The following is a 57,671-nucleotide window of genomic DNA, read 5'->3' as shown; positions in this document are numbered from 1 at the left end:
CAGCTCGAACTGCTGCGTGCCGATCCGGAACGCCGGCCCGGTGCGATCGAGGAGATGCTGTCGCTTCGACGGTCCGGTGTCGACGACGAGTCGAAGGGCCCTGTGCGACACCGAGATCGCCGGTGTGCGGATCGCCGAAGTGTGCACGCGGCCTGGCCCGGATGGAGGGCGCGATCGCCCTGCGGACTTTGTACCAGCGGTTCCCGGATCTTCGGATCGTGAGTGCCGCGCCGCACCATGAATTGACGAATTTGCGTGGCTACCAGCACATTCCGGTCACGCTCGGCTCCACCTGCACACAAGATCCGGTGTCGCTGTGAACGCCGCAAACGTTGGTGTGCTGCATATCACGAGTAACGGCTAACGCTTGGCTAACGATTGTTCGGGGTGTGGGGACGCGCATGGTCGCCGCATTCGGATCGAGCCGCACGGAGGGCATTGCCGATGGATACCGCAACGGCCCCAACGTTTTTCGAAGATGTCATCGAATCGCTGGACGCACTGCCCGGCTGCACCTTCCGCTTCGACAATGTGCCCTGCCGACATCGCGCCGAATGGCATATCCGCAAACGCCCGTGCTGCCACCGCAGCGGCGTCGACCTCATGTGCGACACCTGCTATTTCCGCATCCACGGTTTCTTCGCCATGGGCGTGCGATTCCGTTGCGCCGGTTGCGGTGCGCTCTCGGACACCTTCGGTGCCATGTACCCCGTCGCCGTCCGGCTGTGACGCCTGCCGGATCCGCGATGTGAGGTGCGTCGCATCGCCCGCGGCCCGGGAACCAGCTTCGGGCTGCGGCCGACCTGTGTGCGAGGGCTGGCACCTCCATTGCCCGTTCGGTACCGAGGATTGGTGGAATACGTGCAGGTCAAGCGCTCGCTCGACCACCTCTTCTGGCTGATTGCGGCGCTCGTCGCCGGTGCGCTCGTACTGCTTTCGGTGCTCGCGGCCGGCGATATGCCCTACCGGTCGGCGGGCATCGCCTATCCCGGATTCCTGGATGTCCTGCTCTATGTCGCGCTGCGGGTGGTCGCCGCGCTGGCGGGTGCGCTCACCCTCGGCGCGTTGATCTACGCACTGTGCTGCACCGTTGTCACCGCGCGCGGTCGCGTCGACGTGGACGGGTACGCCGGGATCCGGGTGGCGGAGCGGGTGAGTCCGGTGTGGCTCGTCTCGGCGCTGGTCCTGATCCCGGTGAGCGCGGCGAATGTAGGTGGGCTGTCGATGAGTGCCGCGCTGGAGCGGGGTGCGATCGGCGCGCTGATCGATGCCGGCGAGAAGCCGAAGGCCTGGATCGTGGTCGCCGTGCTGGCCGGTGTCGTCGCGTTGGTGACGCGGCTGACGTTGGCGTGGACCGGACTGGTCGTGCCGACTGTGCTGGCGCTGATCGCGGTGCTGCCACCCGCAATGGTCGGCAATGCGGGGGAGGGGCCGAGTCACGACTTCGGCACCGGCGCGATGATCATCTTCCAACTGGCGGTCTCGGTGCTGCCGGGGCTGGCGTGGTGTGTGGCGGCGCAGGTGCGGCGGAACGGTTTCCGGGTAGCGACCGCGGTTCGGCGATACGTGCTCATCGGGTCGTTGTGTCTCGCCGCGGCAACGCTCAGCGGGTTGGTGCTCGGTGCCATCCTGTTGCCGTGGTCGGCGCTGTTCAGCACCGGCTACGGTCGACTCGCCCTGGCGGTCGTCGTGTCGGCCGTGGTCATCGGGATCATGCTGAGAAAGATTGCCGTCGAACATGATTCGAGTGCACTGATCTCAGGAACCGGCGCACTGTCGGTCGTGGTGACGGCCGCACTGGTGTCGATGGCCGTCCAACCGGCGCCGGCTTTCGCCGATCGCTCGTTCACCGCGCAGGAGGTGTTCCTCGGTTTCGATCTGCCGGGGCAGGCCGACGGTTGGCGACTGATGACCATGTGGCGCTTCGACATCGTCCTCGGCACCGCCGCTCTCGCCGGTATCGCGCTGTACGCCACCGGGGTGTTGCGGCTGCGGCGGCGCGGAGACGCCTGGTCGCCATGGCGCACGCTGTCGTGGACGAGTGGCTGTGCGGCCCTGCTGATTTCGACATCGTCGGGCATCGGCACCTATGGCTACGCCATGTTCAGCATGCACATGATCACGCATATGGCGCTCAATATGTTCGTGCCGGTGCTGCTGGTGCTCGGTGCACCGGTGACCTTGCTGTTGCGCACCGTCCCCGCCGCACCCGCGGACGCGGTTCCCGGTGTGCGCGAATGGGTTCTGTGGATTCTGCATTCCCGCCCGACCGCGATTCTGGCCCATCCCGGCACCGCGATCACGGCCTTCGTGCTCTCGCTCTACGGCCTCTACTTCACGCCGCTGTTCCAGAATCTGATCCGCTACCACTGGGGGCACGTCTTGATGAACGTGCACTTCCTGATCATCGGCTATCTCTTCTACTGGGCCATCATCGGAATCGACCCCGGTCCGCGCCGCCTGCCGCATCTGGGTCGGCTCGGTATGTTGTTCGCCATCATGCCTTTTCACGCCTTCTTCGGCGTCGCGGTGATGTCGATGAATACCATCATCGGTGCGCGCTTCTACGAACAACTCCAATTGCCCTGGCATATGGACCTGATGGCCGATCAGCGAGTTGGTGGCGGCATTGCCTGGGTCTCCGGGGAAATCCCGATCCTGCTCGTGGTCGGTGCGCTGCTGACGCAGTGGGTGGCCCAGGATCGCCGCACCGCGGTGCGCACCGATCGCAAGGACGACGAGTACGGAGACTCCGAACTCGCCGCCTACAACGCCATGTTGGAGAAGTTGGCGCAGTCGCGCCGCTGATTCAGCGCGCGAACCGAACCCGCCGCAGCCGCAGGCTGTTCGAGACCACGAAGAACGAAGAGAACGCCATGGCCGCACCGGCGATCAACGGATTCAGCAGGCCGAGTACGGCCACCGGGATGGCGACAACGTTATAACCGAAGGCCCACACCAGATTTCCCTTGATGGTGCGCAGGGTGGCGTGCGCGAGTTCGATGGCGTCGGCAACGGCCGCGAGATCGTCGCGGACCAGGATGACATCGGCGGCCGCGATCGCGACATCGGTACCCGCCCCGATGGCCATGCCGAGGTCGGCGGTGGCCAGCGCAGCGCCGTCATTGATGCCGTCGCCGACCATGACGATCCGGCGCCCCTGCTCCTGCATCCGGGCGATCAGTTCGACCTTGCCCTCCGGAAGCAGTTCGGCGACAACCTCATCGATGCCGATCTCCTCCGCGACCGACTGGGCGGCGTAGGCATTGTCACCGGTGAACATCATGACGCGCAGACCGAGCGCGTGCAGCCGGGCGATAGCATCGGCTGCGGTGTCCTTCACGGTATCGGCGACCGCGATCACCGCATGGGCCGCACCGTCGATCACCACGAGCACCACGGTGCGTCCCGCGCGTTCCTCTTGGCGCACAGCACGACTCAGCGTCTGCGGAACATCGATACCGCGATCGTTCAGCAGGCGCAGGCGGCTGACCAGTACCTCGCGACCCGCCACCAGACCGCGCGCACCCAAACCCGGTAGCGCTGTGAAGGATTCGACTTCCGGTAGTTCGTCGAGCATCGCATTCGCGTGCCGGGTGATGGCCGCGGCCACGGCGTGTTCAGAGGCGGCCTCAACCGCGCCCGCCCATCGCAGCACCTCATCCTCGGTCACCGAATCCGTCACGGTCACCCCGACGACGCTCATCACGCCATTGGTGACGGTCCCGGTCTTGTCCAGCACCACCGTGTCCACATCGCGAGTGGCCTCGAGCGCCTGATGTCCCTTGATGAAAATGCCCAGTTGCGCACCGCGCCCGGAGGCCACCATCAGCGCCGTTGGAATCGCCAGCCCCAGCGCGCACGGACACGCGACCACGAGCACCGCAAGGGCGGCCGAGGCGGCCGGGTCCACACCGGAACCGAGTAGCCACCAGGTTGTGAAAGTGCCTGCCGCCACGGCGAAGACGAACGGCACGAAGACCGAGGAGACCCGGTCGGCCACGCGTTGCATGCGCGCCTTCCCGGTCTGCGCCTGCTCGACCAATCGGATCATGCCGGAGAGCTTCGTATCCGCACCGACCGCGGCCGCCTCCACGATCAGCCGACCGGTGAGTGCGGTTGTGCCGCCGATCACCGCTGTCCCCTCGGTCACCTCTACCGGAATGGATTCGCCGGTCATGGCGCTGGCGTCCACGCTCGACTCGCCGGAAACCACGAGACCGTCGGTGGCGATGGTCTCACCGGGGCGAACCACGAACCGCTGTCCCTCGACGAGTTCGCCGATGGGCACCCGCATTTCGCGATTGTCGCGGGTCAGCACCGTGACCTCGCGGGCGCCGAGCGCGGCGAGCGCCCGCAATGCGCTGCCTGCCGAACGCTTGGCCTTCGCCTCGAAATACCGTCCGGCGAGTACGAATGTGGTGACGCCCGCGGCGGCTTCGAGATAGATCGAATCGCCGGACCAGAACGCGTCCCAAACGCCGTCCGGGAAATCGGTCCGGTCCGCGTGCAGGAACATGGTGTCCAGCGACCACAGCGTCGCGGTCGTCACGCCGACGGATACCAGGGTGTCCATGGTCGCGGTGAAGTTCTTCGCGCCCGCCAGGGCCTTTCGATGGAATGGCGCGGCCGCCCACACCACAACGGGCAGCGTCAGCACGGTCAGGATGATCTGCCAGCCGGTGATCCTGGTCGCCGGGACCGTCGCGAACATCACCGACAGATCGGCGAGGGGGAAGAACAGCACTAGTGCGACGACCAAGCGGCGGAACAGATCCCGGACCGCCGCCTCCTCGGGGGCGCAGGATACGGGTCCGGTGCTGTCGGTGATCGGTTCCGCGCCATAGCCGGCCGCGGCCACCTCAGCGCAGAGCTGATCGGCCGAAATGTCCTCGGCCGCATCGACGGTGGCGACGCCGGTCGCGTAGTTCACCGAAGCGAGTACGCCGTCGACCTTGTTGAGCTTGCGCTCCACTCGGTTCGCGCACGCGGCACACGTCATTCCGGATACCGCGAGCGAAATGCGGGTGGTCGCAGCCGCCGAGCGGGTGGCGAGATCGGGCCCACCCGCCGCCCGACCGCCACCCCTCATCGAGTGGCTGCGCAACGCTGTGTTCATTCGATTCCGTTCGGTCTCAGGCGGCAGGATCTTGGGTCGAGCGCAGATGGCCGGTGCGCCGGCCGAATCGCGCGCCGGGCGGCAGGACGAGTTCGGTGGGCGCGGGATTGCTGGTCCGGGCCGGCGGTGAGGTTTCCGGTCGTCGGGTGCGATGCACCACCACGACCAGCACCAGCGCGGCAACCAGAATGCCGTGCGAAAGCACCCGGGAAATCGGCACGACACCCGAATGCAGATCACCGATGACAAAGGCTGTGAGCGCTGTCACCAGCACGCCGAGCACCGGGAGCACACCGGAGGTCGCGTACGGCCGCAGCGCGCAGTAGATGAATCCGATGCCGATCGCCAGGCTCCATGCCGTCGACTCGTTCATCAGGTGCCGGGTCATTTCGGCGCCGTGGTGATGGGTCATACCGAAGTCGAATCCGGCGAGCTGACCGATCGCCAGCGCGCACTGCGCGATACCGAGCAGGCCGAGCAGCAGCCTGGTCCACTCGGATAAGCCGATGCCGGAAAGTGATGTCCGCCACCTCGATCCGCGCGGGGGTTCAAGGTCGGCGGCGGCGAAAATGGCGTCGGTGAGGTCGGGTGCGTACGCCGAACCGCCGCGCAGCAGGCGCGAGGTTTCCACGGCGGCCGCGTACCAGGAACAGCACTGCGCGCACTGTTCCAGGTGTTCGTCGACGCGCGCCGCGGGCACGGTTTCGCGTTCGCCATCGATCCGGGCCGACAGCGCCGTCCGGCATACCTTGCACTCCACGTCCAGATTGTCGTCTGCCAGGACCATAAAGTTCCCGGGTCGCGCAGGGGTTATTGTCGAGCCCATGCCGACGCCCGCCGAGGATGACGAGACGACTCAGCTGGCACTAGCTGCGGCGCGTGGGGATCGACGAGCCCTGGAAGCTTTTATCCGGGCCACCCAGAAGGATGTCTGGCGGTTGCTGGCCCATCTCACCGAGCTGTCGCGTGCCGATGATCTGACGCAGGAGACCTATCTGCGCGCGCTGGGCAGCATCAAGCGCTTCGAGGGGCGTTCCAGCGCCCGGACCTGGTTGCTGTCCATCGCGCGCCGCGTCGTCGTCGATCAGGTGCGGATGGCTGTGGCCCGGCCGAGCGTTGCGCAGGGCGTCGACTGGGTGGCTGCGGCCGATCGTCAGGTGGCGCGGCGCGACGGGCTCGCCGACATCGTCGAGCTAAAACTGTTGCTCGAGGACTTGTCCACGGAGCGGCGGGAGGCGTTGGTGCTTACCCAGGTGCTCGGACTGTCGTATGCCGAGGCGGCGGCGGTTTGCGGATGTCCAGTGGGCACGGTGCGGTCCCGGGTGGCACGCGCCCGCGAAGACCTCGTCTCCGCAACGCGCTTCGGCGGGAAGCGCCGTGCGAACGGCTGACCGCTCCCGCTGGGTGCGAATCTTCAGCGGGGAGTGGCTGATTCGCGGGCAGCCGAAGGCTGTGCGGAATGATGAAATCGGTGGTCGGTAGGCGGCTGCGCGAACGGCTGATTTCCGGCTTCCGCTGACTACGAATCTCCACCGGGAGCGGCTGTGCGACCAAAGGCTCTGTGGCGTAACGCAATCGGATCGCCGATAGAGTGGGAACGGCTGACTCCGGGCTTCCGGTCAGTACGAATCCCCACGTCGAGTGGCTGTTCGGCCGGCGGCCAAAGGCTCCGCGGCGTAACGCAATCGGACAACGCCGTCATCGTGTAGCGCTGCAGTGGCATTGACACCGAAGACATTCCGCAGCAGCTCGGGGGTCATGACCTCGAGTACCGCACCCGCCGCGACGACCTTGCCGTGATCGAGCACGACCAGCTGATCACAGCAGCGCACGGCCAGATCCAATTCGTGCAGCACGGCCAGCGTCGTGATGCCGGTCGAGCGGACCAGATCGAGCAGTTCGAATCGGGCGCGCACGTCGAGATGGTTGGTCAGTTCGTCGAGGACGAGCAGGCGCGGTTGCTGTGCGAGCGCCCTGGCCAGCAGCACTCGCTGACGCTCACCACCCGATAGCGAGCCGATCGGGCGTTCGGCGTAGTCGGTGAGACCGGTGCGCGCCATGGCATCCGCGACCGCCGCATGATCGGCGGCGGTATCCCGGCTGAACAGCCCATGATGCGGATTACGACCGAGCCGGATCAGCTCCGCGACCGTCGATTCCGATGCGCCCGAACCATTCTGGAGCACCGCAGCCGTGGTGCGCGCCGCCGTACGCACCGACATCGCACTGATATCGGTGCCGTCTATCAGCACCAAGCCCCGCTCCGGCCGCAGCGAGCGATAAATGGTGCGCAACAGCGTCGTCTTCCCGCTCCCATTCGGCCCCACCACCCCGACGAGCGACCCCGGTGGCGCCTGCAACGTCACCGCATCCAGCACCCGCGCGCCGCCGACTGCGATCGTGACCCCCACCACCGATAACTCGGCGATCCGGGCACCCGGTGTCTCCGCCGGGCACCCACCCGATGTATGAGCAGGGTGCCCGGTCATGCGGGACCTCCTTCACGCCGGAGTAGCCAGAGGAAGAACGGCGCGCCGAAGGCGGCGGTGAAGATGCCCAGCGGGAGTTCGTCGGGGGCGTCGATGGTTCGTGACAGCAGGTCGACCAGGACCAGGTATGCCGCGCCGAGCAGAGCGGCCAGGGGGAGTACCCGACGGTGGTCCATGCCGAAAGCCAGACGTATCAGATGCGGAATCATCAAGCCTACGAAGCCGATTCCGCCCGCCACCGCGATCAGCACGCCGGTCAGCAGAGAGGCCAGGACCAGCAGGATGATCCGGGTGGTGCGGACATCGACGCCGAGCGCGGTCGCCTGTTCGTCGCCGGTGCCGAGCACATCGAGGCGACGGCCGAAGGCCAGTACAACGGCGACGACCACGAGGACCACCAGCGTCACCGGTCCGAGTCGGGACCAACTCGCGCCGGAGACACTGCCCATGGTCCAGAACATCACCGCACGAAGCTCATTCGGTGTGGCACGCAGCTGGAGGTAGTTCGTCGCCGCTAGCAGTAGGTATCCGACGGCGACACCGGCCAGCACCAGGCGGGTCGGAGCGACGCTGCCGCGCCGCTGTCCGAGTGCGAAAACCACTGCGGCGGTGCCGATTGCGCCGATGAACGCGGCGGCCGAAACGCCGATGCCGCCGAGTGCCGCACCTGCGGTGACGATCACGGTCACCGCGCCGAGCGAGGCGCCGGATGACAAACCGAGCACATACGGGTCGGCGAGCGGATTGTTCACCAGCGCTTGCAGAATCACACCCGAGATCGCCAGGCCGCAGCCGCAGAGTGCTGCGAGAATGACCCGGGGGAGGCGATAGTTCCAGACGATCTGGTCAACGGTGAACCCGACATCCGGTGACTTACCCGATAGGTGGGCGAGGACGACTCGGCAGGTATCGGCGATCGAGACCGTGACCGATCCCGCACCGATGGATATCAGCATGACCACGAACAGGATCGCCAGCGAGACGGCAATCGCTGAGGGCAGGGGTGTCGTCGCCAGTAACCGCCGTTGTCGAAGCGTATTCGTCATGCGAACTGTTCGGGGTGTACGAGTCTGGCGATCTTGTCGACCGCGATGTCATTGCTCGGTCCGAGGTAGATCGAATCCGACAACACCGTGTAATTGGTGTTCTTGCTGGCGTTCCACTGCGGGAACTGCTCGAGGATCCGCTGGGCCGCGCCATCGATATCGGGATTGCGGTAGTCGACCACGATGAGTCCATCGATCGGGGTGACGGCGAGCTGCTCCTTGCTGATCGTCACGAAAGTCGTTCCTTCCGTGCGGTTGAACGGATTCACCGCATCGGCCTGTTCGATAATGTCGTTCCAGATGCCGCCCGCGGCGATGGCCGAAAAGTCGCCCCCATCGCCCATACCCATACCCATACCCATACCCGGGAAGATGAGCAGCACATTCTTCTTGGGCTGTCCGGCCACCCGCATGGATGTTTCGGCGATCTTGCGCTTGGTGTCATCGATGAGCTTCGCGGCGCGCCCGGGGACATCGAAGATCGTGCCGAAATCGCGCAACATGGCGTAGCTGTCCTCGATGCTCGGTGTGCCGGTGACCGCGCCGGTCACACCGCAATTGGACCGGGGCACATAGGTATTGGCGCTCGCGCTGGACAGCTCGGCGCGGGTGGCGAAACCCTGATCGGCGGAGAAGCCGCCGCCTCCGGTGGAGATGACGAAATCGGGATGCTGGGCGAGCATGGCCTCGCGGGGGATGTCCTGCAGGTTGTTCGGGGTGATATCGCCGCTCGGCAGGGCTGCGATGGCATCGGCGCGGCCGGGCACATCGGAGGAGCCGTAGGACTGGGCGTTGGCGACGACGCGGTCCGCGACACCGAGCGCGACCAGCGCCGAAACCTCGCCGATGGAGCCGCCGTTCATCACCACGACCCGCTTCGGTGCCTCGGTGAAGGTGTAGCTCCTACCGCAGTTCTCCACGGCGGCGGGATATTTCGTGACGCCCTCGGTCGCGGCGGCGGGTGCGGTGGTCGCGGATTCGGTGACTGTGGTCGAACATCCGGTGCCGGCGATGGTGCCAACGGCCAAGGCCAGCACCGCTGCACGTTTCATGGGCCTCCCGGTGCGCTCGCCCGTTCGGGTAGGGCGCATCCGCAGTGCTGTGTACTGCATGAACACTTAGTCGTACGGTGCGCCGCCCTGGTTCCCGGAAATTTTTCGCATCCGTTACCGTGTGACGCGCAGGATCGCTGTACAGACCCGGCCGATCCTGCTTGACTTGTGTGACAGGTCCGACCGGACCGCAGGAGCCAGCGCATGTCGACCCATTTCGCTTATCCGCCAGGCAGACCCGCTGACCGTGACAAAACCGAACACGGTGAGCGCGTCGATATTTCGACCGTGCCCGGAGCTCGGATCATCCAATTCACGGTGAGCCATCCACGTGGCGATGTCACGCTGGTGGTCGTCGCGGGCGAGGTCGATCTGTGGACCGCGCCGCGACTACGGGACAAACTATTGCGCGCCTTCGGTTCTCGGGGCTCGATCATGGTCGTCGACCTGTCCCCGGTCACCTTCTTCGCCGCCGCCGGACTGGCGACCCTGATCGAGGCCCAGGCGGCGGCCGAAAAGGCCGACCGCCGACTGGTTTTGATCACCACGGTGCGCTGTGTCGATCGGGCCATCGAGCTCACCGGACTCGCCACGAACTTCCGCCGCGTCGGCTCCTTGGCCGCGGCGCTCGCGGACCCTACACCGGGATGTGCCGTCCCGGTGTAGGGCCCGCGTGATTCAGCGGAACCGCGCCTCCACGCGGGCACGCGCGTTCGCGATCCGTTCCTGTGCCAGTGCCGCCCGCTCCTCAGCCTTGTCGAGACGGCGCAGGGCCCTGTCGACCCGCGGCTGTGCCTTCTTCGCACGGCGCTCCGCCTTTTTGGCCAACCGTGCGCCGCGCTTCTGCGCCTTTTCCGAGAGTTCGGCACCGCGTACGCGTGCGGTCGAGGCGAGTTCCGGGCCGCGTTCCTTGGCGAGTCCGGCGATCTCGGCGGCGCGGTGCTGGGCCATTTCGGCGATCTCGGCACCGCGGTGCTGGGCTATTTCGGCGATCTCGGTGCCGCGGTGCTGGGCTATTTCGGCGAGGTGTGCGCCGCGTTCCCGTGCGGTCGCGGCGATTCCGGGCCCACGTTCCTTGGCGAGCTCCGTGAGCTCGATGCCGCGGTGCTGGGCCTTCTCGGCCAGACGCGCGCTACGCTTCTGTGCTTTGTCCGAGAGTCCGGCGCCGCGTTCGCGTGCGGTCGAGGCGAGTTCCGGGCCGCGTTCCTTGGCTATTTCGGCGATCTCGGTGCCGCGGTGTTGGGCTATTTCGGCGAGGTGTGCGCCGCGTTCGCGTGCGGTCGAGGCGATCTCCGGTCCGCGTTCCTTGGCAAGCTCCGCGAGTTCCGCCGCCTTCTCGGCCCACTTCGCACCGCGTTCCTTGGCCAGCTCGGCCCATTCCGGACCGTGTTCCCTGACCGTCTCCGCGATATCGGAGCCCCGCTCCTGCGCGACCGCGACCCGTGTCGCCGCGACATCGCCGAGTTCGCGGGCCCGCACGGCGGCATCGTGCGCATGGCGGCGCAATGCGTCGCCGGTGGCCGAATCCGTTGCGGTGAACGGCAATGCGGCCGAAACCGCCGCCGTGGCATTGCTCGCGGCACGTCGGCCACGCCAGCCGAGCGACGGTCTGCCCTCGGTATCCGCGCTGGCGATCATCAGACCGCCGAGCAGACTCACATCCTTGAGGAAGGCCTTGCGCTTGGCCGCCTTGCGTTCCGGATCCTTCTCCGCCCAGAAATCCTGTTCGGTGACGGTCGCGGGAATCACCGTCGCTGCCAGCGTGAGCGAGGCCAGCCGCGGAAACTTACCTAGGGCGAGCAGCACACCGGCCGAGACCTGGGTGAGCGCATTGATCCGCACGAACGTCCCCGGATCCGCCGGCAATTTCGCGGCGATATTGTCGGGCAGCGACTGCTGTCCCTGCTGGACCAGGGCCGATGCCGCTTGGGTGCGCGGCTCGGGGTGGACCAGCGCGTCGACCCCATCGGCGACGAACGCGGTCGCCAGCAGTGGTCGGGCAAATCGGCGTAGCAACATGACGTCCCTTTCCTCGATGGCTGAGGTTCGGGTAACCGCGTTCGGCGTCGTCAAACAACAAGATCAACACCCGGAACCAAGGTTTGACCGGGTGTTCTGTCGCGCCGAACGGCCGTACCTCCGGACTGGACAGAAAGGTGGTGATGATGTTCGTTACGGTCTCTGGATCCTCAACCATAGGCAGGTGACTGCATTCCGGGAGCTGAATTCGAGTGTGCGGATGCAGTGTGTCGTCGAGTCGACGCCGGCCAGGGCCGACAGGATGCGGTTCTGCTCGCCCCAGATGGTGCAGATCGGCGGGGATCCCGGGACGGGGGTGAAACACGAGGTCGGCATAGGTCGGAAAGTCCTGCACCAGGCCGTGCAGCGCCTGCAACCGGCCCTTGTCGCCCCAGTGCGCTATGAGACGCGGCGAGTGGGCAAACTTGCGCAGCCGCCCGTTCGCGCCGAGCTGTTCGGCGACGATCCGGGAAACGACCGCATCCGGCAGCGCCAACCTGCGGGGCCACCGGCGCCGGCGGGAGTCCGGCATCGACCCAGGCCAGTCCGGACTGGCGTCCGGCGCGCATGGTGTTCCAGGTCAGGGGGTTGCACAGCACCAGAGCGCGCACGTTGTCCGGATGCGTCGTCGTGTAGCGCAGTGAGGTGGCGGCCCCCAGACGGTTGCCGATCGGCACGACATCGGTGAGTTCCTGTTCGGCCAGGTCAGACGCCCGCCCGGAGGAAGCGACCTGTGCGGCGGACACCGAGGACCGGTTCCGCCACGCCCCCGCCGAAGACGTACGCCCCGCCGACGAGCACCGCGACCACCGTCGCGTCATTGCGGTTGACCATGCGCGACAGGTTGTCGAATACAGCGATCGGGGCTTCGGCGTAGGCCTCGACGGTCTCGTCCAGATGTGCGGGATCGATGACGACCAGATCGGCGCGGTCGCCGGGACGCAGGTGGCCCGCGTCGATGCCGTACCAGTCGGCGAGTTCACCGGTGATGCGATGCACCGCACGTTCGAGGGACAGGAACGGCCGGCCGGAGCGCTCGGCGTCGTACACCCGGCGCAGGAACCGCAGCCCGAAGTTGTAGAAGGCCATATTCCGCAGGTGCGCACCCGCATCCGAGAAGCCGAGCTGCACACCGGGATCCGCGGCGAATTTGTCCAGCACTTGCGGCCGATGATTGGAAATGGTTGTGCGCCAACGCACTTTGCCACCGTATTCGACGACCAGATCCAGGAAAGCGTCCACCGGATGCAGGCCACCGCGATCCTGCCCGACCTGACCGAAGGTCTTGCCGATCACCGACGCGTCCGGGCACTCCACGATTTCGGCGTCGAAGAAATCGCGATGCCACACCCGCGGCCCGAACTTCTTGTCGTAATCCTTGCGGAATCGGCGTCGATAACCTTCGTCGCGCAGTAGCTCCCGGCGCTGCTCCAACTGATTGGACAGGTGCAGTGCCGCCGCGCCCGAACCGAATTCCTCGAACACCGGCAAATCGATACCGTCGGAGTAGACCTCGAAGGGCACCGGCAGATGCTGCCAGCGGAAGTCACCGCCCAGTCGATTGAGCATCCGCGCGATCAACGGAAAGATTTGAGCGACAGCGGGAATCGCCTTGATATCGGCTGCGGAGAGCAGGCTGACCTTGAGCGGTTTGCGGAAGATGCCGAGGCTGCTCGCCGCCATCGCGACCAGACTCTGCGGCCGGGCCACATCCGGACCGCCCTGCAATGCGCGGCCGCGACGGCGCAGGATCGCATTGAGCCTGCGGCGTTCCCTGGTGGTCGCATAGGTCGAGGGCAGGGTGCGGGACCGGCAGATCGCACCGTCGAGCTTGTCGAAGAGCAACTGTTGGGAGGACATACCGACAAAGCCCGCGTCCAACGCCTCATCGAGTTTCGCTGCCATGGCGGACAATTCGGCATCCGTCGGCCGAATCTCTTTGCGGGTGGCGCGATCCAGTCCCATCTCGGCGGCCCGGATATCGGAATGTCCGATGAAGGCGGCCAGATTCGGTCCGAGCGGGAGTGCCTCCAGGGCCACGACATATTCGTGCGCCGAAGTCCAGGACTTGATTTCGGTCATCGCCTCGATGACGTGTTTGCGCGGAATGGCCTCCACCCGGCCGAACAGATCACCGGCGTCCGAGGCATCGACGTGCACCGTCGACAACGAGCACGAGCCGAGCAGCACGGTTGTGATGCCGTGCCGGATGGATTCGGCGAGCGCCGGACTCTGCAGCACCTCGACGTCGTAGTGGGTGTGGATATCGATCATCCCGGGTATCACCCATTTCCCGGCGGCATCGATGACGTGTGGGCAATCGGCCTCGTCGAGCGGTTCGGCCGAAACCGCGGCTATGGCACCCTCCCGGATACCGAGATGGCGATTGGCCGACGGTGAGCCGGTGCCGTCGAACCACCGCCCGCCTTTGATGATCGTGTCGTACATGACGTCACTCCGCCGCGGAATCGGATAGGACTTCGGCGATCCCGGCCCGCACGACCTTGCCGGTCGCATTGCGGGTCAGGGGCGTTGTGGTGATTCGCCACTTTGCCGGCACCTTGTAGTAGGCGATGCGCTGCTTCGCGAATTCGGCCAGCTCCTGTTCCGTTGTGGCGGAGGCATTCTCGACGACAACCAGTGCCGCGATCACCTGGCCGAGATCGTCGTCGGGCAATCCGACGACGGCTGATTCGCGGACCGCGGGATGTTCGTCCAGGCACTGCTCGACCTCGGTCGGGTAGACATTCTCGCCACCGCGCAGGATGAGATCCGAACGCCTGCCGGACAATCGGAGCCGGCCCTGCTCCAGGACTCCGATATCGCCGGTGCGCAACCAGCGCTCGGGCGTGATGGCGGCTGCGGTCGCGGCCTCGTCTGCCCAATAGCCGAGCATCACATAGGGGCTGCGCACCCAGATCTCACCCTCGACGCCCTCGCCGACGGGTTCGCCGATCGCATCGCGGATCTGCAGGTCGACCCCGATCACCGGGCGGCCGACGGTATCCGGGAACGCGGCGAGTTCGGCCGGTGCGGCAATGGTCGCCGCGGTACTGCATTCGGTCATGCCGTAGCTGGTCACCAGCGCGGTCTTGGCGACCGGAAGTTGTTCGCGCAGTCGCTGTTGCAGTGCGGCCGAGGACGGCGCCGAGTTGAGTGAGAAGGCGGCCAACGAGGTCAGATCGTACTTCGACAGATCCACTTCGAGCAGGCGACTCGCCATGGTCGGCATCGCACCCCAGTTGCTGATCCGCTCCCGTTCGATCAGCCGCAGAATTCGCTCGGCATCGAACGCGCCCTGGTAGATGACGGCGGTATCGCCGGTCACCATGCGCGGCAGCACCAGATTGTGCAGGCTGGCGATGTGGAACAGCGGGGAGGTGAGCAGGAAGCGGCGGCCCTTCGGACCGCCGTCGTCGACGCCGCCCTGGAAGGCGGCGGCGAGTGCGTCGTTGAAACGGTGATAGTCGATGACCGCCACCAGGTTTCGATGCGAATGCACCGCCCCCTTGGGGCGGCCGCTGGTGCCGCTGGTGTAGAGGATGACCGCGGGATCGTCCTCGTCCACCGGAGCGTGCGGTAACTCGCCTTCGCCGAATTCGGCGATCAGCGCGGGCAGGTCGTGCTCCATGGTGAGCACGGGAACCCGAACGTCCAGCTGCGCCACCTGACCCGCGCGTTTCGCATCGACGATCAGGACCTTCGGGCTGGTGTGCTCGAGGCCGTAGGCGATTTCGCGCGGCATCCACCAGGCGTTGTAGCCGACCGCGATCGCACCGAGCGTCTGTGCGGCCCAGAACGTCACTACCCATTCGGGGGTGTTGGCAGCGAGAATGCCGATCCGGTCCCCCTTTTCGACGCCGTACCGGTCCCGCAACGCACGAGCCAGCGCGCCGACGGCCGCCGCATGCCCGGTATAGGACATCCGCCGGTCCTCGGTGACCAGGTAGTCGCGATCACCCAGGGCGACCGAGGCCGCGATCACTTCGCGCAATGAGCGCACCCGGTCCTTGATCACCGGAATCGGCGCGCCGAGGACATCTTCGACCGTCATCTCGAACGGCCCGCCGGGACCGGTCAGCCGCGCAACGGCCTGCGCGGCCAATGCCTGCGGATCGAAAGGCTTTGTCATGGAAGGTACTTCCTCATGGGTTCAGGGCACCAGTACGGCGCGGCCGGTAATGAGCCCGCGCTCCAGTCGGTCGAGGGCTGCGCGGCCGTCCGCCAGGTCGAAGCGTTCGGTTTCGACGGTCAGCCGACCCGACTGGGCCAGGGCAACGGAGTTGATCAGGTCGGATTTGGTGCCGCCGTAGGACTTTCGGATCGAAGCTCCCCACGGCCAGCCCGGACCGCCCGCCGGTCCAGCGGTGATTTCCGGTGCACCGCCGCCGAGTCCGATCATGCGGTACGCGCCATTGGGAGCGACCGATTCCACCGCCAGCCCGGCGGTCGCATCGATACCGACGAAGTCGAAGACCGCATCGGCACCACGGCCATCGGTACGATCCAGGATTTCGCGCGCGGTATCGGCACCGGAGAGCAGGCCCTCGGCCGCACCGCAGCGAGCGGCCAGAGCGAGTTTGTCCTCGCTCACGTCAACGGCGATCACGTGCGTCGCGCTGGTCGCGGTGAGTATCTGCACCGCGACATGGCCGAGTCCACCGATGCCGATGACCACCGCAACAGAACCGGGGTACAACTGCTCACGCGCGCCGTCGATGGCGTGATAGCTGGACAGCGCCGCATCGGCGAGTGGCGCGGCCTGCAGGAAATCCAGCTCGCCGATGGGCACGAAAGAGCTTGCGGGGATGCGGATGTACTCCGCCATACCGCCGTCCGGACCGAGTCCGGGACACGGCGGCATGGCGGTGCGTCCGGCGGCGAGGCACACATTCTCATTGCCGCTCACACACTCTCGGCACACGCCGCACGACCAGCACAGATAGACAATGCCGCGCTCGCCGACCACCCGACCATCGACATCACTGCCGACCGCCTCGATGGTGCCCGCCACCTCGTGCCCGAGGGTCAGCGGATCCTCGCGCATTTTGAACGGAATATGCAGCACATGCAGATCGGAATGGCAGATACCCGCCGCACCGACACGCAGCAGCAGATCGGTCGGCCCGATCGCGGGCACCGCGACCTTGCGTAGTTCGAGCACACCGGGTTCGGTGAGCTGCAGTGCCCGCATCATCCGCGCACCACCGAAAACACCGCGCGCAGATAGGCATTCGCACGATCGGAGCCGATGAGGCCCGGCGCCATCTTGTTCATGGTGTAGGCGAAGGTGACTCGATGATCGAGATCGTTGACCACGATGGCGCCGCCGAATCCGGCCCACCAGCAGACCTTCCCGTCGGGCACCTCCGGCGCGGTCTGCGACTGGGGGAGTCCGTACCCGAGGCCGAAGCGCAGCGGTAGCAGCAGCGCCAGATCCGCACCGTCGGACTGCTGTTCGAAGATCAGATCGATTGTCTTCTCCGACAACAACCTTCGGCCGCGCAGCTCGCCACCGCAGGCGACCAGCGACTGCACCGCCGCCACCGAATGCGCATTGCCGTGCCCGTTCACCGCGCCGATCTCGGCCTTCCGCCATGCGGCACTATTGGCCTCCGGAATATCGAGCAGGGGACTGGTGAGCGTCTTGACCAGGATGCTGTCTTGATCGAGCGTGGCCATATCGAATTCCAGCAGCGGCGGCGGGACGAGTGGCGCGATGCGGTGGTGATTTTCGGGTGCGGTGCCGATATGGAAATCGGCATCGAGCGGTCCGGCGAGTTCTTCGCCGAAGAACTCGCCGAGGGTGCGGCCCGTAATTCGACGGATCACCTCGCCGACCAGATGCCCATAGTTCAGTGCGTGATAGCCCGATGCGGTGCCCGGTTCCCACCACGGCGGCTGGGTCGCGAGCCGCGCGCTCGCCGCCTCGGCATCGTAGATATCGGCCAACTCGATCGGCCGTTCCCAGCCCGAGACTCCGGAGGTGTGGCCGAGCAGATGGCGAATCTCGATATCGCCCTTGCCATTCGCGGCGAATTCCGGCCAGTAGTGTGCGACCTTCTGTTGCACATCCAACTCGCCCCGGTCCACCAGCAGCAGCGCCGACAGCGCGGTCATGGTCTTGCTGATGGAGAAGACATTGACCAGGGTATCCTCGGTCCACGGCACGGTCCGCTCGAGATCGCGGTGCCCACCCCAGATATCGACGACCGGTTCGCCGTCGACGGTCACGCAGATCGATGCCCCGAGCTCCTCACCCGATGCGATCTGGTCGGCCAATTCTTTTCGCACATCGGCGAATTCGTCTGTACAGAACCCTGATGTCGTCATTGCGCCGCCCTCACGCGTTCTCGAGCGCCCTGGCGGGCACCGGCAACGCATTGCCGGCGGCGGCGGCTCGCTTTGCGCCCCTTGCCATTTCCCGATTCATATCGCGCACATAGGGCTCGAACTCGACCTGGATCGTATGCCGGGGCGAGTTGTAATACCGTCCGGTGCGGCGCTGTTCGGCCGCCGCGATCTCGGCTTTCATCTCCGTCTCCGACGGCGGCAGGTACTTGCCCGTCAGATAGGCCGCGACCAACTTGCTCTGCTGTTCGGCGAAATTCACCAGCGTAGGCAGCGGTTGGGCCAGACCGAGGTAGAACAGATTGTCCACACCCGGCTGCATCATTTGCTTGAACAGCGGGATGCGATTCTGCTCGTCGGGCACCAGCTTCGGATCGGAGAAGAACGGGAAGCTGATGTGATAGCCGGTGGCACAGACGATGACGTCCACCTCCTCCGTGCTGCCGTCGGCGAAGCGAACCTGCGGCCCCTCCAGTGCGGTAATGGCCGGTTTGAAGGCGATATCGCCGCAGCCCGCGCGATGCAGGAACTCTTCACTCGCCGACGGATGTGCCTCGAACGGTTTGTGGTCCGGTTTCGGCAGTCCGTAGAACTCCATATCGCCGCGGAACTTGCGTACGAAGCGCTGCTTGAGCTTCAGGCTGACCTTGCGCGGAATCCACGGCGGCACACTCTGTTTGTCGCCGACCTTGCCGTTCACATACTTCGGCAGCACCCAGACCCCGCGGCGCGCGGAGACGGTGAGCTTCTCGGCGACGAAGCGCTGGGACAGTTCCGAGGCGATATCCAGTCCGGAATTGCCCATGCCGACCACCACGACCTTCTTACCGCGCATATCCACCGGATCGAACGGATCGTTGTAGGCGTGACTGTGGATCAGCACGCCGTCGAATTCGCCCGGATAGTCCGGAACGCGCGGATCCCAGTGGTGGCCATTGCAGACGATCAGCGCGTCGTAGGCCCGGGTGCGGCCATCGCTCGCGGTGACCTGCCAGCTGCCGTCGTCCTGCCGCTCGGCCGCGGTGACCTTGGTATCGAACAGGATCTTGTCGCGGAAGCCGAAATGGTCGACGTAATCCTTGAAGTACTGGAACAGCTGCGAATGGTGCGGGAAGTCGGGCCATTCCTCGGGCGCCGGATAATCCTCGAAGGCGAGCCGGAACTTGCTGGTGTCGATATGCAGCGACTGGTAGCAGGCCGACATCCCATTGGGATTCTTGAAATACCAATTGCCGCCGACCTCATCGCTCGCCTCGAAGACCTCGAAGGGAATGCCGAAGTCCTGCAGGCGTTTTGCGGCGGTGATTCCGGAGGGGCCCGCGCCGATGACGCATACCCGGGGCAGATTGCTGTGAGTCAATTCCGTAGTCCTCGTCCGAAGGATTGCCGTCACGTGGGCGGCACCGGATCCGGTGCGGCGAACCATCCCGCGCCGCCTGCGGCACGTGGAGTGACGTAGGCAACAAATTAGCACTGACTAGACTTGGTGTCTAGTGAATGACATGATGTCTACCATGCCGACCAAGTCGAACCCGCCCGGCCTGAGCCTGCGCGATGAACAGAAGCTGCAGACCCGCGCCAGACTGATGGACGGCGCCAAGGCGCTGTTCACCGAACGGGGTTATGCGGCGGTCCGGGTCGACGACATCGCCGCCGCCGTCGGCTGCAGCCGCGCCACCTTCTACCTGCACTTCAGCAGCAAGCTAGAGATCTTGCGCGCCATCGCCGAACAGAGCACCGCGCCGACCGCGTTGCACTTCTACGAGGATCTGGACCGGGTGCTCGACACCGGCTCCCGCGCGGAATTCGTGGACTGGGTGACCCGCGCCATCGCCTGGTTCAACGAATACAAGGACCTGCTGCCCGCCTGGGACGAGGCCACCGCACTGGAACCGGAATTCCGCGAAATCGCCCGCCGCGGCATACTCGCCCTGCCCAACGCCATGACCTCCTACCTCGCCCGCTGGCCCGAAGACCGTCGCGACGAGGCGCGCCTACGCGTGGAACTCCTTGTCGCCCAACTGGAACGCTTCTTCACCCGCTGGGCCATGCAGGGCACCATCGATGTCTCCGCCGACCAGGCCGCCGAAGTCCTCACCGACATCTGGTTCCCGGCTTTACAAGCCCCCGCCTAGCGGCGGCCGCGGAAGGTGCGGCGAAGGTCCTGGGTCCAGAGGTCCGGGATTTCCCAGGGAATGAAGTGGCCGCCCTGGTCGTGGGCGGTCAGGTTGACGTGGTTGTACCAGGGGCCGCGGTCGCCGGCGAGGAAGTGCTCGACGCGGTCGGTGGTGGTGACGCCGGGTGGATTCTCGTAGCCGACGAAAGTGATACCGGTGGGGGCCTCGATGACGGGGTTGCGGTCGTGGGACGGGGTCCAGGGGTACCGGTTGTTATTGGCGTAGGTGCGGATCGAGGTACCGATGGAATTGGTAACCCAGAAGATCATCGCGTGGGTGAGCAGATCGTCCTTGGTGAAGACGCTTTCGATATCGCCGTCGTCGTCGCTCCACGCCATCCAGCGCTGGAGTATCCAGGCGAGCATGCCCGCGGGTGAATCGGAGAGGCCGAAGGCCAAGGTGCTCGGTTCGAGGACGTGCGCCGCGAGGTGGACGCCGAAACGGCGCTCCAGCTCGATGATTCGGTCGTAGACATCCTTGGGCAGGCCGTCCGGAATGGGACGCCCGCCGGTCAGGTCCCAGGCGCGGTCACCCTCGAACAGCGTCAGCTTCTGGCCCGAGCCGATATGGATGGCGTACAGCTCATCGGCGTATTTGTGGCCGAGCTGACCGGTGACCAACGCGCCGACATCGCACCCTGCGGCGGCGTATTTCGGGTAGCCGAGGGTTTCGGTCATGAGGGTGTGCCACAGGTCGGCGACCTTCCAGAAGTTCATATCCGGATGCTTCGGCAGCGGACTGGAGAAGCCGAAACCAGGGAAAGACGCCACGATCACATCGAAGGCGTCGGCGGGATCGCCACCGTACGCACCGGGATCGGCGAGCGGATCGATGACCTTGGACCAGTGCCAGAACGTCCACGGCCAGCCGTGGGTGAGGATCAGCGGTATCGGGTTCGGGCCGACACCGGGCTTGCGCAGAAAATGGACCGGAACGCCATCGACGTCGACGAGGTAGTTGTCGTAGGCGTTGATCGCGGCTTCGGCCTTGCGCCAGTCGTACTCGTGCTGCCAGTATTCGACGAGTTCTTGCAGGTAGCCGCGGTCTACACCGTAGTAGCGGTCGTCATTGCCCACATCGTCGGGCCAGCGCGTCAGCGCGAGCCGCTGTCGCAGATCGGCGAGCACCGCATCGGGTACGTGAATCGGTGTCGGCTGGAGCGGGAACGGGTCGGCGTGGCTCAAGATCTCTCCTACAACCGCTTCGCGAATCTCGGATGCCCCGACCGTAACACCGGCGAAATCGCCAGGCCCCCCGCGGCCGATCATGGCTCGGTGGGCGACTCCGTATCGGGCGCTTGGGCTTCCGTCTTGGTCGGCACCGAGACCGGCCGCAGCAACACCCAGACCAGGAAGGCGAGCGCAACCGCTCCCATCCCGAGACCAGCCCAGAGATTCACATTCACCCCGCCGGTCTTGGCTTCCTCGGCCCCGGTGTCGTGCACCAGCCCCGTCACGACCAGCACGACGGCGTAACTGCCCAGCAGCGCGCCGACAATGGTGCGGATATCGAAAAGCATCGACCGGCCTCCTTATCCGACAATGATATTCAGTGCGATGACCAGCACCAGCGCAATCCCCGCGAGCAGTACCGGCCGTTGATACCAGGGCAGACTCGCCTCGTCCGGATCGTGCCGCAGTTCCTTCGGCGTCTCCGAATACACCAGCCCGACCAGTTCGGCATCCGGTTTCGACTGCGTCACCTGGGTAACCGCCACGCTGACCACGATATCCACGACGAACGCCACACCGGCCGCGACGAAACTCGAACCCTGACCGGACAATTCGAAGACATCGGTCTTGTGCAGGATGAAAACCACAATGGCCGAAGCGGTTCCGAAGACCAGTCCCATCCAACCCGCGGTCGGCGTCATCCGCTTCCAGAACATACCGAGAATGAACGTCGCGAACAGCGGTGCGTTGAAGAAGCTGAACAGCGTCTGCAGATAATCCATCATATTGCTGAAATTGCCTGCGATGAAGGCGGTTCCGATCGCCGCGACGGTCGCGCCGACCGTGGCCAGTCGACCGACGCTCAGGTAGTACCCGTCCAGCCGATCCCGGCGCACATACTGCTGCCACAGGTCATAGCTGAACACCGTATTGAAGGCGGAGATATTGGCCGCCATCCCCGCCATGAATGCCGCCAGCAATCCGGCGAGCCCGACGCCGAGCAGCCCGTTCGGCAGCACATCCTTCATCAGATACAGCAGCGCCTGGTTATAGGTGGCGTCACCGGAGTAGTTCGAACCCGTCGTCTCCGCCGCCTTGTACTCGCTCATCTGCGGTACCAGCACCGCGCTGATCATGCCGGGAATCACCACGATCAACGGAATGAACATCTTCGGATACGCGCCGATGATCGGGGTGCGCCGCGCGGCTGAAATGGAATGCGTCGCCAGTGCGCGCTGCACCTCGACGAAGTTGGTGGTCCAGTAGCCGAACGAGAGCACGAATCCGAGGCCGAAGACGATGCCGACGACCGACAGGAAGTTATCGGAAAAACCGCTGAGCGCATTGCCCGGCCAGGATTCCAACTGCGCGCTACCGCCGGGTGAAGCGGTCACCTTGTCGCGCAGCCCATCCCAGCCACCGGCCTTGTGCAGACCGACCAGCGTCAGCGGCAAGAGCGCGGCGACGATCACGAAGAACTGCAACACCTCGTTGTAGATCGCCGCCGACAATCCACCGAGGGTGATGTAGGAGAGCACGATCACCGCGGCGACGATCACCGACACCCACAGCGGCCAGCCGAGCAGCACATTCAGAATCGAACCGAGCAGATACAGATTCACCCCGGCAATGAGCACCTGCGCGATCGCGAAGCTCAACGCGTTCACCAGATGCGCGCCGGTGCCGAAGCGCCGCCGCATGAATTCCGGCACACTGCGCACCTTGGACCCGTAGTAGAACGGCATCATCACCACGCCGAGGAACAGCATGGCCGGCACCGCGCCGATCCAGAAGTAGTGGAAGGTGGGGAAGCCGTATTCGGCGCCATTGGCCGACATGCCCATGATCTCGACCGCGCCCAGATTGGCGGAGATGAAGGCGAGGCCGGTCACCCAGGCGGGCAGCGATCGTCCGGACAGGAAGAAGTCGATACTCGACGAGACCCGCTGCCTGGCCAGCAGGCCGATGCCGATTACGAAGACGAAATACAGCGCTACCAGCGCATAGTCGACGGGCTGCGCATCCAGGCGCAGTGTCGTCTCGGCTCGTACCGAGACGGCATCCAGCGCCGATGTGAAAACGGTCGAATCGGCAAGCGGCACAGCGTCGTCCCTCCAGGCGATGAAACCGGGCGTCTCGCGTTCTACTGTGCGTGATTGTGCCGCACGCGCGCGGCACAATCACGCACAAAAGTTGGACGGTTGCTCAACCGATGCGGTGCGCACCCGCACCGGGTACGACCACGAAGGTGCGCGGTGCATCGAAACCCGATCGCGCGAACCGATCTCGCACCGCGTCCGCGACCGATGCGGTGTCGTCCCGATCGACCAGGGCGATCGCACTGCCGCCGAACCCGCCGCCGACCATGCGCGCGCCGTGCGCCCCGGCGTCGAGCGCGGCGGATACCGCGACGTCCAGTGCCGGTGTCGAAACCTCGAAATCATCGCGCAGCGACTCGTGCGCCGCGGTCAGGATCGGCCCGATCGCGCGCGGATCCGCACCGCCTCGCAACTTTTCAGCAATCGTGAGCACTCGTGCATTCTCGGTCACCACATGTCGTGCCCGCCGCCGCAGTACCGCATCGTCGATGCGGTCCACGGCCGCCGCCGATTCGATATCACGCAGCGCGGGTACGCCGAGTGCCGCGGCGGCCGCCTCGCATTGGGCGCGCCGCCGCGCATAACCACCGTCGATCAGCGCGTGCGGCTGTCCGGTATCGATCACCAACAGCTCCAGCCCGAACCGATCGAGATCGAACGGAATCTGTTCGTGCGCGAGACCGTCGTTCGCGACCAATCGCCGCACATCCAGGAACAACGCATGCCCCGCCGTGCACAGAATCGATGCGGACTGATCGAGCAGTCCGGTCGGCACCCCGGCGTAGTCGTTCTCGGCGGCGCGGGCCAGGTCGATCAACTCCCGATCGGTGACGGTGGGCGCGAACAGATCTCGCAGCGCGACTGCCACCGCACACGACAGTGCCGCCGAGGACGACAATCCGGCGCCGATCGGCACCGCACCGTCCAACTCCAGGTCGATGCCGTCGCGTGCATATCCGCGCCGGGCGAATTCGGACACAACGCCCAGCGGATACCGCGACCACCCGGGCACCCGATCCCGTTCGGCGGCAAGCTCGCTCACCGCGACCAGCACCGTCTCACCCGGCCGCTGACGTGAGACCACCCGGACCCGGCCGTCGGTTCGCGCTTCCGCCTGACACTCGACTACCAGCGGCAATGCGATGGGCAGCACGAAACCGTCGTTGTAATCGGTGTGTTCACCGATGATGTTGACCCGCCCCGGCGCCACCCACTTCGGCACGAATTCCTCACTTCGTCGCGTTGCCAGTGCCCACGCATGTCATCCCAGCAACTCTGGGCACCACACCCTACGAGACATGCCGCCCGAGCATGTCTTTCACCCCGCGCAGATGCGTGATCGATCGTCTTGACGCACAGTCGGTTTTGACGCAATACCGGCCTAAAAAATCCGGCCGATGGTTATGGGAGGGCATTATGATTCAGACAACCCCACGCGGCGGCCTACTCGGGCTGCAGTGGATCGATCGACTACTCCCGCCCATGGGCAGGCCGGACCGCGGCGATCAGCGTGACTCCGGAGCTCCACTGACGATCGAGATCGGCGCGGCGACGGGGGTCGGCCCGACGGCTATGTCGGCCTTCGATGCGGCACTGCGTGACCTGGGAGTAGGTGATGCCAACTTGATCCGCCTGTCATCGGTCATTCCACCGCGCGCCGTTCTGGTTCGAAACGGTCGCGTCCGCAAGCCGATTCCCTGGGGTGATCGGCTCTACTGTGTCTACGCCGCGCAGCATGCGAATGCGGCGGGCGAGCGCGCGGGCGCGGGCATCGGCTGGGTGCTGCGCGACGATGGTTCCGGCGCCGGACTTTTCGTCGAGCACGAGGCGGAGACGGCCGCGCAGGTCGCGACGCTGATTCGGGCGAGTTTGACCGATATGACCCGCAACCGGCCGGAACGTTTCGGCCCGGTTCAACTCTGCACCACCGAGGCCCGCTCCGATGGCACGCCGACCTGCGCGCTTGTGCTCGCGGCGTACCACACGACACCGTGGGGACAGCAATGACAGCATCGCGCAGCGATTCCATGGGGGGTGCTGGTCGGGCGACGGGTGGGCTGCCTGAGCTGAAAGTCACGATCGAATCGACCATTCCGGACGACCGGATCGACATGTTCCACCGGCTGTACGAGGAGGCCTTCGGACCCTTGCGTACCAAGGCCATTGCCAGGCAGGTCCTGCACCGATCGGAATTCCGCGAGGAGATGATCGACCCGCGGGTTGCCAAACACGTCGCGCGCACCACGACCGGCGAACCCATCGGCGTGACGACTTTGACCAAACATCTCGAGACCGTCCCGTGGATCAGTCCGGAGTATTTCGCCGCCCGCTATCCCGAACATGCGGCGCGCGATGCGATCTATTACGCGGGTTTCACCCTTGTTGCGCCAAGTGCCCGACAAGGGGCGGCGTTTCATGCCATGATCAAATCAGTTGTCCAGGTATTGGTGGCCGAGCGCGCGGCGGTCGGTTGGGACATCTGCTCGTATAACAACACTCGGTTTTCCTTCGCCGACAGCATTCGAGCGGTGCTCGATGAGCAAGAGGCGAACGTCGAAGTCGCGGTGGAGGATTCGCAGACCTACTACGCGGCGCGGTTCACTGGGGATGGAGCGACCAAGGGGGGCTGATGACCGTCCGCGAAGAGCAGCCGACCATCGCGCGATACCGCCTCGAAATACGGTGGTGCACAGTATTTCTCGCGCTGACAGCAGTCGCGCTCGCGGTGCTGCTCTATATCGACGTCAGGCCGTTGTCGCTGCTGACCATGGCTGCCGTGGTGCTCGGCGCGCTCACCATGATCTGTATCGGCCTGCGGCGGTTTCGGCCCGAGCGGCCGGTGCCCTGGTATCTGCTCTCGGCCTCAGCAGTGCTGTTCGCGGTGGGTACGGCCATCCGCGAGGTGGACGGCCACGCGCTGCACCCGGTCGACGACCTGTTCACGCTCGCAGGTTATTTCGGCACCGGGGTGGCCGCGGCGCTGTGGTTGCGTCCGCGCCAGGCCCGGCCCAACTACGACTTGCTGCTCGACTCGGCGCTCATCGGACTCGGCGCACTGCTGGCCTCGTGGACCTTTCTGATCTCACCGATCCTGCAGTCGCACGACACCACCGCGAACACCGTGGTCGCCGCGACCTATCCGGTGCTCGATGCCCTGCTGCTGACCCTGGTCGCGCATTCGATGGCGACCGCGACCCGCTCGGAGACCTCGCTGCGTCTGTTGCACGCGGGGTTGATCGCCGTGCTGATCGGCGATTTCGGATACAGCCTCGATGCCGTCGGTCGCGCACCCGTCGTGCACGAGCTGCTGCTGGTGCCGTTGCTGGTGGCCTATCCGATCGTCGGTGTCGCCGCGTTGCATCCGACCATGGCGAGTCTCGGTGCGCCCCGGCACATCCACCCGCACCACTCGAGGCAGCGGGCCAGCTTCATCGCCGTCGCGTTGATCGTGGCCTCGCTGATTCCAGTGGTCGGCTCCAGTCTGGACACCCTCGATCGGGTGGTGGTCTCGTCACTGTGCGCGCTGTTGCTCATCGGCGTGCTCGTGCGCAGCGAACGCGCGATTGTCCGCAGTGCACGAAGTGAACGGCGTGCGCAGTACCAGGCCGATCACGATATGCTCACCGGCTTGCTGAACCGGTCCGCGCTGCTGCGCGCACTGAATCGCAATCAGGAGCACTGGATCGAGCAGCCGCTGTGTCTGCTGTTCATCGATCTCGACGGCTTCAAGATGGTCAACGACAGCTACGGCCACGCGGTCGGCGACGAGTTGATCGCCAATGCGGCATCCCGGATCCGGCACATCATCCGGCGCGACGATGTGGTCGCCCGCTATGGCGGCGACGAATTCGTGGTGCTCGCATCGCTGGATCGACAGGAGGCCGCCATGCTCGCGGAGCGACTACTCGGCGCCTTCGTTCGGCCGTTCGAGCTGAGCGCGGGCGAAATTCCGATCACCGCGAGTGTCGGCCTGGCCTGCGGCAGCCCGCGCAGCTCCGACGACACCATCTACGACCTGATCCGGGACGCAGATTCGGCGATGTACCACGCGAAGGAGTACTCGCTCGGCTACGCCTTCCACGACGATCTGCGCCACGGTCCGGAACCGCGACACAACACCGCCGACTCGGGACGCCGGATCTGGCGCCCGAGCGGCCACTCCCATAACGCCAACGGTAAATCCGCCAGCACCGCGGTCTAGTCCGAGAGCTCGTCGAGCAGTCGCCGCGCTTCCTCTAACTCGGCCTGTAACTGCTGCACCTTGGACTCCTGGACCACCCGGGCCGCCTCCAGGATTCCGGCAACCACCTCGGCCACCTCCGGATGCAGCACCTTGGCCGCCTGCGCCACCGCAGAGCTGGTCACCGGCAGACCGCGCACGGACTTCTTCTTGCCGCTGACCACATCGACCGACCATTCGCCGTCCGCGGTACCGGTGAGCGTCACCGTGACCTCCGGTGCCTTCGCCTTGCTCCGCGCGGCGGTCGTCGCCTTCGCCGCGGGCTTCGTGGTGCCTGCGGGTGTCGCGGATTTGGCCGGTTCCGGCGTAGAGGCAACGGGTTTCGGGGCCGGGGCGGGCGGGGTTGGGCTCGGGGCCGGCTGGGGGGCCGGTGTCGCGGTGCTCGTCAAGGTCGACGGCTGGGTCACAGTGGATTCCTTCCTGGTTGTCGACTTCGGCTGGGCAGAGCTTGTGGTTGCCGCCTTATCCCGTGGCGGCTTGGTCAACGTGACTTCGGTCGGAGAAAAGGACAGTACATCCTTCGATCCGGTCGGCTTGACCCGCAGGAAGTCGCTCTCGGATCGATCACCGATCTCGACCACCTTGCCGGACCGTCCCTCCGGCACGCCCACCGCGGCCGCGGTGAACCACACCATCGGCGGGCGGCCGCCGGCGATGTCCGTGGCGATCTGCTGAATCTCAGTGTCCGACAACGGCTGTGGTTTCGTTCGTGGGGACGGCATGGTGGCACTCCGAGCGGTATTCGTGGATGGCTGCGTGCACAGATGATGCCGCACGCCACCGACAGATTCACAGGCCACCACCGAATCCGCCCGGGATCAGCCAAGATTCCGTATCCCAGCGAACAAGCAGCAACAGTACTGCCGCGCGTATTCGGATGGTCACCGGCACTCGTGCTCGACGATCCTCACGAGCGTGACGATCTGCGTCGGCCATTGCCGCGGCAGGCGTTGCGTCAGCTCGCGTCCTCGGGTGACCTGGAGGCCCTGTTGCGCTGCCGGCCCCATGGCGGGCGACAGGATGATGGCGCGATCCGCGCCACCGTCTGGAATACCGCTGAGTCGGTAAAGACAACCTCGCCGCTCTATCGGTATGTCAGCTCGTGACGCGCTCTATCCAGGCGATCAGATCGTCTTCGACTTCTTCGCGGTTGAGTTCGTTGAGGATTTCGTGCCGTGCGTCGGGGTAGCTGCGGTAGGTGATATCGGTGGCACCGGCATCCCGATAGCGTTGCACCGCAAGGTTACTCAGCTTCAGGCCGTCGTTGAGCGGGTCTCGCTCGCCGACCATGATGTAGAACGGGAGGTCGGCGGGGACCGGGGTCGGCCTGGCCAGGAGAGCGACTCCGTTGGCGGCGAGGGTGGCCATACTGGTCTCGTCGATGGCGAAACCGCACCACGGGTCGGCGACATAGGCATCGACCTGGGCTTCGTCGCGACTGATCCAGTCAGCGTCGGTGCGCAGGGGCTGGAACTCGGCATTGAACAAGCCGAGCAGATCGCCGCCTGCGGCCGCGATGTTCTCGAACAGCTTGTCGACTGCCGTCGCGCCGGAAAGTGCTACGCCATCGAGTAATTCGGCCTCGTCGAGTAGATACTGTTGCGCGGCCATGGCACCGAGGCTGTGCGCTATCAACACCAGCGGCACCGCGGGATGCCGGTCGCGCAGGATCTTCGTCAGCGCGACCATATCGGCGACGAACATATTCCAGCCGTCGGGTCCGAGATCACCCGGCGTACCGGCGATGCTGTGCCCGTGGCCGCGTTGGTCGGCGGCGTAGACGACATACCCTGCGGCGACGAGCCGTTCGGCCAGATGAGCGTACCGGGCGGCGTGCTCGCCCATGCCGTGCGCGATCTGAATGACTCCACGCACCTGCGGTCGGGCCGGAGCCCAGGTGTGCACATAGATGGTGGTGCCATCCGCACTCGGGTAGGTGAACATCTGCTGGCTCCTGGCGTACTGCGATCGGTGGTGTGGTGACTCGACCGGCCGTCGGATCGGTTATGGCCGACACCGCGCAAACGTCCGCTCGATCATGCCGAAATCGTCGCATCGGCGGGCGCGATAACCGATGGGGACACCGACAGGGCTGCCATCGCCGGATTGTTCGTGGCGATAATTGCACCATCGGTAAGCTGCGGTTATGGACCGTTCGATGCCACCATTGCCGATCATCGAGGTGGCTGAGGCGCTCCTGGAGCGCATCGACGACATCGGGCTGCGGCTTGCCGAGCGGTTCCGCGCGGAGATCGAGTCCTACGGCAACGAGGCGTTGATTCCGTTCGAGACGATCCAGCTGTCGGCAACTCGGAATATGCGATTGATGGTGCGGCACTTCACCTCCGATGCGCCGATCGATACCGGTCCACCCCGCGAGACGGGGCGTATCCGTGCGCAGCAGGGCGTGCCGCTGGCGGAGACATTGCACGCCTTCCGCATCGGATTCGAATTCCTGTGGTCGGAACTGGTCGACGAGGCCCGGCGCCACTCCGAGGTGGCCGACGCCATGCTGGTTTCCTCGGCGGCCGAGGTGTGGCGGGTGGCGGGTGAATATTCGGTAGCCGTGGCTGCGGCCTATCGCGAGACGACCTCGGAACTGATGCTGCAACGCGAGCATGAGCGGTCGGTTCTGGTGGAGGCCCTGTTCACGGGAGTGATCGCCGACCCGGCCACCCTGGGCGAGGCGAGCCGGACGCTGGGCCTGCCGCCCACCGGACGCTACCTCGTCGTCGCGGCCGACGTACCATCGCCCGGTCGCGAGGCGCTCCCGGGGATCGAAGCGGCACTTCGGGTTTCGCAGATTCCGTCGGCTTGGCGGCTGCTGCCGGACCAGCAGATCGGTGTTCTGTCCTTTCCTGCGAATAAGCCGGCCACGGTCCTGAAACACCTGCGCCGCCGCGGTGTCAGGGTCGGTGTGAGCCCGCCGTACGACGCGCTGCCGGAAACCCCGCAGGCCCTGCATTTCGCGCGCTTGGCGCTGGCGGGGTTGCGGGGACGCTCCTGCGGTGTCGCCCAGTTCGATGACAATCCGCTGGCCATGCTCGTGGCGGCGGCGCCGGTCGAGGCGGATCGGATGGTGCGGGTGCGGTTGGGTCCGCTCCTCACGCTGCCGCGCGAGGAGCGGACCCGGCTGCTGGAAACCCTCGAGTATTGGTTCGCCGCAGGCGGTTCGGCCGCCGAAACCGGCCGCCGCCTGTACGTGCACGCCAATACGGTCCGCTACCGGCTCCGCAGGATCGAGGAGTTGACCGGTCGTTCCTTGGTCGATCCGCAGGCCGTACTCGATCTCGGTGCGGCACTACAGGCATTACCCGTCCTCAATGGTGCCGACGGTCCGCGCTGATCGGTCGAGCGTTGGTCACTTCCCCTGGAATGGGGAATTCACCGTGGTGAGGTACTGGATCGAGGCACCGATCGCGACCGGTGCGGTCACCAGGATCTGGCCGGCGAGCACACCGAGTGCACCGACCGCGACGATGCCGCCCAGGCAGCCGATGGCGGCGGCGGGGATGAACGGACCGAATAGGCCGACGATGGTGGCCGAGGCGACCGTCGCACCGGCGATACCGCCGAGTACGCAGCCGATTGCGCCGCCCCCGATACCGCCGACCAGGGTGCCGATGGTGGCGCCCATGCCGATCGTGCTGGTCATGCGGGACCAGGCGGCCTGTTCGCGATCGTATTCGGTCTTCCAGGGCGCCTTGTCCTCGTACGGCAGTGCGACCGGCTTGTAGGTCGCGCGCGCGATATCGAGCTGTGGCGTGAGAGTTGCTGTGTTATCGGCGATTTCGGCCGCGACCGGGAATTCGAATTCATCGAGACGGAAGGTGAGCGGCGTGCCGGCGACGATTGTTCCGTTGGCGGCCTTGATCTTCAGCGCGCCGTCCTCGACGACCAGCGAACCGGAATCGGTGGTGATGATCGACTGGGTGTCGGTGGCCTGGGCGGTGAAGTTGATCGGGTCGGCGGCCTCGATCGGTTCGGCGGAGCTCGCACCGGCGGCAATCCCCACCGCGGTCGTCATGAATGCGGCGGCCAGGGCGAACTTATCGATCTTCATGAGATTGGTGAATCCTGTCTGTTCGAGGCATGGCGATACAACGGCCGTACCTCTGACGTTCGGTAGGTCGAATTGGTAACTGCCGGAGCCCCTCACGCCCCGGCAGTTTTCAGTTGGTGCGTCCCGCGCGCTTTCGCCCGCCGCGCATGACATGTCGGCGTGATGACGTGCCCGGCACGTGAATCGGTGTGCGGAACATCCCGCGGCACTAGGCCGTGGCGCGCTTGCCCACAACCAGGCCGACGATGACGTCGACACCGAGGAAGGCGAGCAGGCTCAGCCCGACCAGCGGCACGAACCAGCCGACAACCAGCGCGGCCGCCACGATGGGCACCGCTAGCCACGGCGAGGTCTGGCGCAGTGCACCGCGACGTGGTGCGCGTCCGATGGCGAACCGCGAAGCACCGCGGGTCGGCCGCCGCTTCCACCACATCAGGTAGCCGAGCACCAGTACGACGATCAGCCCGATCATCACCGCGAGCAGCAGCAACTGGTTGAGCAGCCCGAACATCAGGCCCATGTGGAATTGGATGCCCCAGTTGGTGAGCTTGGCCATGATCGGCCAGTCGGCGTAGGCGAGTTTGTCGGTGACCGTGCCGGTCGCGCCGTCGACGGCGACCGCATCGACGGTATAGGTGCCGGGCATGCGCCGTTCCTTCACCGCGAATGCGCCGCCGGGCTCGGCCGGAATGGCGATCTCGCAACCCTGGGTGATGCCATCGGCGCGGGCCGCCGCATAAACCTCGTCGAGCTGCGCGATCCGGGTCGGGACATCGACCGGCGCGGGTGCATGGTTGCCGCCGTGGTGCTCGCCTCCGGCGTGTTCCTGCGTGGCCGCACCCGGCAGTGCGGTGGTCACGGCAGGTGTGGTCCAGCTGAGTTGTTCGCGCAGTTCGGTGATGTTCTCACCAGCATAGGTCGACCAGGTCATCCCGGTCGCCGACAGCAGCAGGATCACCGGCATGATCCAAACGCCAACGGCCCCATGCCAATTCATCGAACGACCGCGACCCTTTTGGGAGCCGTCCGGTGCCAGTAGCCAGGCGGCGGACTTGCGGTTGCGGCGTCCGCGCACCCGACGGATCCACAGCACCAGACCGGCCAGCGCCACGATCCACAGCCAAGAGGCGGCGAGTTCGCTGTAGATGCGTCCCGGCTCGCCCAGGTGCAGATCCCGGTGCAGCCTATCGATCCAGGTGCGCATCGGGAGCGCACCCGAACTGCCGTAGACCACATCGCTGCCGACCGGCTGCGCGGTATACGGATTCACGAATACCGCACGCCGTTCGGACTCGCCGAGGGACGGGTCGTCGAACAGCACGCGGGTGGTGTCGTCGGCTTCGGGTGACGGCGCCACCGCGACCAGCCTCAGATTCGGCTCGGTGGCGACGGCCGCGCTGACCTGTTCGGACAGCGGCCGCATCTCGCCGTTCGCCTCGACCTTCAACAGGTCGTGCGAGGTAATAGATTCCAGGGTCGGGGAGATGGCATAGAGCGCTCCGGTGACCGCGGCGATCAGGATGAACGGTGCGACGAAGATGCCCGCATAGAAATGCAACCGCATCGCGAGTGGATAGAGGCCGTTGCGCGACCGTATTTCGTTTGCCGGAGCCGACGATTCGGCATCCGGCGGACTGGTGTCCGTAATGCTCATGGTTATTCGTTTCTGGAGTTCGGAAGAACCCGGGAATGGTCGGGCGTGCGACAACGCGATTCGCGACAAATTCGCATGAGGCTGCGAAATCTCACCAGCGAAAGATGTTGCGCGAAAACGACGACGCACGAGCCGAGCCCATGCACCGGGTAAGGAAATCAGCTACCGAACGCCGGCGGCGGACCGCGCGTGCGCAGCGATTCCGCGGCGAATATGCGCAGAATCACACGATCGCGATGCGTCAGACGCAGCGGCACCGGCCCGGGTATCGCCGGCGGGTGATACCGCATGGGCAGCACCCGCGACAGCACCGCGCAACCGATCCGATACGCGGTCTCGGCACCCCGGATCACCACCGCCGCGAGCACAGCCGCGACGAGGTGCGCGGCCACCATACCGGGGGTGAGCTGGGCATCGCCGTGATGCATATGCCCCGAACCCCAGCCCATGGTGACGTGCCCGAGCAGCTGACCCGCGACGAGCACCGAGATCAGCCCGATCGAGGTATCGCGCAGCGGTGCGAGGCCTGCGACCAGTGCGCCGACCACCGCGGAAGCGGCAACGAGGAGCGCGAGCGTGGTACTGCTCGGCGGCATCCCATTGGACGCCCACCCGTGTGCCGCAACGGATATGGCACCGGAGATCGAACCGGCACATGCGCCGCGCACCCGCGCGACGGCGCTGCGATGCCCCGCAGCGGCCGGGCCGAACTCGATACTCACGCGCTGATGATAACCGACGAATTACCCGCCGATTCCCACCCGAGTGGCGGCCGGGATGTATCGAGTTTCCAGCTGGAAGAAAAGCAAAGCCGCACACCTCGAGAATTCGCAGGTGTGCGGCTCAGTCTTGAATCAGTCCGCGTCGATTTCCATCTCGATCAACGGCTTGCGCAGCAACTTACCGGTCGCATTGCGCGGCAGCTCATCGAGGAAGATCACTTCGCGCGGCACCTTGTATCGCGCCAGATTCGCCTTGACGTAATCCTTGATCTCCTGCGCATCGCGCTTGGACTCCGGACCGGGAACGACGAAGGCGCGCAACCGCTTTCCGAATTCGCGATCGTCCACGCCGACCACTGCGGCCTCGAAGATGTCGTCGCGCCCCGCGATCAGGTTCTCCACCTCGAGCGGGAAGACGTTCTCGCCGCCGGAGACGATCATGTCGTCGTCGCGGCCATCGATGTAGAGCAGGCCGTCGGCATCGAAATGCCCGACGTCACCGCTGGACATCATGCCGTCCACGATCTCCTTGGTGCGGCCGTCGGTGTAGCCGGTGAAGGCGAAACCGTTGTCCACGAAGATGGTTCCGGTGACATTCGGTTCGGTGATGGGCTTGCGGTTCTCGTCCAGCAGCACGATCCGGATGCCGACCGGCGCCTTACCCGCGGTGGTCGGGGCCTTGCGCAGATCCTCCGGGGTCGCGACGGTCATGACCGCGCATTCGGTGGAGCCGTACAGGTTGTAGAGGCTGTCGCCGAAGTAGTCGAGGGTGCGGGTGACCACATCGGGTGCGATGGCCGAACCAGCCGCGAAGATCACCTTGATGGTGCGCGGGTCGTACTTGGCAAGCACCTCGTCGCCGAGATCGAGAATGCGCTGCAGCATGGTCGGCACCACGACCAGCGAATCCGCTTGGTACTGCTGGATATTCGCGAGCGTCTGCTCCGGATCGAACCGGCGCTGCTGGAAGATCACCCGATTGCCGAGGGCAAGGCCCAGGGTGAACTGGGAAAGTCCGGTGCCGTGGAAGATCGGCGCGGCCATGATCATGGTCCCGTTATTGGGCAGCGGCACCCGGTCGACGAACTGGGCCGAGGCGAACGGGCTGACCCGGTCGCGCGGCGCACCCTTCGGCGTGCCGGTGGTGCCGCTCGTCAGGATGACCATGCCGCCGGGCTTGGCGGGCGCGGGCAGCGGCGCGGTGGAGCGAGCCTTGATCAGCGATTCGATGGTCGAGACCGACGGATCGACATTGTCCTTCTCGTCCACCCAGGTGAGCACCCGAGGGATCTCGGCCGGGATCGCGCTCATCAGGTCGAGGAATTCGCTGTCGTGCAGTACGGCCTTGACGCTCTCGCGCGTGGCCACATCGGCGAACTGCGGTTTCGCGAAGCCGGTATTCATCAGCACCGTGCGCACGCCGAGTTTGCCGGTCGCGAGCAGGCTCAGCACCATGCCGCGATGGTCCCGCGCCAGCAGTGCTACGACGTCACCAGGTTTGATTCCCTGCGCTTCCAGCCCGCGAGCCAGTGCGCTGGACTGCTCGTCGAGTTCGCCGAAGCTCACCTCGCCACGCTCGTCGACGATGGCCGCCGCATCTGGTCTGGTCTGCGCCGCGTGCATGACTACACCGGCGAACGGGCCGAATTTGAGCACATTGAACGCGGACCGTGCCGCGTGATCGGGTCGGAGCGGATTGAACAAGCGCCGCTTGACCATGACATTCACGCCCTGGGCGAAATCGCCCGCCTTCCGGACGGAATTATTCAGCGCAGGCAGGGATAGGGACATTCGTCAACGCCTTCCGCGGTCCACCCACCGGGACCGGGGGTGATGTGGACCGCAACTTCGAGATCCAGTGCTGCCGCTAACAATAGCAAGCATCTGTGACTCGCTGTGTCACGTATCTCAGTTGTCCCGACGGCCCAGGTCTAAGCGTTGACGTCGTACTCCACGAGCACCCGGCGCAGCAGCTTGCCGGTGGGGTTGCGGGGCAGATCGTCGAGGAAGATCACCTCGCGCGGCACCTTGTAGCGGGCCAGATTCTCCTTGACGTAGGCCTTGATCTCCTCGCCGTCGGGAGAGTGACCGGCCTCGGGGACAACGAAGGCGCGCAGGCGCTTGCCGAATTCCGCGTCGTCGACGCCGACGACGGCCGCATCGAACACATCCGGCCGCTCCAGCAGCAGGTTCTCGACTTCCTGCGGGAAGACGTTCTCGCCGCCGGAGACGATCATGTCGTCATCGCGGCCGTCCACCATCAGCAGGCCGTGCTCGTCGAAGTGGCCGACATCGCCGCTGGACATATAGCCGTCGATGATCTGCTTATGCCTGCCGTCGGTATAGCCCTCGAACGGCGCGCCGCTGCGGATGAAGATGCGCGCGGTGGTGTTGATCGCGTTGACCTGCTTGTCGTTGTCGTCGTAGAGCCGGACCTCGCAGGTGATCGGCGCCCGGCCGGCGGTGCCCGGTGCGATGGCCAGATCGTCCGGGTTCGCGACGGTGGCGACGGCGCATTCGGTCGAGCCGTACAGGTTGTACAGGACGGGACCGAAGATCTGCGTGGCCTTGAGGCACAACTCCGGCGACAGCGCCGAACCCGCGAGCAGAATGCATTTCAGCGAAGTGGTGTCGTACTTGGCGCGGATCTCCGGAGCAAGTTCGGTCATCCGGTGCAGCATGGTCGGCACCGCGACCAGCATTTCGGCCTTGTGGTCGGCCACCATCTTCAGTGTGGCCTCGGCGTCGAAACGGCGGCGCACCACCACTTTATTGCTCATCGCGGAGGCCACCAGGTAGGTGCCGAGACCGGTGCTGTGGAAGATCGGCGACACGATGACCTGAGTTCCCCTGACCGGGAACGGAATTCGGTCCACCATCTGCGCGGTGGCCAGCGGGGTCACCTTGCTGCGCGGTGCGCCCTTCGGCAGGCCGGTGGTGCCGCTGGTGAGGATGACGAACCCACCCGGCTTGGACGGTGCGGGTAGGTCCGCGGTCGAGTTGGCGGCGATGAGATCGTCCAGAGTCTGTGCGCCCTCGGGCAATTCGGTGCCCTCGTCGACCCAGGTGAGGTAGCGCGGCAGATTCGGCGGCAGCGCGTCGAGCAGGCCGAGGAACTCGCTGTCGTGCAGGACGGCCTTGACCTTCTCGCGCTCGCAGACCTCGGCGAACTGTGGTTTGGCGAAGCCGGTGTTCATCAGCGCGACCCGTGCACCGAGCTTGCCTGCCGCGGCCATGGCCAGGATGAGACCGCGATGGTCGCGGGCCAGCACACCGACCACGGACCCCTCGGTCAGATTCGCCTGTCGCAGCCCGCGCGCTATGGCGGTCGACTGCTCGTCTAGTTGCCGGTAGGTCAGTTCGCCGCGTTCGTCGACCAGCCCTGGGGCATTGGGCACGATGCGGGCCGAATGCCTGATCAAGGTGGCCTGCGGTCCGTAGACCCGCGACTCCTTCACTGTCCGCAAGGTTTCCAGCGGCTTCTTGGGATCGCTGACCCCGCGCGCCCGCAGCACCCCGAATGCCTTCACAACCTCCAGCGCATGCGCCAACTTCATCGTCGACCACCTCTACCAGCAACTCGCGTCGGCACTCGCCCAAGCGATCTCGAACCACCGTTCTGTCTCACCAACCGTATCAGCGCTATGACTCACATCACACCCGCCGCCATACGGGCTGGACAGAATGGTCCCGTGGAAACCGTGGCGGCAAGCTCACCTCCGCGCGGTAGCCAGCGCGACCAGCAAGGGAACGACCCGATTCGGGGGGACTTCGAAGTGGCCGCTGCCCACCGTGTGGAGCCAGCCGGTAGCTGCTAGTTGACGGAGGTGGTGGTAGATCTCGCCGGAGGTGCCCACCTCACCGAGGTCTGTGAGTTCGGCGGCGGTTCTGCTGCCTCGAAGTATCTGCCGAAGAATGCGCAGGCGGACCGGACTACCAAGGGCGGCGAGGCATTCCGCGGCATCGTCCCAGTCGTAGTCGACGATGTCATCGGTGCTGAACTGGACCTGCCAGTCGAACTCTTCCGTGCTGGGTAGCGAGCCCGAACCAGCGAACATCACCCCGCCATTGCGCTGGTCCGCATGCGCGAACTCCTCATGCAGCCGCCGTAGTGCCCACCCTCCCTGCGGGGCGGATCCACTCGCTTGCCCGCTGCCATCCTTGATGAGGTCCTTGGCCGCGAGTCGGCGTTCGAGCTTCGCTAGTCGGTCCTCCACGCTCACGAGCGCAAATTTACGGAGTTACGCAATTGCTCGCAATGGTTAGCCGATGTGATGCAAATGCCCGGCACGGAGATCCGTGCCGGGCTCGCGTGCCGGATGGTCAGTTGTAGATCGATCCGAAGGACGGGACCGAGATGGTTGCGAGTTTGTACTGGAACCCGTCGGGGTTGGCGTCGCTGACCGGGACGGGCCAGCGGTGCCACAGGGTGCCGTAGACCGCCCCGACGATGACGCCGTTACCGGTGTCGAGCGGACGGGTGCGGATGGTGGTGTCGACCGTGGCGTCGTTGTGCTCGGAGAGCACCTCGGTGCCGCTGCGGCCGTTGGACAGATTGATCCACAGGACCTGGAGCCTGGCCCCGGTCTGATCCGGTGCGATCATGCCCGGTCCGCCGAAGAATCCGAATCGGAAACCGTCGTAACCGAGGGCGACGCCGGACCCGTAGACACCCGGCCCGTCACCGCGTCCGATATCGGATTGCGCCGGGATCTGGAACGGCTGTGCGGGCAGCGCCACCTGGGTGGCGACCTGCCCGGATGCCAGCAGCCGGTCCACTGCCTGCTCGGCGGAGGGATTGCCGATGGCGGCCTTCCGCAATTGCTGCGTGGCCGCATTCCAGTCGATCGTCGTCGGCTCGGCCGCGGCATGACCCGCGAATACGACGGCGAATGCGGTGGTTGCCGCGATTGCGGCGGTGAAGCGACGTATCAAACCCAGCCTGTGCATAACCAGTCTCCTGTTGGGGTTCTTGGTACTGCTCGATGGAATTCGTCCGCTGAATCTCAGCTCGCCAAGATACCGTGCGCTACTTCACCGGTTACGGCGGGTGCCTCGAACCCACTGTGAACAGGAAACCGGTGCGAGTCACTCGCACCGGTTTCCCTTGTCGCACTTACTAGTTCGGCATCACTTCAGCTCGGCGCTGGTCTTGCCGAGGATGCGGCGCGCCACGATGAGCTGCTGGATCTGCTGGGTGCCTTCGAAGATGTCGAGGATCTTCGAGTCACGGCCCCACTTTTCGAGCAGTGTGCGCTGGGAGTAGCCGATGGTGCCCGCGAGTTCGACGGCCTTGAGGGTGACGTCGGTGCCGGTGCGCCCCGCCTTCGCCTTGGACATCGAGGCTTCCAAGGAGTTCGGCTTCTTGTTGTCCGCCATCCACGCCGCCCGCAGCGACAGCAGGTACGCGGCCTCGTAATCGGCTTCCATCCGCAGGAATTCGGCGGCGGCCGCGGGCTGGTTATTGGCCGGGATGTCGTAGGACGGCTCGATGCCCGCATCCTTCAGGATGGCGCGCAGCTCCTCCAGCGCCGCCCGCGCGACACCGACCGCCATCGCGGCCACGAGGGGACGGGTGTTGTCGAAGGTCTGCATGACCCCGGCAAACCCCTTCTCCACGTTGACTTCCGGGCTGCCGAGAATATTGTCCTTCGGAATCCGGCAGTCCTGCAACAGCAGTACCGCGGTATCGGACGCCTTGATGCCGAGCTTGTGCTCGAGCCGGGCCACCGAAAGTCCGGGAGCGTCCCGCGGCACGACGAACGACTTGATCGCCGCGCGACCGAGGCTGCGGTCCACCGAGGCCCACACCACGATGTGGGTGGAGCGCTGCCCGGCGGTCACGAAGATCTTCTCGCCGTTGAGCACCCACTCGTCGCCGTCGAGTACGGCGGTGGTGGTGACGGCGGCCGAATCGGAACCGAAGGACGGTTCGGTGATGGCCATCGAGGCCCACACCTTGCCGAACCGCTTCAGCTGCTCATCGGTGGCGACAGCCGCGATGGCCGCATTGCCCAGCCCCTGGTAGGGAATCGACAGCATCAGGCCGACGTCGCCCCACGAGGTCTCCAGCGCGTTCAGCAGCGCGGACATATTGCCGCCGTTGGTATTTCCGAGCAGCTCGGTGGCGTGCTCGTCCCCGTCGGAACGGCCACCGGCCGCGCCGCCGATCTTCTGGGTGCCGGAGTCGGCGAGGCCCTCGACCATGGCGGCCATGGTGTCCAGCTCGACCGGGTAGTCGTGTTCACCGAGGTCGTACTTGCGCGAGATCGGCCGGAAGATTTCCTGGGCGACCTGATGGGCCTGATTGGCACTGGCCCGCAGCTTCTTGGGGAGTTCGAGATTGATCATGGTGATGTCTCCTGGAAGTAAGGAACCAGCCGGTCAGACGAGCACGACACCTTCGGCGACGCCGATGGCCCGCAGATCGCGGTACCAGCGCTCGACCGGGTGTTCCTTGGTGAAGCCGTGGCCGCCGAGCAGCTGCACGCCGTCGAGACCGATCTGCATGCCCTTGTCGGTGGCGAGCTTGCGGGCCAGTGCCGCCTCGCGGGCATAGGAAAGCCCCTGCTCCGCGCGCGACGCACCCCGCAGGGTCACCAGGCGCAGGCCATCCAGTTCGATTGCCATATTCGCGACCATGAACGCGACCGCCTGGCGATGCGAGATCGGCTCACCGAATGCCTCGCGCTCGTTCACATACGGAATCACGTAATCGAGCACGGCCTGTCCGGTACCGATGGCCAGTGAAGCCCAGCCGAGGCGGGCCAGGCGCACCGCGTCGGCGTACTCCTCGGCGCGGGTCTTGGCATCGCCGTCGCCGAGGACGGCGTCGGTGCCGACCGCGACGTCGTTGAGCAGCAGGCGACCGAGACCGGCGGCGCGCAGACCCATGCTCGGATCGGCCTCCACGACCAGCCCCTGGCTGTCCGACGGCACGATGAACAGGGCGGGGCGGCCGTCGAGCTCGGCGGCCACGATGAATAGTTCGGCATCACCGGCGGCCGGGACCAGGCTCTTCACACCGTTGAGGCGGTAGCCGCTGGGGGCGCGGGTGGCCTTGGTCTGGAGGGCGAACGGGTCGAACAGCGCGCGCGGCTCGTTGATCACGACCGAGGCCTGCGGCACATTCTCGCCGGTGAAGGCGGGCAGGTAGGTCTGCTGCTGTGCGTCGGTACCCCACTGGGACAGGGCGACCGCGACACCGCTCGGCGCGAGAATCGGCAGGGCCAGACCCATATCACCGTGTGCGAGCGCCTCGGCGACCAGCGAGTTGGTGACCGCGCCGCGCTCGGCGGCCGCGCCTTCCAGCTCCTCGGGCACATTGATCACGGTGATGCCGAGTTCGGCGGCGCGCTCGAGCAGGTCGCGCGGGGCCTTGGCGGCGTGATCGGCCTCGTAGGCGGCCGGGCGCAGGATCTCGGCGGCGAATTCCTTCACCGTCTCGACGATCATCTGCTGCTCATCGCTCGGGGTCAGGTCGAAGAAGTCCTTGTTCTTGGACTCGTTGTCCGCCAGGCGTTTCGGCGCGCCACCACCGGCAACCTTGCCGAATGCGCGAGTGGCGGCACCCAGGGTGCGGAAACCGGTCTTGGTGCCTTCGTAGGTGACCCGCTCGATCGGCTTGCGCAGGTTGTACTTCTCGGCGAGTTCCGACCCGGTAATGGTCGTCATCACCCGCATTGCCGCGCCCATCCAGTCCCGCTTGGGGTGGTTCAGGCCGACCGCGGACGTGTCTGGACGTCGCTTCGTTGCGCTGTCTCGAGTGCTCATCATCACCTGTTTTTCTCGGGTGGGTGGGTGAGGTCTTGTCCCAGCTATCTTACTCCTGAGTAAGGCTATCTTACTCCAGAGTAAGAAGTGCGTCGAGGTGCAGCATACGCCGCCGAACTGTGTCAGGCTGGACAAGTGCCCAAAGTCGTGGGACGACCGGTGTCCGTCGTCGCTGTGCTGTTCGCCGCACTACTGACCGCATTCGCCACGCGCTACGGCTATCACCGGGACGAGCTGTACTTTCTGGCGGCGGGCAGGCATCCGGATTGGGGCTACCCGGATCAGCCGCCGTTGACCCCGCTACTGGCCCGCGCGATGTCCGCAATCGATGCCGATTCGTTACTGCTACTACGACTTCCGTCGGTCTCGGCGGCGACATTCGTTGTTGTCGCCGCGGGGTTGATGGCGCGCGAACTCGGTGGTGGACGCGGGGCGCAGGTATTGGCGTCGGTGGCCGTCGCGAGTGCGGCGATGGTGATGGGGATCGGTCATCTGCTGAGTACCGCGTCGTTCGATATGGCGGCGTGGGTGTTGGTTTGTCTGCTGGTGCTGGTGTTGCTGCGGACCTCGGAGGGATGGGGTGCCGACCGGAACGGCCGGGGACTCGAGGCGAATGGGTATGTGGACGGGGGTGGTCTTGCTGCATCGGATGAGCACGCGGGTGTCGGAGGTCGTGCGGCGCCGAATGAGTGCGCGGGCGCGGGTGGTCGCGTGGGGCCGGACGGGTACGAAGGCGTGGATGGTCGCGTGGGGCCGGACGACCGCGCGGGTGTGGTCGGTCGTACGGCATCGGATGAGCGCGGGGGCGTGGGTGGTCGGGTATGGCCGGAGGGACGCGCGGGTGTCGGTGGGTTGGGGCCGCGGTGGTGGCTCGGGGTAGGGCTGGTTGTCGGGATCGGGTTGCAGAACAAGGTGCTGCTGATCTTTCCGGTGGCGGCGCTGGTGCTTGCGCTGGTTCTCGTCGGTCCGCGAAAGATATTCGCCACCAAGTACTTTCCGATGGCGGTCGGGTTGGCGGTGGTGATCTGGCTGCCATATCTGTTGTGGCAGTGGCGCAATGGTTGGCCGCAGTGGGAGATGAGCCGGGCGATCGCGGGCGGGTCCTCCGGCACGTCGGATTCGCCGGTGACGTTCGTGCTGTCGCAATTCGGGCTGATGGGCCCACTGCTGGTGCCGCTGTGGGCAGTCGGGCTCCGGCGACTGTGGCGAGATCCGCGTCTGCGCGCGTTTCCGGTAGCGTATGCGGTACTTTTCGTGGTTTTCCTGGTCAGCGGCGGGAAGGCGTACTACCTGGGCGGGATGTATCCGCTCCTATTGGCCGCCGGTGCGGTACCTGTCGCCGCTTGGCTGGGGAATCGGCGAGCCCGTTGGGTGGCAGTGGGTTCGGTGATCGCGGTGAATGCGATCGTCTCGGCGCTGCTGTTCCTGCCGGTGTTACCCGTCGCGGCCCTGAAGGATTCGCCGATCCTCGCGATCAACTACGACGCGGGCGAAACCATCGGCTGGCCGCAATTCGTGCGCCGAATCGCCGAGGTGCGCGCCACGCTCGGACCCGACGTCGCCATCCTTGCCGACAACTACGGCGAGGCGGGTGCGATCGAACGCTTCGGCGGCGAATACGGATTACCGACTCCGCACAGCGGCCACAACTCCTACTGGTGGTGGGGCCCGCCCAGCGATGCAGCCTCCGTGGTGATCGTGGTCGGTCTCGATCGTGACCGCCTGACTGGGTACTTCGCCGAAGTCGAGCCCGCCGGTCACATCGACAACGGTCTCGGTATCCACAACGACGAGCAGGGCCAGCCGCTGTTCATCTGCCGCAAACCGCGAGCATCCATGTCCGAAATGTGGCCTGCGGCGAAACATCTGAGCTGAGCGGTCCGATCGCAGCCATCCACGCGCCCGACCGCAACGAAGAACGATCGACGCCTATCTACAAAGGTGCCGCCCACAGTGCTCGGCCGTGTTTTCCGTCGAGGCTGAATTCTGCTGTACGAGTAAGGAGATGTCATGGTTCTTCGCATTGTCGATCAGCTCGTCTCCGGGGTCCTCAATATGATCGCGACGCTGTTCGTCCCGTGAGTCGAGTCGCCCGGGGCGGACGGTCCGCCCCGGGCAACATTCCAGCGCGGCTGTTAGGTTGTGCCGCATGGCAAGACGGCCGCGGAGTCGGCGACTGAGGGCAACGCTGCTGACCGCGGCGCTTACGGCGGGCATCATGTCCGCGGCGACGGCGGGGGCGCAGACGCCGTCCGGGTCGTGTGCGGATGGGTGGGACGTTTCGACGATCGTCAGCGGGGTCGGCAATCTCGAGAATCTCGATACCGACGGAGCCGGCGGTTTCTATGTCACCGGAATCGTCGACGGCTACCTGGCGCATATCGATGCCGCGGGCAAGTTCGAGAAGCTGGTAGCCGGTCTGGATCACCCCGCGGGCGTGCGGGTCGTCGGACGGTCCGTGTACTTCGTCACCGGCGATGGTGTGGCGGAGGCGCCGGGCACCTTGCAGCGCTATGACATCGACACCGGTGCGGTGACGATTCTGCTCACCGAGCTGAACGGTCCGAACGGACTGCTCGAATTGCCCGACGGCGACCTCGTATTCGCCACTATCGGCATCACCGGCCCGCCGACCGGCATCTCGCGGTATCGGCCGTCGACGGGGGAGTACACGAAGACCTGGTCCAACCTGCCCTGGACCAACGGGCTGGCGCTCGCCCCCGACGGGAAGTCGATCTACACCGACAATATGACCTTGCGCGTCTTCCGCGTCCCGCTCGACGATCCCGACAATGCGACGGTCGTCGCCGGTGCTCCCGATCTGGTTGCGCTGTTCGACGATATGGAAGCGACCCGCGCGGGCCAACTCTTCGTCGCCGACCATATCCAGGGCGCGGTCTACCAGATCGACCCGGCCACCGGCGCGGGCTGCACGATCATCACCGGCCTGATCAAACCCGGTCCGATGCGCAACCCGCCGGACGGCGCCACCTCCGTGCGGATCGCTCGCGACGGTGACAGGTGGGCTCTGTTCGTCACGAGCATGGACGGAACCTTGCGTCGACTACGTCCGCCCGCGGGCATCGACCTGACTCCGGCCGATTCGAGGCGATAGAAAGTTTCTCGAGGCTCAGTTCAACCTTGTAAGGACGGCGTCGTGGAGTAGGGAGTTGGTGGCTATGGCGTCGCCGCCGTGGGGGCCGGGGCTGCCGGCGAGGGAGGTGAAGCGGCCGCCTGCTTCGCGGACCAGGATGTCGAGGGCGGCCAGGTCCCACAGGGAGACTTCGGGTTCGGTGGCGATATCGACCGCGCCCTCGGCGAGCAGGCAGTAGGTGAAGAAGTCGCCGTAGCCGCGGACCCGCCAGACCGCGTCGGTGAGGTCGAGGAACTTCTCGCGCAGACCGCGTTCGCGCCAGCCCGACAGGCTGGAGAAGGCCAGGCTTGCCGAGCCGAGCTCACCGACCGCGGAGACCGAAATCGGTTTCGGCGCATCGGAATCGACGCTGGCCCAGGCACCGGAACCGGCCGCCGCCCACCACCGTCGCGCCAAGGCGGGTGCGCTCACCACGCCGACCACCGGAACGCCGTCCTCGAGCAGCGAGATCAGCGTCGCCCAAATCGGCACCCGCCGCACGAAGTTCTTGGTGCCATCGATCGGATCGATCACCCACTGCCGCCCGCTGAACTCGACGTCACCGCCGAACTCCTCACCGAGCACCGAATCCCCGGGCCGCTCCTGCCCGAGCACCTGGCGTATCGCCTTCTCCACCGCCAGATCCGCATCCGAGACAGGTGTCAGATCCGGCTTCGCATCGACCCGCAAATCCAACGCTCCGAACCGCGCCCGGGTAATCCCATCGGCCTCATCGGCCAATCGCAGCGCAAGTTCGAGATCGGAGGAGTAGTCAGCCACCCCCGAACCCTATCGCCCTTCCCTGTCCCGCCAGACGCATCCCCGCTGTCGCATAAGCAGTGCCCACCTCGCATAGGACCTACCTTTGCGAGGCAGCCACGAGTTACGCGAGCGTGCCCGCTAAGCAGCGGCGGGGACGGAGCGGGCGGCGGCGAGGGCACTTGCCCACCAGTGGAGTTGGTCGAGCATGGACTGCGCGGCTGCGGCGGGTTCGGTCGGGTCGATGAGTTCGCCTTCGGCGTCGAAGAGCAGGTAGTAGCGGGGGAAGCTGACGTAGTTGCGGACGGTGTGGGCATTGAGTTCGTTGAAGACCTGGCGCAGGTGTTCGATGGCGAGCAGGCCGCCGCTTGCGCCGCTGTAGCCGACGAAACCGATTGCCTTGCTGTCCCATTGGGTGAAGTGCCAGTCGATTGCGGCCTTCAGCGCGGCCGGGTAGCTGCGGTTGTAATCCGGAGTGAGGATGACGAATGCATCCGCTTCACCGAGCCGCCTGCTGAGGTCGGTCATCCCGGCCGGGCGTTCCGGGTTGGGGTCCATCGCCGGGGAAACCGCGGGCAGCGCCAATGGCAGATCGGCCTCGGCCAGATCGATCAGGTCGATCTCGAACTGTCCGTTCCGGGCGGCCTCCTCGACGAACCAGTTGGCCACGGTCGGCGCGAAGCGTCCCTCCCGGACGCTGCCGATGATCACCGCGAGCTTCAAGGACATGGTGTTCTCCTTCGATCAGGAAATTGTTCGAGTCCTAATCTGCTGCGCGGCATCGCTACCAGGAAGACCGCGCGAAGAGTGGTAGTAGCAGGGACACCCTCGGCGCCGACCGCGCTTGTACCGTCGAGGAGTGAGCGACAACGAGTTGGGTCTTTTCCTGCGCACCCGCCGTGAGGCGGTGACCCCGGCCCAGGTCGGCCTGCCCACCGGACCGCGCCGCCGAACCCCCGGCCTGCGTCGCGCCGAACTGGCAACCCTCGCGGGCGTCAGCGTCGAATACATCACACGCCTCGAGCAGGGACGCGACCGCAGACCCTCGCCGCCGGTGCTGTCCGCACTCGCCGACGCCCTCGCCTTGACGCCGAGCGAACGCGTCCACCTGCACCGTCTCACCAAGGGCGCCGATCCGGGTTTCAGCTGCATGGGCGGTGCGCAACCGCCGCGCGAGGTACGGCCCGCGGTCCGCGCCATCCTCGATCGCCTGGAACCCGCGCCCGCGCTGGTCGTCAACCGTCTGCGCGAGGTGCTCGCCTGGACCGAGGGATTCGAGCGCCTGATGGCGCCGATCGGACTGCTCGACCACGAACACCGCGCCAATCTCGCCCTGTTCGCCTTCACCGACCCGCGCGCCCGCACCGCCTATCCCGACTGGGACCACATCGCCGACGAACTGGTCGCCGCACTGAAACAAGGCCCGTTCCGCAGCGACCCGCACATCGCCGCCCTCGCCGACGAACTCACCGTCGCCGCCGGCGCCGAGTTCACCCGCCGCGTGGAATACGTGCCCAGCCTCGCGGCCGCCACCGGCACCACCCGGCTCACCCACCCCGAGGCAGGCAACCTGCGCCTCACCTACGAAACCCTCGAACTCTCCGCCGACGACGACCAGCAGCTCATCGTCTACCTCCCCGCCGACGACGCCACCGCGGCCGCCATGGACTCCCTCGCCGGTCGTCGCCCAGGCGGACTGCGAGCCGTCTCCGGCTGAGGACGGCCACCCCCACACCACCGCGTGTTTCACCGTCTTCACCGCGCCCAGTAGGCTTGAGCATCGTGCATCCTGACGTCTCCGCTGACCTCGCCGAACTCGACGCCACGCTCAAGACCGTCGAGTCGGTCCTCGATGTCGAGGAGCTGCGTCGACGGATCGATGAGCTCGAGCACCAGGCCGCCGATCCCGATCTGTGGAACAACCAGGAGCACGCGCAGCAGGTCACCAGCGAGCTGTCGCACGCCCAGAGCGAGTTGCGCCGGGTCGAGGAACTGCGCCAGCGCCTCGACGATCTGTCCGTTCTATATGAATTGGCAGAGGAAGAGGAGGGCGAGGCCAGGGTCGCCGCGCTCGCCGACGCCGATGCCGAGCGGGCCACGCTGCACAGTGATGTGGAGGCCATGGAGGTCCGCACCCTGCTCTCCGGCGAGTACGACAAGCGTGAGGCGCTGGTCAATATCCGCTCCGGCGCGGGTGGTGTGGATGCCGCCGACTGGGCCGAAATGCTGATGCGCATGTACATCCGCTGGGCGGACCGGCACAAGTACTCCGTCGAGGTCTACGACACCTCCTACGCCGAAGAGGCGGGTATCAAGAGCGCCACCTTCGCGGTGAAATCGCCGTATGCCTATGGCACCCTCTCGGTGGAAATGGGCACGCACCGCCTGGTCCGGATCAGCCCGTTCGACAATCAGGGCCGCCGCCAGACCTCCTTCGCCGAGGTCGAGGTGCTACCCGTGGTCGAGACCACCGACCACATCGAAATTCCCGAGGGCGAGATCCGCGTGGACGTCTACCGTTCCTCGGGCCCCGGCGGCCAGAGCGTCAACACCACCGACTCCGCGGTGCGCCTCACCCATATCCCGACCGGCATCGTCGTGACCTGTCAGAACGAGAAATCCCAGCTGCAGAACAAGATTTCGGCCATGCGGGTGCTGCAGGCCAAACTGCTGGAACGCAAGCGGCAGGAGGAGCGCGCCGAAATGGATGCGCTCAAGACCAACGAGGGCGCGTCGTGGGGCAACCAGATGCGCTCCTACGTGCTGCATCCCTACCAGATGGTCAAGGATCTGCGCACCAACTACGAAGTCAACAATCCGACTGCCGTGCTCGACGGCGATATCGATGGTTTCATCGAATCCGGAATTCGTTGGCGAATGCGAGAGCAGGCGAGCTAGTTGGACGTACCCCAGGCTTTCTCCACGTCCACCGACTTCACCACCTGGCTGCGGTCCGCCGGTCTAGAGATCGTCCTGCTGCTCCTCGGCGCGGTGCTGTTCAGCCGTTTCGCCACCTTTATCCGGGATCGGATCACCCGCAGGATCGACGCCGGATTCCGCAGCAGCGACGCACTGGTGCGTTCCGAGGCGGCCAAACACCGGCATGCGCTGGCTCAGGTGGTCACCTGGGTGGTGCTGACCGTCGTCTATGTCCTGGTCGGCATGGAAGTACTGCGTCGGATGGGTTTCGCGGTCACCGGTCTGGTCGCACCCGCGGCCGTGCTCGGCGCCGCACTCGGCTTCGGCGCACAGCGGATCGTGCAGGACATCCTTGCCGGATTTTTCCTGATTACCGAGCGGCAGTACGGATTTGGTGATGTGGTTCGCATCGCTGTCACTGGATCCGCGGAGCAGGCCGAGGGTACGGTCGAGGACGTCACGCTGCGGATCACCACACTGCGCAATGCCGACGGTGAGGTGATCACCGTGCCCAACGGCCAGATCGTCAAAGTGACCAATCTCTCGAAGGATTGGGCGCGCGCCGCGATCGACGTTCCGGTTGCGGCCAGCGTCGACATCACCAGGATCAACGAGATCCTGCACGAGGTCGGTACAAAGGCGTACGAGGACCGCAGATTGAAGCCGCTGCTGCTCGACGAGCCCACCGTGATGGGTGTCGAAGACCTGACAGTGGACCAGATGAATATTCGAATGGTTGCCCGAACGTTGCCGGGCAAGCAGTTCGAAGTCGGTCGCGAGTTGCGGGTGCGAGTCGCCGCGGCATTGCGCCGGGAGGGAATCAGTGAGACCACGTAGATCCACGGCGATCCTGATGGCATCATGGGTCGCCACGTTCGTGTTATACCTGTTCGTCAAGCCCGATCAACCGATCGTGACATCGCCCGAAAAACTCAATACCGTTCCCGTAGTGATGAATACGGCTACGCCCGGTCATTGACCATGATGTAGCTGGTGGCTGCGCGACGGTTGCTGGTTACACTGGCCAACCGTGATCGCTATGCGGAACGTGACCAAGTCGTATCAGACCTCGACGCGACCCGCGCTGGACAACATCACCGTCGATGTGCGCAAGGGCGAATTCGTCTTCATCATCGGCCCGTCCGGTTCGGGCAAGTCGACCTTCATGCGACTGCTGCTCAAGGAAGAGGCCCCGACCGCGGGCGAGATCCGGGTCGCCGACTTCCAGGTCGACCGGCTGCCCGGGCGCAAGGTGCCGAAGTTGCGTCAGCGCATGGGTTGCGTCTTCCAGGACTTCCGGTTGCTGCAGCAGAAGACCGTCGCCCAGAATGTGGCGTTCGCGCTGGAGGTGATCGGCAAGCGGCGCCAGTTCATCGACCGGACCGTCCCCGAGGTGCTCGATATGGTCGGGCTCGGTGGTAAGGCCGATCGGCTGCCGCACGAATTGTCCGGTGGTGAGCAGCAGCGTGTTGCGATCGCGCGGGCCTTCGTGAACCGTCCGCTGGTGCTGCTCGCCGATGAGCCGACCGGCAACCTCGATCCCGACACCAGCGGCGACATCATGCTGCTGCTGGAGCGGATCAACCGCATCGGCACGACCGTGGTGATGGCGACACACGACAATCACATCGTCGACGCGATGCGTAAGCGAGTGGTGGAGTTGGACCGGGGCCGGCTGATCCGCGACGACGCGATCGGCGTCTACGGGGTGGGCCGGTAATGCGCGCTGGATTCCTGTTCAACGAGGTCCTCACCGGCCTGCGTCGCAATGTCACCATGACCATCGCGATGATCCTGACCACCGCGGTATCGCTGACCATGCTGGGCGGCGGTCTGCTCGCGCTGCGAATCGCGGATAAGACCCAGAACTACTTCATGGACCGGGTCGAGATCCGGCTCTACCTCTCCGATCTGGTCTCGGCGAACGATCGGGACTGTTCACTGAATCCGTGTCAGCAGTTGATGTCGGATCTGAAGAAGACCGACGGTGTGGTCTCGGTCCAGTTCATCAACAGCGACGAGGCGATGAAGGAAGCCACCGAGGTGACCTTCAAGGACCAGCCCGAAATGCTGGACATGATCAAGGACACCCGCCTGCCCGCGTCCTTGCGCGTGAAGATGACCGATGCCGATCAGTACCCGCGGATCTACCAGACGTTCAACGGTAAGGACGGGATCCAGAGCGTACTCAACGACAAGGACACCGTGGACCGCTTGGTCGGGGTGTTCGACGGCCTGCGGAATGCGGCATTCGCGTTGGCGGCGTTGCAGGCATTGGCGGCGTTGCTGTTGATCGCGAATATGGTGCAGATCGCGGCGTTCAGTCGACGCGAGGAGGTCGGCATCATGCGGATGGTCGGCGCGACGCGCTGGTACACGCAGTTGCCGTTCCTCCTGGAAGCGGTGGTCGCAGCCCTGGCTGGATCGATTCTGGCGGTTGTCGGGTTGTTCCTCGCGCAACCGTTGGTGGTGAACCGTGGACTCGGTGCGCTCTTCAACAGCAACGTCTTCCCGCACATCACCGGTGAGGACATCGCGTTGGTGTCCTTGACCATCGCGCCGTTGGGCATCGTGTTCGCCGCGATCACGGCCTACGGCACGCTGCGCTACTACGTGCGCGACTGACCTGCGTATGACGACCTCGCACACGGTGTAGCTTGTGCGAGGCCGTCAGTGGATATGCGACGAACCCGCCGCGCGGCGATCGAAATTGGTTATCCACATGTGGACAACTCGGCCGGTCACCTGGGGTCCGCGCCGATCTAGGGGTTCCGTTGTCCGACCGCGCTCGTAGGATGGGCCGCGTGGAATCCCCCGATGCTTTCGCGGCTGTTTTGACCGACGGTGCCCCGGTCGCCGAATCCGGTGCGGCACAAGAGGTTCTACGCCGCGTATTCGGCTACGACAGCTTCCGCGGTGATCAGCGGGAGATCGTCGAGCACGTGGTCGGCGGCGGGGACGCGCTGGTGCTCATGCCGACGGGCGGCGGTAAGTCGCTGTGCTACCAGGTGCCCGCACTGGTGCGTCCCGGCGTCGGCGTGGTGGTGTCACCGCTGATCGCATTGATGCAGGATCAGGTGGACGCGCTCAGCGCGCTCGGCGTGCGCGCCGGATTCCTGAACTCGACGCAGTTCCCGGACGAGCGGCGGATGGTCGAGGCGCAATTCGTCGCGGGGGAGTTGGATCTGCTGTATCTCGCGCCCGAGCGGCTGCGTCTGGAGTCGACCGCCGCCCTGCTGGATCGGGGCAAGGTGGCGCTGTTCGCCATCGACGAGGCGCATTGCGTATCCCAGTGGGGCCATGACTTCCGACCCGACTATCTGGGCCTGTCGATGCTGCACGAGCGTTGGCCCGACGTGCCGCGGATCGCGCTCACCGCGACTGCGACGGCGAAGACCCGCGACGAGATCATCGAGCGCCTCGACCTCGGGGCTGCCCGGCGTTTCGTCGCCAGCTTCGACCGGCCCAATATCCAATACCGGATCGAACCCAAGAACCGGCCGGACCGGCAGCTGCTGGACTTCATCAAGACCGAGCACGCCGGAGACGCCGGCATCGTCTACTGCCTGTCGCGCAACTCGGTGGAGAAGACCGCGGCCTTCCTCACCGAGAACGGCGTCGAGGCGGTTCCGTATCACGCGGGCCTGGACTCGCGCACCCGCGCGACCAACCAGGCACGGTTCCTGCGCGAGGACGGCCTCGTCGTGGTCGCGACGATCGCCTTCGGTATGGGCATCGATAAACCCGACGTGCGCTTCGTCGCCCATCTCGATCTGCCCAAGTCCGTCGAGGGCTACTACCAGGAGACCGGACGAGCGGGCCGCGACGGGTTGCCGTCGACCGCGTGGATGGTCTACGGGCTCGCCGATGTGGTGCAGCAGCGCAAGATGATCGACTCCTCCGACGGCGACGCCACCCACCGCAGGCAACTGCAACTGCATCTGGACGCGATGCTCGCCCTGTGTGAAACGGTGTCCTGCAGGCGAACTCAGCTACTGGCGTACTTCGGACAGTCGGGGCAGTCGTGCGGCAATTGCGACACCTGCCTGACCGCGCCGGAAACCTGGGACGGCACAGTGCCCGCGCAGAAGGTGCTCTCGACGGTGCTTCGGCTGAAGCGGGAACGCGGACAGAGCTTCGGCGCGGGCCATATCGTCGATATCCTGCTCGGCAAATCGAATCCCAAAGTGCTGCAACATGCTCACCACGAGCTGAAGGTCTTCGGCATCGGCACCGATCTGCGCGATGTCGAATGGCGCGGCGTCATAAGGCAATTGCTCGCACAGGGACTACTCGCCGTGCACGGCGACTACGGCGTGCTCATCCTCACCGAGGCCAGCAACGAGGTGTTGTTCGACGGCCGGGAAGTGCTACTGCGCCGCGAACCGGAGCGTGCGGTCAAACCAGCCAGGACACCCAAGGCGGCGAAGGGCAAGTCCCCGGCTGCCGACCTGTCTTCGGCAGACGTGCCGCTGTTCGAGAAGCTGCGTGAATGGCGGGCCGCGACGGCCAAGGAGCAGGGCGTACCCGCCTACGTCGTCTTCCATGACGCGACGCTGCGGGAGATCGCCGCACGCAAGCCCGCGAGCCTGTCCGAACTCGGGACGGTCGGCGGTGTCGGTGAGAACAAACTGGCCAAATACGGCGAAGGAGTACTCGCCGTCCTGGTCGGAGAAGTGAGCAACGCATGATCGGGCGGCGCGGGTTTCTGGCGGGTGCGGCCACCGCTGCGGCAGGTGCATCGCTGGTCGGTCTATCGCCCGCCGATGCGGTTCCGGTCGCGAGTGGTGTCACCAAATTCGACTTCCCGACCGACGGCAATGTGCGGGTGCTCGTCACCGGTGATGCGGGCACCGGCACCCGCACCCAGTGGGCCGTCGCCGACGCGATGCGGGATTACCATCGCCGCCAACCGTTTTCGCTCGCCCTCGGCCTCGGTGACAATATCTACGAGAGCGGTCCGTACAGCGCCGTCGATGCCCAGTTCGCGGACAAATTCGAAAACCCCAATGCGGGACTGGATTTCCCGTGGCTCATGGTGCTCGGCAATCACGACAACAGTTCGGTCCTCGGCGGCGACGGTGGTTGGCTGCTGCGCGGCAACAGTGAGGTCGAATACCACGCGAATTCGCCACGCTGGTGGATGCCGAGCCGGTACTACTCGGTGCGGATACCCGAGCCGCAGCCGGTGGTCGAATTCTTTGTGCTGGACGTCAATCCGCTCGCCGCCTACATCCCGCCGATATTCGATCCGTACTGGGCGGTCGACGGCCAGTTCATGAACGAGCAGCGCGCCTGGCTCGACCGCGCCATCGCCGAGTCACCCGCTGAGTGGAAGATCGCCTGCACCCACCATCCGTATGTGAACAACGGTCCACACGGTGACGCCGGCCGCTACGAGGGGCTCTCGGCGGCACCGATCAACGGCATCCACGCGAAGCAGTTCTTCGAGGACCATGTCGTCGGCAAATGCCACTTCATCCTCTCCGGGCACGATCATTCGCTGCAGGTGCTCGAGCCGACCGCGGTATCGAAAGGCACACGCCAGCTCGTCTCCGGCGCGGCCGCCAAAACTGTAGCCGCGGAACCGAAGCTGAATCCCGGCGGCTCCGGCAACGCCGCCCTGTTCGAGAACTATCACGAGCTCGGTTTCATGGTCCTGGACCTCACCGCGAGCGCTGTCGACCTCACGGTGGTCACCGTGGATCTCGCGAGCGGTGGTGCCAGTGTGGCGTTCGAGCACCGACTTGCCTGAATCGCAATGAAATTGCCCGGCGTCGAACCGGTTCGACGGCTAGCGTGCACGATATGGCATCCGGTGATGGCCCCACCGACGACGGGTCCGACCTGGGCGGCTCGCCGTCCACAGACCCTGGCGATCCGCCGCCGTATCGGCGCGGCACCCACGACCCCGCGGTGGAATCCGTCTGGCTGCGCCACCGTCCGCCGCCACCGCCGCGTCCGCGCGGCCTGCCACGCATGACCACGGTCTTGCTGGTTGGGGCCTTCATCGCGGTGCTCCTGCTGTATCTCGCGGTCCGGCCGGGTGGCTAGCGCAACAGCCGCGGAATAATCCGGTTGCCGAGTCACTTAAAGTTGACCGTTATGAAGGAACAGGGGCGCAAGGTCATCGCGACCAACCGCCGGGCGCGGCACAACTACACGATCCTGGACACCTACGAGGCCGGGATCGCGCTGGTCGGTACCGAGGTCAAGAGTCTGCGCGAGGGTAAGGCCTCGCTGGTGGACGCCTTCGCGACGGTCGACAACGGCGAGGTGTGGCTGCGCGGTCTGCACATTCCCGAGTTCAGTCACGGCACCTGGACCAACCACTCCCCGCGCCGGGTGCGCAAGCTACTGCTGCACAAGCGCGAGATCGAGCGGCTGGTCGGTAAGTCGCGCGAGGGCAACCAGACATTGGTGCCGCTGTCGATGTACTTCTCCGACGGCAAGGTCAAGGTCGAGCTTGCGCTCGCCAAGGGTAAGCAGGACTACGACAAGCGACAGGATCTGGCCAAGCGGACCGCCGAGCGCGAGGTCACCCGAGAATTGGGGCGGCGGATCAAGGGTATGCGCTGACCGCCGTTCTGTTGGCGTTGGTGGCCGCGGTCGGCTACGGCGTCAGTGATTTCTTCGGCGGGGTGGCATCGCGGCGCGTGACCGCCCTGCGAGTCGTGATCGTCTCCTACCCGATGTCGACGCTGTTCGTCCTCGTGCTGCTGCCGCTGATCGGCGGAACCCCGGACACCGCATCGATGCTGTGGGGGCTGGCGGCCGGTGTGGCGAGCGGGTTCGCGGTGTGGTGGTTCTATGCGGCGCTGGCCAGCGGCCCGATGGCGGTAGTGTCCCCGTTGACCGCTTTATTGGTCGCTGGAATTCCGGTGCTGGTCGGTCTGGGGATCGGCGAGCGCCCTGGTCCACTCGCCATCGCCGGCATCGTGTTCGCACTCGGTGCGGTCTACCTGGTGAGCCGGGAATCGCCGGACGACGTCACCGAGGAGATCACCGGCGGGCGTGAGCTGCGCTTCACGAGGAAAGTGGCGCTGCTCACCATCGGCTCGGGCGCGGCCTTCGGACTTGCCTTCGTCTTCCTGCACGAAACCCACGCGAGTGCCGGAGTCTGGCCGCTGCTGGCCCAGCGCGGTGCGGCGAGTCCGATGGTCTGGTTGATCGCTCTATCGGCTGGGGAGTTCCGTCCGCTGCACGGTGAACCGCTGCGGTTGGCGGCCTACATCGCGGTGCTCGACACCATCGCGAATGCCGCATTGCTGTACGCCTTCCACGGTTCGCTGCTATCGCTGGTCAGTGTGATCGGCTCGCTGTATCCGGCCGCGACCGTCCTGCTGGCGATGGTGCTGCTCGGGGAACGGGTCGGTCACCAGCAGCAGGTCGGGATGGTGTTGGCATTGGCGTCGGTCGGATTGATCGCTGCGGCCTGATCGGCCCCTCGCCCGGCCCACCCGTCAAAGGCCGTTTGACCAAGGTCGAGGCGAACTCGTGATGGAGCGTTCCGCTGCCGATGCGACCATGTGCCCCTCGATCTTGGTGCGGCACGGGCAACAAGCGATGGGCTGGCCTCGGTCCGACCGCATACGTGCAGGTCGTGAGGGTGATTCGCGCCGCATGGATAATGGAATGAACGCGGCATGGCCGAGTGTTAAAGTAACTAGCCCGACAAGGTGTCGGGACGTACGGGGCTGAACGGTTTCGACTGCGTACGTAGATTTAGGGGAAGCGTGTCGGTGCAGGCAAGAGACCACCGTAAGCGTCGCTGCAACCAATTAAGCGCCGATTCCAATCAGCGCGAGTACGCCCTCGCTGCCTAAGTAGCAGGTCGTCTCTGTCAGTCCGGGTTCGTCCCTCGACCCGGGTACTGGCATCAGCTAGAGGGAATTACCGTCCGGCTCGGTCGCGGAGTCGGACGGGACATCCAACAGCGACTGGGATCGTCATCCGAGCTTGTTCGCGAGACCCGGAGATCCGAGTAGAGACCTAGCGAACTGCACACGGAGAAGCCCTGAAGACGCGGCGGAGGACCCGGGTTCGATTCCCGGCAGCTCCACGAAAAGGCCCGGTCCACCTGGACCGGGCCTTCGTCGTTTTCGGTGGATCGTTCGGAACTACACGCAGACGCCGCCGAGGTTTACTGCGGTGACGGTGGTGTACCCGGCTGCTGGTTGGTAGTCGGGCGGGCCGTCGTAGTAGACGGCGCTGACGATGTGCTGGCCCGCGGTGTCCGGAATCCAGAGGATGCTCGCGGTGCCATTGGTGACCGGCACGGTTCCGACGATGTTCCCGCCGAGGCCGGGCAGGCGGCTCGTGAATTCGACGACACCGCTTTGCACCGGAGTGCCATCAGGGCGCTGCACGGTTGCCTGCGCAGTCTGCCCGCAGCCGACCGACGCGACACTGTTCGCACCGAGTGCCGGGCCGACCATCGCCACCGACAGCGTCGGAGCGATCATCGCATTCGCTTGGGGTGCCAAGGTTGTCGGTACTGCCAGACACGCAGCCGCCAGCGCCACACCGGCCGCGCCGCGCGAGAGTCCGCCCATCATGCCCGCCTTTCGCTGTGCCGACCGAGCCGCTCATGGCCCGGGCGTAGGTCGTCGCACGGTACCTGAGACGCGGATCACATCCGTGCAGGCCGCGCCGAGAATCCCGGGAAAGCTCGGAGCATCGTCGCACGTGCAGACCGTCCGAGTGGAACTCGTTGCGCCATACCGGAGGACGTGGCAATGAGCAGCGCGGTGGATGAGATCAAGAACCGGGACGTCCAGTCCGAGCTGACGGTTGCCCGGCATTCCCTCCCGAAACCGAGTCGTGCGGCGTTAGTGTTGCACCGCGCTACATAGCCACGTTCCAGCAAACCTCGGACGGAGCG

At 65.6% G+C, this 57,671-nt stretch carries 49 protein-coding genes, 1 other RNA gene and 1 pseudogene; 22 read left to right on the top strand and 29 right to left on the bottom strand.

Annotation, left to right across the window (positions count from 1 at the left end; genetic code table 11):
• Positions 1 to 444: 444 nt before the first annotated feature.
• Entirely contained in the window at positions 445 to 729 is a 285-nt protein-coding gene (locus tag ACIBW7_RS37235) for a hypothetical protein (RefSeq protein WP_397054804.1), read from the top strand.
• 123 nt (positions 730 to 852) lie between these two features.
• Positions 853 to 2,808, top strand: a complete 1,956-nt coding sequence (locus tag ACIBW7_RS37230; RefSeq protein ID WP_397054802.1) for a cytochrome c oxidase assembly protein — start codon at positions 853 to 855, stop codon at positions 2,806 to 2,808.
• Position 2,809: 1 nt separating this feature from the next.
• On the opposite strand, the gene ACIBW7_RS37225 is transcribed toward ACIBW7_RS37230, so the two are convergent.
• Positions 2,810 to 5,119: a heavy metal translocating P-type ATPase gene (locus tag ACIBW7_RS37225; protein ID WP_397054800.1), complete on the bottom strand. Its 2,310-nt coding sequence runs from the start codon at positions 5,117 to 5,119 to the stop codon at positions 2,810 to 2,812.
• A gap of 16 nt (positions 5,120 to 5,135) precedes the next feature.
• Positions 5,136 to 5,879: a DUF2275 domain-containing protein gene (locus tag ACIBW7_RS37220; protein WP_397054798.1), complete on the bottom strand. Its 744-nt coding sequence runs from the start codon at positions 5,877 to 5,879 to the stop codon at positions 5,136 to 5,138.
• Positions 5,880 to 5,943: 64 nt separating this feature from the next.
• Here ACIBW7_RS37220 and sigC point away from each other — a divergent pair, with 64 nt between their 5' ends.
• On the top strand, positions 5,944 to 6,510 hold the full coding sequence (gene sigC, locus ACIBW7_RS37215; protein ID WP_397054796.1) for an RNA polymerase sigma factor SigC: 567 nt from the start codon (positions 5,944 to 5,946) through the stop codon (positions 6,508 to 6,510).
• Between the two features lie 228 nt (positions 6,511 to 6,738).
• Here sigC and ACIBW7_RS37210 read toward each other — a convergent pair whose 3' ends face one another.
• The 3 genes from ACIBW7_RS37210 to ACIBW7_RS37200 are packed head-to-tail and all read right to left on the bottom strand — an operon-like array spanning position 6,739 to position 9,706.
• Positions 6,739 to 7,608 carry an ABC transporter ATP-binding protein gene (locus ACIBW7_RS37210; protein ID WP_397054794.1) on the bottom strand — a complete coding sequence of 290 codons (870 nt, stop codon included), beginning with the start codon at positions 7,606 to 7,608 and terminating at the stop codon, positions 6,739 to 6,741.
• Positions 7,605 to 8,654, bottom strand: coding sequence for a FecCD family ABC transporter permease (locus tag ACIBW7_RS37205; RefSeq protein WP_397054792.1), 1,050 nt, complete (start codon positions 8,652 to 8,654; stop codon positions 7,605 to 7,607). Before ACIBW7_RS37205 ends, ACIBW7_RS37210 begins: the two co-directional genes overlap by 4 nt.
• Positions 8,651 to 9,706, bottom strand: coding sequence for an ABC transporter substrate-binding protein (locus ACIBW7_RS37200; RefSeq protein WP_397054789.1), 1,056 nt, complete (start codon positions 9,704 to 9,706; stop codon positions 8,651 to 8,653). The genes ACIBW7_RS37205 and ACIBW7_RS37200 overlap by 4 nt, the downstream gene beginning before the upstream one ends.
• Positions 9,707 to 9,910: 204 nt before the next feature.
• Between ACIBW7_RS37200 and ACIBW7_RS37195 the strand changes: the two genes are divergently transcribed.
• Complete coding sequence (locus tag ACIBW7_RS37195; RefSeq protein ID WP_397054787.1) at positions 9,911 to 10,372, top strand: STAS domain-containing protein; 462 nt, start codon at positions 9,911 to 9,913, stop codon at positions 10,370 to 10,372.
• Between the two features lie 12 nt (positions 10,373 to 10,384).
• Here the strand turns inward: ACIBW7_RS37195 and ACIBW7_RS37190 are convergent, their stop codons facing one another.
• The 6 genes from ACIBW7_RS37190 to ACIBW7_RS37165 form a co-directional block, all read right to left on the bottom strand.
• Entirely contained in the window at positions 10,385 to 11,725 is a 1,341-nt protein-coding gene (locus tag ACIBW7_RS37190) for a DoxX family membrane protein (RefSeq protein ID WP_397054785.1), read from the bottom strand.
• 705 nt (positions 11,726 to 12,430) lie between these two features.
• A complete protein-coding gene (locus ACIBW7_RS37185) occupies positions 12,431 to 14,173 on the bottom strand; it encodes an amidohydrolase family protein (protein ID WP_397054783.1) in 1,743 nt (580 codons plus the stop codon).
• Positions 14,174 to 14,177: 4 nt separating this feature from the next.
• Positions 14,178 to 15,857: a class I adenylate-forming enzyme family protein gene (locus tag ACIBW7_RS37180; RefSeq protein ID WP_397054781.1), complete on the bottom strand. Its 1,680-nt coding sequence runs from the start codon at positions 15,855 to 15,857 to the stop codon at positions 14,178 to 14,180.
• 21 nt (positions 15,858 to 15,878) lie between these two features.
• Positions 15,879 to 16,919 (bottom strand): NAD(P)-dependent alcohol dehydrogenase, encoded by a 1,041-nt coding sequence (locus ACIBW7_RS37175; RefSeq protein WP_397054875.1) that lies wholly within the window; start codon positions 16,917 to 16,919, stop codon positions 15,879 to 15,881.
• The gene (locus ACIBW7_RS37170) at positions 16,919 to 18,058 is read right to left on the bottom strand and encodes a serine hydrolase domain-containing protein (protein WP_397054779.1); all 1,140 of its coding nucleotides are present in this window, start codon (positions 18,056 to 18,058) and stop codon (positions 16,919 to 16,921) included. The genes ACIBW7_RS37175 and ACIBW7_RS37170 overlap by 1 nt, the downstream gene beginning before the upstream one ends.
• A 10-nt stretch (positions 18,059 to 18,068) precedes the next feature.
• Positions 18,069 to 19,436, bottom strand: a complete 1,368-nt coding sequence (locus tag ACIBW7_RS37165) for a flavin-containing monooxygenase (RefSeq protein ID WP_397054777.1) — start codon at positions 19,434 to 19,436, stop codon at positions 18,069 to 18,071.
• Between the two features lie 154 nt (positions 19,437 to 19,590).
• On the opposite strand from ACIBW7_RS37165, the gene ACIBW7_RS37160 reads away from it, so the two are divergent.
• Positions 19,591 to 20,211: a TetR/AcrR family transcriptional regulator gene (locus ACIBW7_RS37160; protein WP_397054774.1), complete on the top strand. Its 621-nt coding sequence runs from the start codon at positions 19,591 to 19,593 to the stop codon at positions 20,209 to 20,211.
• On the opposite strand, the gene ACIBW7_RS37155 is transcribed toward ACIBW7_RS37160, so the two are convergent.
• The 4 genes from ACIBW7_RS37155 to galK form a co-directional block, all read right to left on the bottom strand.
• On the bottom strand, positions 20,208 to 21,437 hold the full coding sequence (locus tag ACIBW7_RS37155) for an epoxide hydrolase family protein (protein WP_397054772.1): 1,230 nt from the start codon (positions 21,435 to 21,437) through the stop codon (positions 20,208 to 20,210). The genes ACIBW7_RS37160 and ACIBW7_RS37155 overlap by 4 nt on opposite strands.
• Before the next feature lie 80 nt (positions 21,438 to 21,517).
• On the bottom strand, positions 21,518 to 21,772 hold the full coding sequence (locus ACIBW7_RS37150) for a hypothetical protein (RefSeq protein ID WP_397054770.1): 255 nt from the start codon (positions 21,770 to 21,772) through the stop codon (positions 21,518 to 21,520).
• Positions 21,773 to 21,784: 12 nt separating this feature from the next.
• Positions 21,785 to 23,491 (bottom strand): sodium:solute symporter family protein, encoded by a 1,707-nt coding sequence (locus ACIBW7_RS37145; protein WP_397054873.1) that lies wholly within the window; start codon positions 23,489 to 23,491, stop codon positions 21,785 to 21,787.
• Positions 23,492 to 23,630: 139 nt separating this feature from the next.
• The gene (galK, locus tag ACIBW7_RS37140; protein WP_397054768.1) at positions 23,631 to 24,746 is read right to left on the bottom strand and encodes a galactokinase; all 1,116 of its coding nucleotides are present in this window, start codon (positions 24,744 to 24,746) and stop codon (positions 23,631 to 23,633) included.
• Between the two features lie 194 nt (positions 24,747 to 24,940).
• On the opposite strand from galK, the gene ACIBW7_RS37135 reads away from it, so the two are divergent.
• The 3 genes from ACIBW7_RS37135 to ACIBW7_RS37125 are packed head-to-tail and all read left to right on the top strand — an operon-like array spanning position 24,941 to position 27,725.
• Positions 24,941 to 25,531 (top strand): pyruvoyl-dependent arginine decarboxylase, encoded by a 591-nt coding sequence (locus tag ACIBW7_RS37135; protein ID WP_397054766.1) that lies wholly within the window; start codon positions 24,941 to 24,943, stop codon positions 25,529 to 25,531.
• Entirely contained in the window at positions 25,528 to 26,154 is a 627-nt protein-coding gene (locus ACIBW7_RS37130; protein ID WP_397054764.1) for a hypothetical protein, read from the top strand. Before ACIBW7_RS37135 ends, ACIBW7_RS37130 begins: the two co-directional genes overlap by 4 nt.
• Entirely contained in the window at positions 26,154 to 27,725 is a 1,572-nt protein-coding gene (locus ACIBW7_RS37125; protein ID WP_397054762.1) for a diguanylate cyclase domain-containing protein, read from the top strand. The genes ACIBW7_RS37130 and ACIBW7_RS37125 overlap by 1 nt, the downstream gene beginning before the upstream one ends.
• Here the strand turns inward: ACIBW7_RS37125 and ACIBW7_RS37120 are convergent.
• Together ACIBW7_RS37120 and ACIBW7_RS37115 are read right to left on the bottom strand one after the other, a co-directional pair.
• On the bottom strand, positions 27,722 to 28,399 hold the full coding sequence (locus tag ACIBW7_RS37120) for a DUF6319 family protein (protein ID WP_397054871.1): 678 nt from the start codon (positions 28,397 to 28,399) through the stop codon (positions 27,722 to 27,724). The two genes, ACIBW7_RS37125 and ACIBW7_RS37120, sit on opposite strands and share 4 nt — an antisense overlap.
• 460 nt (positions 28,400 to 28,859) lie before the next feature.
• Positions 28,860 to 29,708 (bottom strand): alpha/beta fold hydrolase, encoded by an 849-nt coding sequence (locus ACIBW7_RS37115; RefSeq protein WP_397054760.1) that lies wholly within the window; start codon positions 29,706 to 29,708, stop codon positions 28,860 to 28,862.
• A 202-nt stretch (positions 29,709 to 29,910) separates the two neighbouring features.
• Here ACIBW7_RS37115 and ACIBW7_RS37110 point away from each other — a divergent pair.
• A pseudogene (locus tag ACIBW7_RS37110) lies at positions 29,911 to 31,014 on the top strand (PucR family transcriptional regulator); the annotation flags it as partial.
• A gap of 111 nt (positions 31,015 to 31,125) precedes the next feature.
• Here ACIBW7_RS37110 and ACIBW7_RS37105 read toward each other — a convergent pair.
• The 9 genes from ACIBW7_RS37105 to ACIBW7_RS37065 all read right to left on the bottom strand — a co-directional run bounded on the left by ACIBW7_RS37105 (position 31,126) and on the right by ACIBW7_RS37065 (position 41,982).
• Positions 31,126 to 31,827, bottom strand: a complete 702-nt coding sequence (locus ACIBW7_RS37105; RefSeq protein ID WP_397054758.1) for a hypothetical protein — start codon at positions 31,825 to 31,827, stop codon at positions 31,126 to 31,128.
• Positions 31,828 to 32,035: 208 nt separating this feature from the next.
• A complete protein-coding gene (locus ACIBW7_RS37100; protein WP_397054756.1) occupies positions 32,036 to 33,481 on the bottom strand; it encodes a PepSY-associated TM helix domain-containing protein in 1,446 nt (481 codons plus the stop codon).
• A gap of 158 nt (positions 33,482 to 33,639) precedes the next feature.
• On the bottom strand, positions 33,640 to 34,203 hold the full coding sequence (locus ACIBW7_RS37095) for a hypothetical protein (RefSeq protein WP_397054754.1): 564 nt from the start codon (positions 34,201 to 34,203) through the stop codon (positions 33,640 to 33,642).
• Between the two features lie 132 nt (positions 34,204 to 34,335).
• Entirely contained in the window at positions 34,336 to 35,994 is a 1,659-nt protein-coding gene (locus ACIBW7_RS37090; protein ID WP_397054752.1) for an acyl-CoA synthetase, read from the bottom strand.
• 140 nt (positions 35,995 to 36,134) lie between these two features.
• The gene (locus ACIBW7_RS37085; RefSeq protein ID WP_397054750.1) at positions 36,135 to 37,760 is read right to left on the bottom strand and encodes an acyl-CoA synthetase; all 1,626 of its coding nucleotides are present in this window, start codon (positions 37,758 to 37,760) and stop codon (positions 36,135 to 36,137) included.
• A 156-nt stretch (positions 37,761 to 37,916) separates the two neighbouring features.
• The gene (locus ACIBW7_RS37080; RefSeq protein ID WP_397054748.1) at positions 37,917 to 38,426 is read right to left on the bottom strand and encodes an ArsR/SmtB family transcription factor; all 510 of its coding nucleotides are present in this window, start codon (positions 38,424 to 38,426) and stop codon (positions 37,917 to 37,919) included.
• A 100-nt stretch (positions 38,427 to 38,526) separates the two neighbouring features.
• The gene (locus ACIBW7_RS37075) at positions 38,527 to 39,153 is read right to left on the bottom strand and encodes a hypothetical protein (RefSeq protein WP_397054746.1); all 627 of its coding nucleotides are present in this window, start codon (positions 39,151 to 39,153) and stop codon (positions 38,527 to 38,529) included.
• Between the two features lie 180 nt (positions 39,154 to 39,333).
• Complete coding sequence (locus ACIBW7_RS37070) at positions 39,334 to 40,554, bottom strand: acyl-CoA dehydrogenase family protein (RefSeq protein WP_040694453.1); 1,221 nt, start codon at positions 40,552 to 40,554, stop codon at positions 39,334 to 39,336.
• Between the two features lie 33 nt (positions 40,555 to 40,587).
• On the bottom strand, positions 40,588 to 41,982 hold the full coding sequence (locus ACIBW7_RS37065; RefSeq protein ID WP_397054744.1) for an acyl-CoA dehydrogenase family protein: 1,395 nt from the start codon (positions 41,980 to 41,982) through the stop codon (positions 40,588 to 40,590).
• A 129-nt stretch (positions 41,983 to 42,111) separates the two neighbouring features.
• Here ACIBW7_RS37065 and ACIBW7_RS37060 point away from each other — a divergent pair, with 129 nt between their 5' ends.
• Both ACIBW7_RS37060 and ACIBW7_RS37055 read left to right on the top strand, forming a co-directional pair.
• Positions 42,112 to 43,851, top strand: a complete 1,740-nt coding sequence (locus tag ACIBW7_RS37060; RefSeq protein ID WP_397054742.1) for a hypothetical protein — start codon at positions 42,112 to 42,114, stop codon at positions 43,849 to 43,851.
• A gap of 274 nt (positions 43,852 to 44,125) precedes the next feature.
• Positions 44,126 to 45,091, top strand: coding sequence for an SMP-30/gluconolactonase/LRE family protein (locus tag ACIBW7_RS37055; protein ID WP_397054740.1), 966 nt, complete (start codon positions 44,126 to 44,128; stop codon positions 45,089 to 45,091).
• A gap of 15 nt (positions 45,092 to 45,106) precedes the next feature.
• Here the strand turns inward: ACIBW7_RS37055 and hisN are convergent, their stop codons facing one another.
• Positions 45,107 to 45,889 (bottom strand): histidinol-phosphatase, encoded by a 783-nt coding sequence (gene hisN, locus ACIBW7_RS37050; protein WP_397054738.1) that lies wholly within the window; start codon positions 45,887 to 45,889, stop codon positions 45,107 to 45,109.
• A gap of 120 nt (positions 45,890 to 46,009) precedes the next feature.
• A complete protein-coding gene (locus tag ACIBW7_RS37045; RefSeq protein WP_397054736.1) occupies positions 46,010 to 46,597 on the bottom strand; it encodes an NADPH-dependent FMN reductase in 588 nt (195 codons plus the stop codon).
• Positions 46,598 to 46,727: 130 nt separating this feature from the next.
• Between ACIBW7_RS37045 and ACIBW7_RS37040 the strand changes: the two genes are divergently transcribed.
• From ACIBW7_RS37040 to ssrA, 11 genes are all read left to right on the top strand, one after another.
• Positions 46,728 to 47,585, top strand: a complete 858-nt coding sequence (locus ACIBW7_RS37040; RefSeq protein ID WP_397054734.1) for a helix-turn-helix transcriptional regulator — start codon at positions 46,728 to 46,730, stop codon at positions 47,583 to 47,585.
• A 65-nt stretch (positions 47,586 to 47,650) separates the two neighbouring features.
• Positions 47,651 to 48,766 carry a peptide chain release factor 2 gene (gene prfB, locus ACIBW7_RS37035; RefSeq protein WP_397054732.1) on the top strand — a complete coding sequence of 372 codons (1,116 nt, stop codon included), beginning with the start codon at positions 47,651 to 47,653 and terminating at the stop codon, positions 48,764 to 48,766.
• Positions 48,767 to 49,624 carry a mechanosensitive ion channel family protein gene (locus ACIBW7_RS37030; protein ID WP_397054730.1) on the top strand — a complete coding sequence of 286 codons (858 nt, stop codon included), beginning with the start codon at positions 48,767 to 48,769 and terminating at the stop codon, positions 49,622 to 49,624.
• Positions 49,625 to 49,826: 202 nt separating this feature from the next.
• Positions 49,827 to 50,507: a cell division ATP-binding protein FtsE gene (gene ftsE, locus ACIBW7_RS37025; RefSeq protein WP_397054728.1), complete on the top strand. Its 681-nt coding sequence runs from the start codon at positions 49,827 to 49,829 to the stop codon at positions 50,505 to 50,507.
• The gene (gene ftsX, locus ACIBW7_RS37020; protein WP_387289792.1) at positions 50,507 to 51,412 is read left to right on the top strand and encodes a permease-like cell division protein FtsX; all 906 of its coding nucleotides are present in this window, start codon (positions 50,507 to 50,509) and stop codon (positions 51,410 to 51,412) included. The genes ftsE and ftsX overlap by 1 nt, the downstream gene beginning before the upstream one ends.
• Positions 51,413 to 51,591: 179 nt before the next feature.
• Positions 51,592 to 53,478 (top strand): DNA helicase RecQ, encoded by a 1,887-nt coding sequence (gene recQ, locus ACIBW7_RS37015; protein ID WP_397054725.1) that lies wholly within the window; start codon positions 51,592 to 51,594, stop codon positions 53,476 to 53,478.
• Positions 53,475 to 54,542: a metallophosphoesterase gene (locus ACIBW7_RS37010; RefSeq protein WP_397054723.1), complete on the top strand. Its 1,068-nt coding sequence runs from the start codon at positions 53,475 to 53,477 to the stop codon at positions 54,540 to 54,542. The genes recQ and ACIBW7_RS37010 overlap by 4 nt, the downstream gene beginning before the upstream one ends.
• 53 nt (positions 54,543 to 54,595) lie before the next feature.
• Positions 54,596 to 54,841: a hypothetical protein gene (locus ACIBW7_RS37005; RefSeq protein ID WP_397054721.1), complete on the top strand. Its 246-nt coding sequence runs from the start codon at positions 54,596 to 54,598 to the stop codon at positions 54,839 to 54,841.
• A 51-nt stretch (positions 54,842 to 54,892) separates the two neighbouring features.
• Positions 54,893 to 55,366 (top strand): SsrA-binding protein SmpB, encoded by a 474-nt coding sequence (gene smpB, locus ACIBW7_RS37000; protein WP_040694424.1) that lies wholly within the window; start codon positions 54,893 to 54,895, stop codon positions 55,364 to 55,366.
• Positions 55,367 to 55,374: 8 nt separating this feature from the next.
• Complete coding sequence (locus ACIBW7_RS36995) at positions 55,375 to 56,226, top strand: EamA family transporter (RefSeq protein ID WP_397054869.1); 852 nt, start codon at positions 55,375 to 55,377, stop codon at positions 56,224 to 56,226.
• Positions 56,227 to 56,480: 254 nt separating this feature from the next.
• Positions 56,481 to 56,852, top strand: a transfer-messenger RNA (tmRNA) gene (gene ssrA, locus ACIBW7_RS36990).
• A 55-nt stretch (positions 56,853 to 56,907) separates the two neighbouring features.
• On the opposite strand, the gene ACIBW7_RS36985 is transcribed toward ssrA, so the two are convergent.
• Positions 56,908 to 57,342 carry a hypothetical protein gene (locus tag ACIBW7_RS36985; RefSeq protein ID WP_397054719.1) on the bottom strand — a complete coding sequence of 145 codons (435 nt, stop codon included), beginning with the start codon at positions 57,340 to 57,342 and terminating at the stop codon, positions 56,908 to 56,910.
• Positions 57,343 to 57,671 lie beyond the last annotated feature (329 nt).

The sequence above is a fragment of the Nocardia sp. NPDC049526 genome (genome assembly GCF_044465765.1).
GTDB lineage: Bacteria > Actinomycetota > Actinomycetes > Mycobacteriales > Mycobacteriaceae > Nocardia.
This window is presented reverse-complemented; position numbering and strand designations above follow the sequence as displayed.

Excerpts from the sequence above, each read along its gene's own strand:
- ACIBW7_RS37120 (WP_397054871.1), bottom strand. The coding sequence starts at position 28,399 with ATGGTGTGGTTCACCGCGGCCGCGGTGGGCGTGCCGGAGGGACGGTCC.
- ACIBW7_RS37235 (WP_397054804.1), top strand. The coding sequence starts at position 445 with ATGGATACCGCAACGGCCCCAACGTTTTTCGAAGATGTCATCGAATCG.
- smpB (WP_040694424.1), top strand. The coding sequence starts at position 54,893 with ATGAAGGAACAGGGGCGCAAGGTCATCGCGACCAACCGCCGGGCGCGG.
- ACIBW7_RS37115 (WP_397054760.1), bottom strand. The coding sequence starts at position 29,708 with ATGTTCACCTACCCGAGTGCGGATGGCACCACCATCTATGTGCACACC.
- ACIBW7_RS37010 (WP_397054723.1), top strand. The coding sequence starts at position 53,475 with ATGATCGGGCGGCGCGGGTTTCTGGCGGGTGCGGCCACCGCTGCGGCA.
- ACIBW7_RS37055 (WP_397054740.1), top strand. The coding sequence starts at position 44,126 with ATGGCAAGACGGCCGCGGAGTCGGCGACTGAGGGCAACGCTGCTGACC.
- ACIBW7_RS37045 (WP_397054736.1), bottom strand. The coding sequence starts at position 46,597 with ATGTCCTTGAAGCTCGCGGTGATCATCGGCAGCGTCCGGGAGGGACGC.
- ACIBW7_RS37225 (WP_397054800.1), bottom strand. The coding sequence starts at position 5,119 with ATGAACACAGCGTTGCGCAGCCACTCGATGAGGGGTGGCGGTCGGGCG.
- ACIBW7_RS37195 (WP_397054787.1), top strand. The coding sequence starts at position 9,911 with ATGTCGACCCATTTCGCTTATCCGCCAGGCAGACCCGCTGACCGTGAC.
- ACIBW7_RS37190 (WP_397054785.1), bottom strand. The coding sequence starts at position 11,725 with ATGTTGCTACGCCGATTTGCCCGACCACTGCTGGCGACCGCGTTCGTC.
- ACIBW7_RS37150 (WP_397054770.1), bottom strand. The coding sequence starts at position 21,772 with ATGCTTTTCGATATCCGCACCATTGTCGGCGCGCTGCTGGGCAGTTAC.
- ACIBW7_RS36985 (WP_397054719.1), bottom strand. The coding sequence starts at position 57,342 with ATGGGCGGACTCTCGCGCGGCGCGGCCGGTGTGGCGCTGGCGGCTGCG.
- ACIBW7_RS37185 (WP_397054783.1), bottom strand. The coding sequence starts at position 14,173 with ATGTACGACACGATCATCAAAGGCGGGCGGTGGTTCGACGGCACCGGC.
- ACIBW7_RS37075 (WP_397054746.1), bottom strand. The coding sequence starts at position 39,153 with ATGCACAGGCTGGGTTTGATACGTCGCTTCACCGCCGCAATCGCGGCA.
- ftsE (WP_397054728.1), top strand. The coding sequence starts at position 49,827 with ATGCGGAACGTGACCAAGTCGTATCAGACCTCGACGCGACCCGCGCTG.
- ACIBW7_RS37130 (WP_397054764.1), top strand. The coding sequence starts at position 25,528 with ATGACAGCATCGCGCAGCGATTCCATGGGGGGTGCTGGTCGGGCGACG.
- sigC (WP_397054796.1), top strand. The coding sequence starts at position 5,944 with ATGCCGACGCCCGCCGAGGATGACGAGACGACTCAGCTGGCACTAGCT.
- ACIBW7_RS37180 (WP_397054781.1), bottom strand. The coding sequence starts at position 15,857 with ATGACAAAGCCTTTCGATCCGCAGGCATTGGCCGCGCAGGCCGTTGCG.
- ACIBW7_RS37160 (WP_397054774.1), top strand. The coding sequence starts at position 19,591 with ATGCCGACCAAGTCGAACCCGCCCGGCCTGAGCCTGCGCGATGAACAG.
- ACIBW7_RS37125 (WP_397054762.1), top strand. The coding sequence starts at position 26,154 with ATGACCGTCCGCGAAGAGCAGCCGACCATCGCGCGATACCGCCTCGAA.
- ACIBW7_RS37100 (WP_397054756.1), bottom strand. The coding sequence starts at position 33,481 with ATGAGCATTACGGACACCAGTCCGCCGGATGCCGAATCGTCGGCTCCG.
- ACIBW7_RS37090 (WP_397054752.1), bottom strand. The coding sequence starts at position 35,994 with ATGTCCCTATCCCTGCCTGCGCTGAATAATTCCGTCCGGAAGGCGGGC.
- ACIBW7_RS37200 (WP_397054789.1), bottom strand. The coding sequence starts at position 9,706 with ATGAAACGTGCAGCGGTGCTGGCCTTGGCCGTTGGCACCATCGCCGGC.
- ACIBW7_RS37070 (WP_040694453.1), bottom strand. The coding sequence starts at position 40,554 with ATGATCAATCTCGAACTCCCCAAGAAGCTGCGGGCCAGTGCCAATCAG.
- ACIBW7_RS37005 (WP_397054721.1), top strand. The coding sequence starts at position 54,596 with ATGGCATCCGGTGATGGCCCCACCGACGACGGGTCCGACCTGGGCGGC.
- ACIBW7_RS37105 (WP_397054758.1), bottom strand. The coding sequence starts at position 31,827 with ATGAAGATCGATAAGTTCGCCCTGGCCGCCGCATTCATGACGACCGCG.
- ftsX (WP_387289792.1), top strand. The coding sequence starts at position 50,507 with ATGCGCGCTGGATTCCTGTTCAACGAGGTCCTCACCGGCCTGCGTCGC.
- ACIBW7_RS37085 (WP_397054750.1), bottom strand. The coding sequence starts at position 37,760 with ATGAAGTTGGCGCATGCGCTGGAGGTTGTGAAGGCATTCGGGGTGCTG.
- ACIBW7_RS37175 (WP_397054875.1), bottom strand. The coding sequence starts at position 16,919 with ATGCGGGCACTGCAGCTCACCGAACCCGGTGTGCTCGAACTACGCAAG.
- ACIBW7_RS37135 (WP_397054766.1), top strand. The coding sequence starts at position 24,941 with ATGATTCAGACAACCCCACGCGGCGGCCTACTCGGGCTGCAGTGGATC.
- ACIBW7_RS37170 (WP_397054779.1), bottom strand. The coding sequence starts at position 18,058 with ATGACGACATCAGGGTTCTGTACAGACGAATTCGCCGATGTGCGAAAA.
- ACIBW7_RS37205 (WP_397054792.1), bottom strand. The coding sequence starts at position 8,654 with ATGACGAATACGCTTCGACAACGGCGGTTACTGGCGACGACACCCCTG.
- ACIBW7_RS37210 (WP_397054794.1), bottom strand. The coding sequence starts at position 7,608 with ATGACCGGGCACCCTGCTCATACATCGGGTGGGTGCCCGGCGGAGACA.